The 57,251-nt window shown below is 45.6% G+C and carries 65 protein-coding genes and 1 other annotated feature (2 of these 66 cut by a window edge); of the genes, 6 read left to right on the top strand and 59 right to left on the bottom strand.

Annotated elements, in window-relative coordinates:
• The 21 genes from L1F29_RS09905 to L1F29_RS34635 form a co-directional block, all read right to left on the bottom strand.
• Positions 1-323 carry the start of a hypothetical protein gene (locus L1F29_RS09905; RefSeq protein ID WP_258388157.1) on the bottom strand. 868 nt of this gene lie to the left of the window's left edge, so only the first 323 of its 1,191 coding nucleotides appear in the window; the start codon lies at positions 321-323; its stop codon lies beyond the left edge, outside the window.
• Between the two features lie 14 nt (positions 324-337).
• The gene (locus tag L1F29_RS09900; protein ID WP_258388156.1) at positions 338-895 is read right to left on the bottom strand and encodes a putative phage tail protein; all 558 of its coding nucleotides are present in this window, start codon (positions 893-895) and stop codon (positions 338-340) included.
• Complete coding sequence (locus tag L1F29_RS09895; protein ID WP_258388155.1) at positions 892-1,935, bottom strand: baseplate J/gp47 family protein; 1,044 nt, start codon at positions 1,933-1,935, stop codon at positions 892-894. The genes L1F29_RS09900 and L1F29_RS09895 overlap by 4 nt, the downstream gene beginning before the upstream one ends.
• Positions 1,928-2,350 carry a DUF2634 domain-containing protein gene (locus tag L1F29_RS09890; protein WP_258388154.1) on the bottom strand — a complete coding sequence of 141 codons (423 nt, stop codon included), beginning with the start codon at positions 2,348-2,350 and terminating at the stop codon, positions 1,928-1,930. Before L1F29_RS09890 ends, L1F29_RS09895 begins: the two co-directional genes overlap by 8 nt.
• Positions 2,350-2,658 (bottom strand): DUF2577 family protein, encoded by a 309-nt coding sequence (locus L1F29_RS09885; protein WP_258388153.1) that lies wholly within the window; start codon positions 2,656-2,658, stop codon positions 2,350-2,352. Before L1F29_RS09885 ends, L1F29_RS09890 begins: the two co-directional genes overlap by 1 nt.
• Positions 2,658-3,629: an XkdQ/YqbQ family protein gene (locus L1F29_RS09880; protein ID WP_258388152.1), complete on the bottom strand. Its 972-nt coding sequence runs from the start codon at positions 3,627-3,629 to the stop codon at positions 2,658-2,660. The genes L1F29_RS09885 and L1F29_RS09880 overlap by 1 nt, the downstream gene beginning before the upstream one ends.
• Positions 3,626-4,264, bottom strand: coding sequence for a LysM peptidoglycan-binding domain-containing protein (locus L1F29_RS09875; RefSeq protein WP_258388151.1), 639 nt, complete (start codon positions 4,262-4,264; stop codon positions 3,626-3,628). Before L1F29_RS09875 ends, L1F29_RS09880 begins: the two co-directional genes overlap by 4 nt.
• Positions 4,265-4,283: 19 nt before the next feature.
• Positions 4,284-6,062: a hypothetical protein gene (locus tag L1F29_RS09870; RefSeq protein WP_258388150.1), complete on the bottom strand. Its 1,779-nt coding sequence runs from the start codon at positions 6,060-6,062 to the stop codon at positions 4,284-4,286.
• Positions 6,063-6,260: 198 nt separating this feature from the next.
• A complete protein-coding gene (locus L1F29_RS09865) occupies positions 6,261-6,659 on the bottom strand; it encodes a phage tail assembly chaperone (RefSeq protein WP_258388149.1) in 399 nt (132 codons plus the stop codon).
• 48 nt (positions 6,660-6,707) lie between these two features.
• Entirely contained in the window at positions 6,708-7,136 is a 429-nt protein-coding gene (locus tag L1F29_RS09860) for a phage tail tube protein (RefSeq protein ID WP_258388148.1), read from the bottom strand.
• Between the two features lie 19 nt (positions 7,137-7,155).
• Positions 7,156-8,220 carry a phage tail sheath C-terminal domain-containing protein gene (locus tag L1F29_RS09855; protein ID WP_258388147.1) on the bottom strand — a complete coding sequence of 355 codons (1,065 nt, stop codon included), beginning with the start codon at positions 8,218-8,220 and terminating at the stop codon, positions 7,156-7,158.
• A gap of 12 nt (positions 8,221-8,232) precedes the next feature.
• Positions 8,233-8,679 carry a phage tail terminator family protein gene (locus tag L1F29_RS09850; RefSeq protein WP_258388146.1) on the bottom strand — a complete coding sequence of 149 codons (447 nt, stop codon included), beginning with the start codon at positions 8,677-8,679 and terminating at the stop codon, positions 8,233-8,235.
• Positions 8,666-9,145 carry a hypothetical protein gene (locus L1F29_RS09845; RefSeq protein ID WP_258388145.1) on the bottom strand — a complete coding sequence of 160 codons (480 nt, stop codon included), beginning with the start codon at positions 9,143-9,145 and terminating at the stop codon, positions 8,666-8,668. The genes L1F29_RS09850 and L1F29_RS09845 overlap by 14 nt, the downstream gene beginning before the upstream one ends.
• Positions 9,135-9,461 (bottom strand): DUF3599 family protein, encoded by a 327-nt coding sequence (locus L1F29_RS34365; RefSeq protein ID WP_373876490.1) that lies wholly within the window; start codon positions 9,459-9,461, stop codon positions 9,135-9,137. Before L1F29_RS34365 ends, L1F29_RS09845 begins: the two co-directional genes overlap by 11 nt.
• The gene (locus L1F29_RS09840) at positions 9,461-10,018 is read right to left on the bottom strand and encodes a head-tail connector protein (protein ID WP_258388144.1); all 558 of its coding nucleotides are present in this window, start codon (positions 10,016-10,018) and stop codon (positions 9,461-9,463) included. Before L1F29_RS09840 ends, L1F29_RS34365 begins: the two co-directional genes overlap by 1 nt.
• 14 nt (positions 10,019-10,032) lie before the next feature.
• Positions 10,033-11,181, bottom strand: coding sequence for a phage major capsid protein (locus L1F29_RS09835; protein ID WP_258388143.1), 1,149 nt, complete (start codon positions 11,179-11,181; stop codon positions 10,033-10,035).
• Between the two features lie 49 nt (positions 11,182-11,230).
• Positions 11,231-11,920 (bottom strand): head maturation protease, ClpP-related, encoded by a 690-nt coding sequence (locus L1F29_RS09830; protein ID WP_258388142.1) that lies wholly within the window; start codon positions 11,918-11,920, stop codon positions 11,231-11,233.
• 5 nt (positions 11,921-11,925) lie between these two features.
• Positions 11,926-13,146 carry a phage portal protein gene (locus L1F29_RS09825; protein ID WP_258388141.1) on the bottom strand — a complete coding sequence of 407 codons (1,221 nt, stop codon included), beginning with the start codon at positions 13,144-13,146 and terminating at the stop codon, positions 11,926-11,928.
• 185 nt (positions 13,147-13,331) lie between these two features.
• Positions 13,332-14,990, bottom strand: coding sequence for a terminase large subunit (locus L1F29_RS09820; protein WP_258388140.1), 1,659 nt, complete (start codon positions 14,988-14,990; stop codon positions 13,332-13,334).
• An 11-nt stretch (positions 14,991-15,001) separates the two neighbouring features.
• Positions 15,002-15,382, bottom strand: a complete 381-nt coding sequence (locus tag L1F29_RS09815) for a phage terminase small subunit P27 family (RefSeq protein WP_258388139.1) — start codon at positions 15,380-15,382, stop codon at positions 15,002-15,004.
• Between the two features lie 152 nt (positions 15,383-15,534).
• Positions 15,535-15,939: a hypothetical protein gene (locus L1F29_RS34635; RefSeq protein ID WP_507765384.1), complete on the bottom strand. Its 405-nt coding sequence runs from the start codon at positions 15,937-15,939 to the stop codon at positions 15,535-15,537.
• A 343-nt stretch (positions 15,940-16,282) separates the two neighbouring features.
• Between L1F29_RS34635 and L1F29_RS09810 the strand changes: the two genes are divergently transcribed.
• Positions 16,283-16,651: a GIY-YIG nuclease family protein gene (locus tag L1F29_RS09810; RefSeq protein ID WP_258388138.1), complete on the top strand. Its 369-nt coding sequence runs from the start codon at positions 16,283-16,285 to the stop codon at positions 16,649-16,651.
• Between the two features lie 128 nt (positions 16,652-16,779).
• Here the strand turns inward: L1F29_RS09810 and L1F29_RS09805 are convergent, their stop codons facing one another.
• From L1F29_RS09805 to L1F29_RS09790, 4 genes are all read right to left on the bottom strand, one after another.
• Entirely contained in the window at positions 16,780-17,055 is a 276-nt protein-coding gene (locus tag L1F29_RS09805; RefSeq protein WP_258388137.1) for a LexA family protein, read from the bottom strand.
• A 269-nt stretch (positions 17,056-17,324) separates the two neighbouring features.
• The gene (locus L1F29_RS09800) at positions 17,325-18,290 is read right to left on the bottom strand and encodes a hypothetical protein (protein WP_258388136.1); all 966 of its coding nucleotides are present in this window, start codon (positions 18,288-18,290) and stop codon (positions 17,325-17,327) included.
• A 109-nt stretch (positions 18,291-18,399) separates the two neighbouring features.
• Positions 18,400-19,452, bottom strand: coding sequence for a BRO-N domain-containing protein (locus tag L1F29_RS09795; protein WP_258388135.1), 1,053 nt, complete (start codon positions 19,450-19,452; stop codon positions 18,400-18,402).
• A gap of 763 nt (positions 19,453-20,215) precedes the next feature.
• Positions 20,216-22,759 (bottom strand): hypothetical protein, encoded by a 2,544-nt coding sequence (locus tag L1F29_RS09790; protein WP_258388134.1) that lies wholly within the window; start codon positions 22,757-22,759, stop codon positions 20,216-20,218.
• Positions 22,760-22,818: 59 nt separating this feature from the next.
• On the opposite strand from L1F29_RS09790, the gene L1F29_RS34360 reads away from it, so the two are divergent.
• Positions 22,819-23,010: a type II toxin-antitoxin system MqsA family antitoxin gene (locus L1F29_RS34360; RefSeq protein WP_373876489.1), complete on the top strand. Its 192-nt coding sequence runs from the start codon at positions 22,819-22,821 to the stop codon at positions 23,008-23,010.
• A gap of 47 nt (positions 23,011-23,057) precedes the next feature.
• On the opposite strand, the gene L1F29_RS09785 is transcribed toward L1F29_RS34360, so the two are convergent.
• The 3 genes from L1F29_RS09785 to L1F29_RS09775 all read right to left on the bottom strand — a co-directional run bounded on the left by L1F29_RS09785 (position 23,058) and on the right by L1F29_RS09775 (position 25,651).
• Entirely contained in the window at positions 23,058-23,960 is a 903-nt protein-coding gene (locus L1F29_RS09785) for a hypothetical protein (RefSeq protein ID WP_258388133.1), read from the bottom strand.
• A 1,016-nt stretch (positions 23,961-24,976) separates the two neighbouring features.
• The gene (locus tag L1F29_RS09780; protein ID WP_258388132.1) at positions 24,977-25,180 is read right to left on the bottom strand and encodes a hypothetical protein; all 204 of its coding nucleotides are present in this window, start codon (positions 25,178-25,180) and stop codon (positions 24,977-24,979) included.
• A gap of 63 nt (positions 25,181-25,243) precedes the next feature.
• A complete protein-coding gene (locus tag L1F29_RS09775) occupies positions 25,244-25,651 on the bottom strand; it encodes a hypothetical protein (RefSeq protein ID WP_258388131.1) in 408 nt (135 codons plus the stop codon).
• Positions 25,652-25,788: 137 nt separating this feature from the next.
• On the opposite strand from L1F29_RS09775, the gene L1F29_RS09770 reads away from it, so the two are divergent.
• Positions 25,789-25,947, top strand: coding sequence for a ribbon-helix-helix domain-containing protein (locus L1F29_RS09770; RefSeq protein WP_258388130.1), 159 nt, complete (start codon positions 25,789-25,791; stop codon positions 25,945-25,947).
• A 72-nt stretch (positions 25,948-26,019) separates the two neighbouring features.
• Here the strand turns inward: L1F29_RS09770 and L1F29_RS09765 are convergent, their stop codons facing one another.
• From L1F29_RS09765 to L1F29_RS09720, 10 genes are all read right to left on the bottom strand, one after another.
• Complete coding sequence (locus tag L1F29_RS09765; RefSeq protein WP_258388129.1) at positions 26,020-26,175, bottom strand: hypothetical protein; 156 nt, start codon at positions 26,173-26,175, stop codon at positions 26,020-26,022.
• Positions 26,176-26,412: 237 nt separating this feature from the next.
• Complete coding sequence (locus L1F29_RS09760; protein WP_258388128.1) at positions 26,413-26,673, bottom strand: hypothetical protein; 261 nt, start codon at positions 26,671-26,673, stop codon at positions 26,413-26,415.
• Positions 26,674-26,717: 44 nt separating this feature from the next.
• The gene (locus L1F29_RS09755) at positions 26,718-26,921 is read right to left on the bottom strand and encodes a hypothetical protein (RefSeq protein ID WP_258388127.1); all 204 of its coding nucleotides are present in this window, start codon (positions 26,919-26,921) and stop codon (positions 26,718-26,720) included.
• 13 nt (positions 26,922-26,934) lie between these two features.
• Positions 26,935-27,204 carry a hypothetical protein gene (locus L1F29_RS09750; RefSeq protein ID WP_258388126.1) on the bottom strand — a complete coding sequence of 90 codons (270 nt, stop codon included), beginning with the start codon at positions 27,202-27,204 and terminating at the stop codon, positions 26,935-26,937.
• A 33-nt stretch (positions 27,205-27,237) separates the two neighbouring features.
• Positions 27,238-27,600 (bottom strand): DUF2513 domain-containing protein, encoded by a 363-nt coding sequence (locus L1F29_RS09745; RefSeq protein WP_258388125.1) that lies wholly within the window; start codon positions 27,598-27,600, stop codon positions 27,238-27,240.
• A gap of 32 nt (positions 27,601-27,632) precedes the next feature.
• Positions 27,633-28,193, bottom strand: coding sequence for a hypothetical protein (locus tag L1F29_RS09740; RefSeq protein ID WP_258388124.1), 561 nt, complete (start codon positions 28,191-28,193; stop codon positions 27,633-27,635).
• A gap of 60 nt (positions 28,194-28,253) precedes the next feature.
• On the bottom strand, positions 28,254-28,553 hold the full coding sequence (locus L1F29_RS09735) for a hypothetical protein (RefSeq protein ID WP_258388123.1): 300 nt from the start codon (positions 28,551-28,553) through the stop codon (positions 28,254-28,256).
• A gap of 48 nt (positions 28,554-28,601) precedes the next feature.
• Positions 28,602-29,429, bottom strand: a complete 828-nt coding sequence (locus L1F29_RS09730) for a hypothetical protein (protein WP_258388122.1) — start codon at positions 29,427-29,429, stop codon at positions 28,602-28,604.
• Between the two features lie 503 nt (positions 29,430-29,932).
• Positions 29,933-30,856 carry a tyrosine-type recombinase/integrase gene (locus L1F29_RS09725; RefSeq protein ID WP_258388121.1) on the bottom strand — a complete coding sequence of 308 codons (924 nt, stop codon included), beginning with the start codon at positions 30,854-30,856 and terminating at the stop codon, positions 29,933-29,935.
• Between the two features lie 145 nt (positions 30,857-31,001).
• Positions 31,002-31,463: an N-acetyltransferase gene (locus tag L1F29_RS09720; RefSeq protein ID WP_258388120.1), complete on the bottom strand. Its 462-nt coding sequence runs from the start codon at positions 31,461-31,463 to the stop codon at positions 31,002-31,004.
• A gap of 163 nt (positions 31,464-31,626) precedes the next feature.
• Here L1F29_RS09720 and L1F29_RS09715 point away from each other — a divergent pair, with 163 nt between their 5' ends.
• On the top strand, positions 31,627-32,199 hold the full coding sequence (locus L1F29_RS09715) for a DUF1572 family protein (RefSeq protein WP_373876488.1): 573 nt from the start codon (positions 31,627-31,629) through the stop codon (positions 32,197-32,199).
• A gap of 95 nt (positions 32,200-32,294) precedes the next feature.
• Here L1F29_RS09715 and hemW read toward each other — a convergent pair whose 3' ends face one another.
• The 5 genes from hemW to gpr form a co-directional block, all read right to left on the bottom strand.
• A complete protein-coding gene (gene hemW, locus L1F29_RS09710) occupies positions 32,295-33,467 on the bottom strand; it encodes a radical SAM family heme chaperone HemW (RefSeq protein ID WP_258388119.1) in 1,173 nt (390 codons plus the stop codon).
• Positions 33,468-33,742: 275 nt separating this feature from the next.
• Positions 33,743-35,560 carry a translation elongation factor 4 gene (gene lepA / locus L1F29_RS09705; protein ID WP_258388118.1) on the bottom strand — a complete coding sequence of 606 codons (1,818 nt, stop codon included), beginning with the start codon at positions 35,558-35,560 and terminating at the stop codon, positions 33,743-33,745.
• A gap of 67 nt (positions 35,561-35,627) precedes the next feature.
• Positions 35,628-36,107, bottom strand: a complete 480-nt coding sequence (locus L1F29_RS09700; protein ID WP_258388117.1) for a hypothetical protein — start codon at positions 36,105-36,107, stop codon at positions 35,628-35,630.
• Positions 36,108-36,148: 41 nt separating this feature from the next.
• Positions 36,149-37,432 carry a stage II sporulation protein P gene (gene spoIIP, locus L1F29_RS09695; RefSeq protein ID WP_258388116.1) on the bottom strand — a complete coding sequence of 428 codons (1,284 nt, stop codon included), beginning with the start codon at positions 37,430-37,432 and terminating at the stop codon, positions 36,149-36,151.
• A 168-nt stretch (positions 37,433-37,600) separates the two neighbouring features.
• Positions 37,601-38,614 carry a GPR endopeptidase gene (gpr, locus tag L1F29_RS09690; protein ID WP_258388115.1) on the bottom strand — a complete coding sequence of 338 codons (1,014 nt, stop codon included), beginning with the start codon at positions 38,612-38,614 and terminating at the stop codon, positions 37,601-37,603.
• A gap of 187 nt (positions 38,615-38,801) precedes the next feature.
• Here gpr and rpsT point away from each other — a divergent pair, with 187 nt between their 5' ends.
• Positions 38,802-39,074, top strand: coding sequence for a 30S ribosomal protein S20 (gene rpsT, locus L1F29_RS09685; RefSeq protein WP_258388114.1), 273 nt, complete (start codon positions 38,802-38,804; stop codon positions 39,072-39,074).
• A 100-nt stretch (positions 39,075-39,174) separates the two neighbouring features.
• Here rpsT and holA read toward each other — a convergent pair whose 3' ends face one another.
• The 7 genes from holA to L1F29_RS09650 all read right to left on the bottom strand — a co-directional run bounded on the left by holA (position 39,175) and on the right by L1F29_RS09650 (position 47,938).
• Positions 39,175-40,206: a DNA polymerase III subunit delta gene (gene holA, locus L1F29_RS09680; protein WP_258388113.1), complete on the bottom strand. Its 1,032-nt coding sequence runs from the start codon at positions 40,204-40,206 to the stop codon at positions 39,175-39,177.
• Positions 40,207-40,478: 272 nt separating this feature from the next.
• Positions 40,479-41,597: an anti-sigma factor gene (locus L1F29_RS09675; RefSeq protein ID WP_258388112.1), complete on the bottom strand. Its 1,119-nt coding sequence runs from the start codon at positions 41,595-41,597 to the stop codon at positions 40,479-40,481.
• Positions 41,594-42,142: an RNA polymerase sigma factor gene (locus tag L1F29_RS09670; protein ID WP_258388111.1), complete on the bottom strand. Its 549-nt coding sequence runs from the start codon at positions 42,140-42,142 to the stop codon at positions 41,594-41,596. The genes L1F29_RS09675 and L1F29_RS09670 overlap by 4 nt, the downstream gene beginning before the upstream one ends.
• Positions 42,143-42,490: 348 nt before the next feature.
• Positions 42,491-45,181: a ComEC/Rec2 family competence protein gene (locus L1F29_RS09665; protein ID WP_258388110.1), complete on the bottom strand. Its 2,691-nt coding sequence runs from the start codon at positions 45,179-45,181 to the stop codon at positions 42,491-42,493.
• A gap of 305 nt (positions 45,182-45,486) precedes the next feature.
• Positions 45,487-46,017 (bottom strand): deoxycytidylate deaminase, encoded by a 531-nt coding sequence (locus L1F29_RS09660; protein WP_258388109.1) that lies wholly within the window; start codon positions 46,015-46,017, stop codon positions 45,487-45,489.
• Between the two features lie 30 nt (positions 46,018-46,047).
• Entirely contained in the window at positions 46,048-47,340 is a 1,293-nt protein-coding gene (locus L1F29_RS09655) for a homocysteine synthase (RefSeq protein WP_258388108.1), read from the bottom strand.
• A 70-nt stretch (positions 47,341-47,410) separates the two neighbouring features.
• A complete protein-coding gene (locus tag L1F29_RS09650; RefSeq protein WP_258388107.1) occupies positions 47,411-47,938 on the bottom strand; it encodes a ComEA family DNA-binding protein in 528 nt (175 codons plus the stop codon).
• Positions 47,939-48,334: 396 nt separating this feature from the next.
• Between L1F29_RS09650 and comER the strand changes: the two genes are divergently transcribed.
• Complete coding sequence (gene comER / locus L1F29_RS09645) at positions 48,335-49,174, top strand: late competence protein ComER (RefSeq protein WP_258388106.1); 840 nt, start codon at positions 48,335-48,337, stop codon at positions 49,172-49,174.
• 43 nt (positions 49,175-49,217) lie between these two features.
• On the opposite strand, the gene leuS is transcribed toward comER, so the two are convergent.
• The 9 genes from leuS to yqeH form a co-directional block, all read right to left on the bottom strand.
• Entirely contained in the window at positions 49,218-51,659 is a 2,442-nt protein-coding gene (gene leuS / locus L1F29_RS09640) for a leucine--tRNA ligase (protein ID WP_258388105.1), read from the bottom strand.
• A gap of 122 nt (positions 51,660-51,781) precedes the next feature.
• Positions 51,782-52,026, bottom strand: a binding site (T-box leader).
• A gap of 55 nt (positions 52,027-52,081) precedes the next feature.
• Positions 52,082-52,858: a class I SAM-dependent DNA methyltransferase gene (locus L1F29_RS09635; protein WP_258388104.1), complete on the bottom strand. Its 777-nt coding sequence runs from the start codon at positions 52,856-52,858 to the stop codon at positions 52,082-52,084.
• Positions 52,859-52,876: 18 nt separating this feature from the next.
• Entirely contained in the window at positions 52,877-53,794 is a 918-nt protein-coding gene (locus tag L1F29_RS09630) for a CvfB family protein (RefSeq protein WP_258388103.1), read from the bottom strand.
• Positions 53,791-54,138, bottom strand: coding sequence for a ribosome silencing factor (gene rsfS / locus L1F29_RS09625; RefSeq protein ID WP_258388102.1), 348 nt, complete (start codon positions 54,136-54,138; stop codon positions 53,791-53,793). Before rsfS ends, L1F29_RS09630 begins: the two co-directional genes overlap by 4 nt.
• Positions 54,135-54,710, bottom strand: coding sequence for a bis(5'-nucleosyl)-tetraphosphatase (symmetrical) YqeK (gene yqeK / locus L1F29_RS09620; protein ID WP_258388101.1), 576 nt, complete (start codon positions 54,708-54,710; stop codon positions 54,135-54,137). Before yqeK ends, rsfS begins: the two co-directional genes overlap by 4 nt.
• A complete protein-coding gene (gene nadD / locus L1F29_RS09615) occupies positions 54,700-55,290 on the bottom strand; it encodes a nicotinate-nucleotide adenylyltransferase (protein WP_258388100.1) in 591 nt (196 codons plus the stop codon). The genes yqeK and nadD overlap by 11 nt, the downstream gene beginning before the upstream one ends.
• A 303-nt stretch (positions 55,291-55,593) precedes the next feature.
• Positions 55,594-55,884 (bottom strand): ribosome assembly RNA-binding protein YhbY, encoded by a 291-nt coding sequence (yhbY, locus tag L1F29_RS09610; RefSeq protein WP_258388099.1) that lies wholly within the window; start codon positions 55,882-55,884, stop codon positions 55,594-55,596.
• A 71-nt stretch (positions 55,885-55,955) separates the two neighbouring features.
• Positions 55,956-56,849 carry a shikimate dehydrogenase gene (locus L1F29_RS09605; protein WP_258388098.1) on the bottom strand — a complete coding sequence of 298 codons (894 nt, stop codon included), beginning with the start codon at positions 56,847-56,849 and terminating at the stop codon, positions 55,956-55,958.
• Between the two features lie 33 nt (positions 56,850-56,882).
• Positions 56,883-57,251 carry the 3' end of a ribosome biogenesis GTPase YqeH gene (gene yqeH, locus L1F29_RS09600; protein ID WP_258388097.1) on the bottom strand. Its footprint extends 774 nt past the window's final position, so 369 of the gene's 1,143 nt are visible here — the last part of the coding sequence; its start codon lies off the right edge, out of view; the stop codon is at positions 56,883-56,885.

Raw genomic sequence — 57,251 nt, 5'->3', positions numbered from 1 at the left:
CCACCTGTTCCGATATGTCCCGTTAGGACAGTCTGAACCGCATCTACAGTATCTTTTCTAGCAATATCATCAGCGGCTGAAGGTGATGCTACCTTTGCTCGACCGTTAGTGTCTCGTTGAATAATTCTGTTCGCTGTTGCAGCAGAAGTTGAACCATGAACACTATTTGTTGCCGTTGCATGTGTATCAACTTTAGACTGCGCTCCGTTGATTGTTTCTGCATTTTGCTCCAATATATCAAGGTTTTCGTTATACGCTGTCCTATTAAAGTTTTCATTTCCTTTGGGCTTCTTAAGCCCCATTCTAGTTGTTACATCTGGCATTAAGTTACCTCTCCTTATGGTTTATATGTCTCTAATTCATCCCATGTTAGTCCTAATGCGTCCCACTCATCCCATGTCTTGTTCATAGCATTTATTTCATCCCAAGTTATGTAGGTGAACTCATAATTAATTGCCAAATGAGCAGGGATTATATCTCGGATTGCATTTTGGATGTCGGTTATGTTTGGGGGTATGCCGCGCGTACTCACAAAAGCAATGGTCACTGTGTAGTTTGCAGAATCCTCTAATACATCAACTTCACCGTTTGAATACGATTCAGCTACTGATTTAATCAATACCTTCGTGACAGTCCCTATACCTCTAATTTTAGAAATGATAACCGACTTTCGTTGTTCGATTGGTTTTAACTCATCGATTTGGATACCAAGAAACTTTTCCCACTTCGCTAGTCCATATGTAGCTGTATCAACGAACATTTGATCAAGAACACCATCTATACTAGTCTCAAGTTGTTGTAATACAACTGCTCCAGCGGCTAGGTTATTACCCGTTACTCTCGATTCACCATATAATGGAATCACATAACTTTTAACAATATTACCCATCATCATGACACTGTAACGCTCCCTTGTACAGCAACAGCATCATTTGCGATTGCAATATTACCAGTACCACCATTTACCATTAGACTTTGATAATCTTGGATATTTTGAGTGTTGATAATAATATTGGCTATTTTTGTATATCGCACAATTGGATCAGCAAATGCTAGTGTCCTTAGATAATCGGTTACACCTTGTTCGATTACAGTCTTTGCTTCTGCGAGTGTTCCACCTGATAAGGTCAAATCAACACTAATATTGATCGGTGTTTCAGTCGCTGCTACAACAGTAACCGTTGCACCAATTGGACGTTCTGATTCAATATGATTGGCTACTTCCGTAACTTTATCGATTATCGGTGCTCTTTTATTTGCATCAAGGAGAATCACTTTAACTGTTCCTGACCCATACCAAATAGGTATAACCTTTGCCTCACTAATCCCTGGAATTTCGAGAGCGAGATTTCTGTAAAAATTTGCATTTCCACTTGTCGCAGGCTTCTTTACTCTGTCTGACAATCTAATCCTTAATTCATCATCTGATTCAATATCAGAACCACCTGATGTTGCATTGTCATTGGACACGCTTGACAATCCAATAATTGACACGGGGATTTCAGTGATTGTTCCACTAGCTACATTGGAAGCAGAACCAGCATTCACAGCTTCAATCTGAATCGTTGCTGTTCCACCAGTGATAGTTCCAGATGCAGTTGTAATAAAGTACGTCTCATCTAAAGTGGCAAACTCTGTTCCTTGTGGAATGATCGTGCCATTTGTTCCCGTTGCCTTTATTTGTCCAGTTGCCTTGACCGCTACCTTTCTTGTCAATCCAAACTCATTGGCTCGTTTATCAAGGTATTCACCTGTTGCAGTATCAGCAAATCCAAGTGTTAATACCCGATCTAATTGTGTATAGGCAATGGCAAGTTGAGTAGCAAAAGCAGCGAGTGTATCATATGTAAAAGTACCTTCAATCTTTGATATTCCACTTTGGATTTCATCAAGCATATTATTCAATAATTCTTCAAATGTATTGTCTTCAAACATCTTCATTCACCTCCAATTCGCCGTAAACTGTAGAAACTCGAACATCGAACATGTACGAATCATTGTTAATTTGCACATTCAACACATTGACAGTAGCTATGTATGGATTAATCATAAGAGCTTCCGAACACAACCGTTCAATTTCATTTTTAGATGTCTGTCTGCTGTATCCTTGACCAATTATGCTTTCAATTTCTGAGCCATAGTTCCAAGAATATCCTGCATGTGCATATCGTTTTGTTTTAAGTGCCTTATATATCCATACTTTTAATGCTTCGTTTCCTTCAACAATAACTGTCTTACCGTCTTTAAGAATCATTTCATCGGTGTTATAGTCCCATGCGTATTCTTTGAAGAGTGGCAACTCCTCCTGTTGTGCTATGTTTGTTGCTTCAATGAACGGAAATATTGCCATTAGCTTGTTGTCACCACCCTTGCAATTACAATATATATCCCATTGCTGTTTATGACCGCTAATTGATCTCCAACATTAACGGTATCCTCAAATTTCAATGTGTATGGAGTTGCGCCACTTGAAACTTGTCGTTGATAATCCTTCAATAAGTAATCAGCCACAAGTAAAAACTCTCCTGATAAAACCAGATTATTAACCTTAATTTTCAATGGCTGAGATGATATCACTTCTGCTAACACAATTGATTCGGTAGCAGATCTGTTTGCCTGATCCCGAATGAATTGAATGAGCCATGATGTATCTGACATTATCCGCCAGCCTCCTCTAATGTATTTTCAAATGCTAATTCAAGTGAAATGGAATGAAAACCATCTTGGAAAGTATGAGTATCTGCATCAATAAAAAAAACACCCACTAATCCTGTGTGAGTGTCCTTGATAAGGACTGCATTTCCTGCAATAACATCATAAGTGTTCTTGCCACCAATCATATTGATTGTAGCTTTCTGGCGTTCACCTGTAAGCATATTCTTAGCAACTGTATTGGCGTTTTGATCCTTTTCCTTCCGATAAATCTTCTGTGTCATCCCGAACAATCGAATATTCTCGCTGTCTTTTACTTCACCAATACGATTTCCCTTATCATCGACGATAATCACAGATGTAACCGCATCTTCAATGTCCTGCTGATACACAGACTCAGATATATGTTCAACAGATGTATTCAGGCGCTTGGCCACTGTTGAACCCTTCTCAATCATATTGAGTTTGCCTTTAGACATACGAATCATGTATATCTTCTTCGTAGTATTCTTCAGGCGCTTGAATGTATCCAATATTGCATCATATGCTGAACCACTATGAGCAAAGGTATGTTTCGTTGACGTGTTAGGGCTTGTTCCAAATGAAACTCCCAATTCAGTACATATGCTTTTAACAATGTCTTCTGCCTTCATTTTGCTGAATGTCTTGGCTATCTCGGATTTGGTTAGATAAATTGTGCCATCTGATGATGCGAGTTTAAACGACTTTCCTTGGTCACTCTTTTCAATGGAGCGTATGTAACCTTGATATAACTCATTTTTGTTATCGTCTGACAGTCTGAGCATTTCACCGTTTCTAAAAGCGACCTTAGGAAAGTACGGATCATGAGGGGATTGAACAACGGTTATTTCCAGCTTTCTAGACACTTCTCTGATTGAACCAGCCCATTTATAATCTTGAACAATCTTCGTAATGTCGGTTTCCTTGTGATTGCGGTCAATGTGCGTGATGATCATAGTTTAATCACCTGTCCAACTTTCAACTTTCGTTCATCGACAATGTTATTTCTCTGCTTTAATTCCTTCCATTTGTTGCCGTCACCATAGAACTTCTTTGCTATTACATAAAGAGTATCACCACTGACAATCGTATATGTTTTAGGAATTGTCCTTTCAGACGGTCTACTTTCACCAACATATTTACCAATCGGATTATCCTTCTCGTTGACTACTTCAAGATTGAAGAACCGATATTCCTTTAATTCCATGTCAAAATAGACATCTTCAGGCCCCTTCTTCTGGCTCACTGTGAACGACTCAATAACCATAGGTTGATTGATATTCAATGTTCCACCGCTGATAATCAATCGAATCGGACGGCCTGATTCTCTCCATTTGCTTATCATATTCAGGCATCTTGCAGGAGTAGGATATCCTCTGTAATGTGCAATTGGATCATTTGGATTTGCAGGGAAATACGATGAGATTGACAGTGTATCAAGTTTACGTTTACCAATTTGATTAATTTCACCTGAATCATTGATATTGACTGTTTGGGTATTAATCCCTGTGACTTTGCTGTATTCGGATGGAGGGACAGGCAATCTTAATTTTTCTGCTCCATTATTAAAAGTTAACCAAAATTCAATCATGTATCATTGTCCCTCCTTCCTACGGCATATTAATTACTACTTTTTCAAATTCAGTTCTGAGTAGAGATACAAATCTCTTCATTTCATTTTCATTGGAACCTATCGAACCATTGATATTAAACGTGAAGTTCATTGATCCACTATTAGATTGACCGTTTCTGTATTGTTCCGCTTCTCGTCCAGTTAGTACAGTTTCACCTCTGTGTAGCAATGCAGGATAATTATCAGAAGGAACTTTACGCATACCAACAGCTTTTTTGTTCCCGCCAAATGTAAACCAACTTTGTACCTTCTCAATTGCTCCTTTTGACCAAGATGGTGCTGAATCTGACACTGCATTGCTCAAAGTATGACTTAGGATTAGTGCTGGAGCAGCTTTATCTGCCACAGCTCCTGCGGTAGCTACACCTGTTGCAACAGCGGCTTTAGCTTGTAATGGCCCCGGTATCAGAGCACCTGCTGTTAAACCACTCAAAATTGGATGATCCTTTACAGCACTACCTAGTCCTGATTTCAATGCATCGCCAATGCTTTTCCCCAACTTCTCAACTAAAGGCTTAATTTCAGGCTCAATCTTTGTCCAAATTCCAGTTATCCATGGTTTGAAACTGTCGTTATACCAAGCATCAAGAACAGGAGTTACTTGATCGAGTATCATTCCAAATTTGGTTCCCCAATCAGCATTTTGAAAGGCTGGATTATTGATGAATTTATCTTCAATCCACACTTTTACATTTGTTCCAAGTTGAATAGCTTTTTCAGCAGCCCAACCAAGTCCATCTCCCCATGCCTTGAATATTGCAGCGCCTCGTTCACTTTGCATAAATCCATTCATGTTGACAAGTAAAGGCTTTAAAACCTCTAATGCTTGTGTACCGGCTTTAGCTAGACCTGTGCTTAAATTAGATTTAAAGTTATCCCATTGAGAAGTAGCAGCCTTGTTAACCTTGTTGAGATACCCTTGTGTATAGCCCAATTTGTTTAGAATCTTGTCAAACTCTTTAATCTTGGCATTAAAACTCGTTGCTGTTTTTAGGTTGGCCAACATTTGCTTTGGAATATTGAACCTCTCAGCCAGTGAGACTGTATCACCAGATAAACCTTCTCGAATTGAGAATGCTGCCCCACCCATTCCTTCCATTGGATTGGATGCCGCTAATCGCTCTTGAATGGAAGCTAATTGATTAATTTGCTTCAAATCCTTGGTCAATGGAAGGAAAGCCTTAGCACCCTCAAGGAAGTCCGATTCACTGAATGTAGATATAGCTCCACGCTTATTCATATCATCGAATAACTGTTTAGCTCTCTTCTTATCACCAACAAGTGCTTCTAGTTGTATCTGCTGTAACTCTCGTGTCGCCGCACCCTTAATGCTCACAGCGCCTAATCCAGCAGCTACTGCTCCACCAGCACCTGTAATAGCCAATAATATCTTTGCAATTGGAGCTAGAACTCTACTTGCCATATCTACAGCAGTAATTCCAATTCGAAATGGTGTACGAGTTAATTTGCCTAGTACACTTGTAACAGGTGATATGGCTTCCATAAATCGCTCATGTCTGGCTTGAATATTTACTGTAAAAGAACGAACACTGTCCATCTTCTTTTTTACCTTGTCGATAGCTGCCCATGCTTTAGATGTTTGCACTTTTATTTCATATCGTTTAGCGGCGGCAGCGTCCATAGCCTTTTTCGTCTTATTTACATCTTTTCTGAATTCCGAAGTTAAGCGCTGTGCTTTCTTCAGTGGTGCAGAGTAATTATCCTTCAGGGATATCAGGTTTGTTAATTTTGCCATCTATTCACCTCCATTACACTTGAATTGTTGGCATTACATTTCCCTTTTCAAGAAGCTTGTTTCTCTCATCCATTTCCTTTTCATAGAATGCACGAATGACTATACGCTCCCCTTCATCCATGTTATGGATCGTTGAAGGGGACTTGCCATGCTTCGTCCAATAGTAATAGAGCATTTCCGTATAACCACACGTGTCTATTAGTTTTTTACTTCGGCTACCATGTCCTTACCATAGCCTGACATCTCTGCAATCTTCTCTGCCAATTCACTGATCTCACCGGGAACAAGAAACTGTGCATCTTCAAGGAGGGATTTCGGTGTACCAACATTAAAGTGCTGTTGAAGTTCTTTATCCTTCAATGATGGGTCAACAAGGCCAGCAATCACACTATGGATCTCAAATAAAGACTTGTCGCCGTCCTCATCTTTATTACACAGTTCACGAACTTTCGTATACTCCGCAGATGTTAATGCCCGAATCGTAAAATACACAGGCTCTCCAAGTTGCTCCGTAAGACGTTTGATCTCAACTTTTTTAGTTGGCAGCTCTAACTTACTACGATCTTTAGATAGCAGCAGATTTAATGCATTGCTCATAATATAAATAGCCCTACCGATAACAGTAGGGCATCCTCCTTCGTGATATTAGATTAGGTCGTTAGGTGTCCACTTTGTAAATTTAAATGGGGCTTCGATTGTACCCTTTTCCTTTAAAGTCCAGTTTGCAAGACTGAGATTGTTAAACGTAGCATCAAGAATGGTGATAACTTCTTTACCATCGGCAGCAGGATCGTCAAGCTTACTTACCACTACGAACTCTGGATTAACTCCTTGTTGGATGGAAGCAGATAGTTTCTTAATCAATCGCGAGTTTACGTGATGTAGTTGCATATTGCCGGTACAATTGTATCCCATGAATTTATATCCATCCGCTAACTCACCAGCAACTGGCACTTGTTCTTCGACAAACTCAATCAACGCTTCGAAGGAAAGAACCTCTCCTACCTGTTCATTGTCGAGCCACAATTCACCGTGAGTTCCACTTATAATCTTACTAGCTTTTATTCTTGCCATCTATATTAGTCTCCTTTCTTTACGTATAGATATTGATTGTAAAATTCTCCATGCCGTCGAGTGCACGAATGTTAGCTTGTAGGAACACTTTATCTCTTGTATTTGCTTCTCGAATTTGACCTTCAGTCCATCCACTGGTATTTGTACCGATAGAGTTAAGGTAATTTCGCTGAGCATCGACATCAATATCAATACTGTTTTTTCCAGTGTCCAGTATCTCCTGATTCTCAAGTTCATTGAAGTAACTTCGAATACTTGCAACAAGACTCAACTTGTTCGCATAGCTATTTTGTACACGGCCAATGTAGAAATTCTCAATTGTGGTACGAATATCGTCATAAATCTTATTGTAGATTCGAACCAGTTTGATCTTCTTCCAGTCCTCTCCACGATCACCCGTTACAGTGATGTATGATGTAACACCAGAAGCGATTTTCACCTTTTCGCCGTCATGCCAGAGGATTAGTTTACCCTCATCAATTGCTGTATCGGCATCCGCTTTCTTAATCCGTGGAATATCCGTAACATCAGAGAGTACCTGATAGGTTGGCGCGACTGTTAATGGAAGTCCTGCTAGCAAACCTGCGATTCGAGCAGAGTATTGTGTCACTGTATAAGCTGTTTCACCAACTTTAATGTCATCTGTGTCGAAATTCACGATTGCAGGATGATCACCTTCATGCGAGGGAAGAACCGCAAGGAATTTCTTGCCCTTATTATCGAATTGATCCTTAACCCATGTTCCAACTGTCGCAATATCTGCCTCTACAATACCTGGAATCGCAAATACATTGAATCGGATGGACTCCGCATAATCGAGAGCTGCTGTATAATATACTGCACTCTCCGCAATGACAACTAGGCCAACCTCTTTAGGTGTGCCTTGGAATGCTAGCTTGATTAGATCTTTATTGCTGGTAGATAGTGTAGTGGGAATCTCAGTAATGCCAAATAGACGGTGCTCCACTACACCAGTTGTAACACTCGCATCCTTGAGGGCAAGAACAACTTTGCCAACTTGACCTTGTTGTATTCCTTGTGATGCCAATGTTTTAAATACTATACTGATACTAGGTAGTGCCATTGTTTCAACTCCTTAAATTGAAAGTTTAGTTTGAATCTCTTGCATGTTGTCATAAGTTTCTTTCGTGTTCTTGTCATACTCATAGGAGAGCGTTATTTGCATAGCAACTTCATCATCTTTCCTATCCCCTTCGATGCTGACAATCTCAAATAAATCGTCGGTATCAGATACAGGTAAATAGTGCAATGATGAAAAATACTCCATAAGCGCATCTTCTTTTTCAAGCTGTTCAAAAACATCGACTTCACCTGAGGGCAATTCACTGGCAAAATAAACGATTTGCCAATTTACTTGTTCTCGGTATGTATACTTGGTCAAGTCCTCTTTTGTATGAAATACTTTATTAAGAGAGAAGGAAGGCCGTTCAAAATCTGATGGTGTATTGTTAACGTAAATAGTCAAGTTGGGAATTATGTCATTGAGTGCATTGCTAATCGCATCTGAGCTACTTTTCAACATCAAATCCAGCCTCCTTCCCAATCTTCTTGATAAAATCTTCAACCATCTTTGGAATTACTTCCTTTGTTCGGTTCAGTGCCTTCTCGTTATAATGAATACCGGGAACATATCCAACTGTTTTCTTCCTCTTGGTTGCTCTGCCTGTCTTAGATATGCCACGTTTAATCTTCACAAGCTTGTGTCCGTCATTCAGCATATTGGCGTAGAATACCTTCGTACCAACTTCAATGGTGTCTCCATCAACGAATAAAGCCCATTCTTTCTTGCCATCATGAGGTTTGCGCTCATAACTATCAATTAATTGTCCAGAATCCTCATGTCCTTCACTCTTTAACACTTGAGCAGCGTCAGTTAGGTGTTGTTTGCCAACCTCATACTGTAGATCCTTATACAACTTACCGCTTTTACGGATAGCTTTCTTTAATTGCTTCTCAAACTCGTCTAATCCATCAACTTTAAAGCTCATCGTCCCACACCGCCGGTACTTGATAATGATGGTTATCAGGCTTATAAGGTCTGGCTAGCCTAAACTTACCTACTCCAATTACTTCTGCCATGTCTCCGCCCTTTACATCGGCGTTTGACAACAGATATAGCGTATAATTCTCATTAGATTCTGCTGCTGGTTGTTGTTGAGTGAAGGAATTCGATGCTTTAGCCAAGCGACATGGATATATATTTACGGGGTTCCATTTCTCGCCTTTTGGTCTGTTATATTGATCCTTTATAACCTCTAGGCGCTTGATTACACATCTCTGGTTGAACAAGTCGTAATCATACATCATCGCCACCACACTTTATAAGGTTGAATTAGACTAACAACGGTTGATGGCAATTGATTGTCAGAAACATCGGCATATTTGTATGTAATGTCTGCGATTCGTTTCTCTTTTAAGCCAATTTGTCCTTTGAAGATCATCTGAGCCAAGAAAATACAAGCTAATTCAAGCGGTTTAGGTAATGTTTGAGGTTGTTCTGTCGTTGCCTCATCTGGCAATACATAACCCGCTTCATAGGTGACAGTGTAATTGTAATCTCTTATGTTCCAACCGTTTTGGCGGTATAGGATGCCATCTGGTAACAAAATATAATCAGTTATCTCATCCCCATTAACTGAAACAACTGAATTCACTCTTACAACGGGAAAGTTTTTAATTGATAGGTAATTGCCTGCCGCGCTTAAGATATCTGTATACGACTGTTTGTTAAATGTCCGGTTGCAATAATTCTCAATCGCTTGTGAAGAAGCAAGAAGAGCCAAGACGAGATTATCATCTTGGCTGAAGTCATCTTGCGGAAGGTTCATGAATTGCTTTGCTGTTCCAAGTGATGCTAGCATATGTATCACTCCTATTAGGAGATGGTGATTTCTCCAGCAATATAAATTTTGTCAGATGCATCAACCTTAGCAACATCTACATATTCGATTACCCGTGCTACGGTCATGTTCGATGCGAAGGCGGCGTGTTCAGAAGTAGCGAATGCATAGGCACCATTATCAACGAAAGAAACTGCTTCGGCCAAGTTACCATAGAAAATAGGTGCTTTCTTGGTAGTAGTGCCTGTTGTGGGAAGCAAAGCGTTTGAGAATACATGTACAGGATAACCCATAAACATCTTACGGTTAGGAGATGTAACGTCTGGTTGCAAAAGCGGACGACCGTCTGCAACAATGGAGTCGAGTTTGTCATAGCCATCCTGATTGGTAACAATGACGCAACCATATTTAACACCTTCATCCAAGTCCACGTTAATCGACTTCTTAAGAACAGTCCAATCAGCCAAAGCTTTAACGGTTTTACCAGCTTGAAGTGCAGCAATAGCCATTTTGTTCTCAGTAATAACGGCTTTCTTTGCAAATACTTTAACAATGTAAGCAATCAAGTTATTGTCTGTCATTTGGAGCAGAGTGTTTGAAAGTTTAATAATCGCTCCTTTTTGCTTGAGTGCATATGCAACATTTTTAAACTTAATATCAGTTGGTTCAGTTCCATCTGTGCCATCCGTAAAGTCAACAAGCTCAGATAGAGTTTCGAAGTCTTCAACTGGGAAAGAACCAGTGAGTGCAGTCGTTGGAATATAACCCAATACATCACGAAATGATTTATATTGTCTGATTTTTTCAACGATCAAAGTTCGAATATCTTTAGGTAGAAGGAAGCCTTCACCATTTGCACCATCACCTGTTGAAGGGACAAGAAGGGCATTTTCCGCTTCAGTCAGGCTTTTACCCATACCAGCCTTAATCATTGCGCGAAGTGCATTTGCAGTTTGTTTCGTGTTATTCTCCACTTGTTTATTCTCCTTTTGATTATTCATTTTATTTTGTACTTGCTCAAGTGCTTCAGCGTCCAATTGCTCTTGGATGAGAATAGACTCTTTTAGATTCTTGATCTCTTCCATTTTCGTTTTAGCATCAGAAACCTTGTTCTCGTTCAGAAGTACCTGTGCTTCAGCTTTAAACTCTTCTAGTTGTTGTTTCAATTCGTCAATACGTTTCATATCAATTAACCTCCAGTTATATTTAGGCATTAAAAAAGAGCCGCTACATTTATAGCAACTCTAATTGCATTTTCATTAATTCAATTTGTTCTTCATCTTGTCGTTTACTCACATGGGACTGATTAAGTAGTTCCTGCGGTACATTTGTATAGGCTTTTACTCGATCCGTAATGCTTGCTGCAATATTGTTTGCTCCAACGACTTCAACTCTAAAATAATTCGCTACTTCATTACCATTGATCCAGGTCTCTGCATTGACCATTCCGCGAATTGTTTCAATGTCAACACCATCAACCAGATTCTCTTGATACACATTAAGGATTCCCTGTTCAATACGGTCTAGATCGTCTGCCATTTTACGATAATCATTCGCATTTCCAGCCATCCAATTCCACGGTTTATGTATCATCATGAACGAATTCGAAGGGATAATTATCTTGTTTGCTGCAAACGGGATGACTGAACTAATACTTGCCGCTAAGCCATCGATATATGCAATCTTATATCCTGGATGCCGCTTCAATATGTTATAAATCGCTAGTCCAGCGAAGACACTTCCACCGCCACTATTTATATAGATATCAAGTGGTTTATTCTCGCCAATCTCAGATAATAGAGTTAAAACATCCTCTGGAGCGGTATCTGTATCAGTCCATTTATCCCATTCCGAACCAACGATGTCACCGTATATGTAAAGTTCAGCTTTATCTACCGCATTCTTTACGTTTAACCATTTCATTAGTATTACTCACCTCCCTCCACATACTGTTGTCCAACCATTGAGAGAGGTATGTAATTTCCATTGACAATCAACTTGTTCCCATCTTCCTCTTCAGGCCAATCTTCTTTTTGACGCGCCTCATTTGGCTTCATAAAACCATTGTTAATTGCAACAGCATAACCGTCCATACGAGTTTTGAAGTCAGCACGCAGAATTGCGTCTACATTCCACTTCCAAAAGTGTCCTCGCTCTCGTTCCTTCTCACCTAGCAGCTTAAAATTAACTTCCTGTTCATACTGTGTAAGATTACTAAGCAGAGTATCGATATAGAAAGATAATCCTTCAAATTCAATGTTCGAGTGTGTAGAACGTTCCATGTTATTAATTTGATTGGGCTTAATCCCCATCGACGCGGCAATCTGTAAAGATGTGAATTTCGACAACTCAAGAAATTGGCTTGATACCATATCTGTATTGATTGTGCTGAATGAAAAACCAAGTGGAACGGGAAGTATTCTACCTGCCGCTTGAATACCATTTGACATTGACTCAAATTTCTGCTGCATGACTTTACGTTTACTGTCCTCAATTTCGCCTGTATACTGGAGCAAACCTTTGGCGAATAAGCCATTTTTGAAGTAATTGTTCACAAATTTCTGACCTGCTTGAGCATTCTCAACACTAATTTTCAAACAATCTTGAACAGATAATCCTGTAATCCCATCCAGACTCATACTAGTTTTAAAATGTAGGATTTGTTGATGGTGTATCTTATGTTCTTTGTTTTGTTGGTCGGTAAATATGTACCATAACGCATTTTCGTTGCTGATTAGTCCAATATTGTCCAGCCAAATCTTGACTCGATCACTAGGTAAAATGTGGAGCCATTTAACTTTGCCTCGATTCATCTCAATATAGGCATATGCATTCCCAAAGTGATTGCGATTCAGTTCAATAGAAGACCAAAAGTTAAAACTGGATAGGAATGGAGAAGGTCTAGTCTTCATTTTTTGATATAGATAATGATCTGTCGCTTTAACAATCCCTTTACCCGCTTCTTCACGATAGAGTTTCAAGGGCAATTTGGCGATTGATTCTGAGAGCAGGCGGAGGCAGGTAAAATATGTAATTTCCGATAGTTTATCTTTATCAACACTACCTACATTGATCCCAAGAAGCCGCATGAATTCTTCATTACTATAGCCATTTATATCTCGTTGCTCTCTTCGTCCGAATATACTCAACTATGTTCACCTCCCTCTGTAAGCAAAGAATACGCCCAAACCAAATAAGACAATCCCTGTTGCATAGATCCCTGCGATTCCATTAAGCAGGAATGTAGCAAATACAATTAGTGAAAGTCCCGATAAAATAAAAATATCCTCCAAGTGTTCCTTGAGGATTTGCTTAAACCTATTCAACTTGTTATTCACCACCCCATCGATTCTAAGGATTCATCTGTTATATATTGATTCAAATCAATTTTTACCTCATTGGTATTTGCTACCGCGCGGCTTAATCCCATCAGCATTGCAATAATTCCGTCGATTTTATATTTACTTTTTCGCTTGTCGTATTTCATACCGTTTACATCGGTTGCTATGACATTTCCAGCCATCCAAGTCAAGACAGGATTATTAGCAATGATCAAACGTTTTTCCATGAGAAGATTTTCGAAATCATTAATAGCTGGAGCCATCGTCTTACCACCTTGCCCCATTGTTACTACAGTAAATTCCTTTTCTAACGCAGAGATAATACCGATTGCTCCCCATCGATCAAATCCAATCTCCTCGATGTTACATAATCCGTTCAACTCTTTGATGTAGCTATGTAATTGCTCAAAATTGATAAAGCTTCCATCCAACGCTTTTATATGCTTATTATCAACGTGTATATCATATCTAATGTTGTCTCGTTCAGTTCTTTCTATTAGGGTGTCCTTTGGCGTGAACAGATGTGGGTAAATGATGTATATATCAATTTCTTGATCATAGAAAACCTGAACAAGGGCAGTAATATCGTTTACCGCGCTCATGTCCAATCCACACCAAGAGGGAAGATGATACAATTCTTCTAGTTTCACATTTGCTAGGCGATCACGCCATAAATTCATATTTATCGCTGTCTCACCATCTAGTGATACGTGTTGATTCAGGTATAGCCGTCTGAATGCAGCCTCCCTTGTCTTCAACTGCTTGGCCTTTCGTGCTAAATCAGCTAGATCAGCATACTTGCGAAATGTTCCAAGCGCTGGATTGGCTTTAAACCACTGCTTTTCATCATCAAGCTTGCAATTCTTATCAGCTTCAAAAATGGCATAAAAAAAAGACTCATTTTGAGTCCTACCGGCTTCAATTTCCTTTGCGTAATTATACAATTCCATTTCGAGATTATTAGGATCGTTACCAGATGAGGCCGTGGTTAGCGTAATAAGCAATGGCTCATCCCATATCCCCATACCCGTACGCAGCTTATCATAGAGATTACCGTTCTTTGACTCGTGAATTTCATCAAGTATACAATAAATACCAGCGTAGGAATCGGCGTTCGACGCATCGGAACTGATAACCTGCAACTTACTGTTCATATTCTTCTTTTCAATAATCTTTCGACTGTCTTTGATATGTACATACTTTTTCAGCGTCTTATTGTGATCAATCATATACTTGATTGTGTCAAATAATTCTGATGCCTGTTTAGTCGTATTGGCCGTGACAAGGATTGCTGAGCCAAATTCATTCTTACAATAGTATAAGTAAGTGATGATGCAGCTTATGATGAATCCTTTCCCGTTCTTTCTACTGATGTTGATATGAGCCTCGGTAAACCTTCTCAGGTTGTCTTCTCTCTTCTTCACACAAATAATCGATGTGCAGATATCGAATTGAAACTTGAGTAAGTTTATTTTTTGTCCCTTTTTGCCCTTATCTAACTCTAATTTGCTGACAAATGCATGGAATTTACGGGCTTCAGTGTCATCATAGTAATACTTTTCATCATCATACTTAGCCTTTAACAGACCTATCCATAGCTCAATATCGCCACTTGTTTGAAATGCTATATGTTTCTTTGCATAATCATTCATTCAATAACCACCTATTTTTGAATCATTTCCTCCATTTCCGTGTCCGAATCTTCATCTTCTTTAAGGATCAACTCTTTTAGTTTTGAACGTTCCCTTGGAGTCAGGGCGAACTCTTTTATAAATGAAAGCATATTTTTCATCGCGTTATTAGCTATTGATATCTCTGGTATTTGTTGCCTATAACCTGTCTCTGTAGTAAAGCATAAGTCACCATTCTTCTTGATTGCTTTTTCAGCTTCAATCCAGTGCTGATAACTTGCACACAGAGCGGCTAATGCAATCTCATCACCTGATTTCCATTTGTTATCATCAATTAACATTTTTGATATCTCATCAAATCTCTTCTTAGCTTCTGCCTTCAGAAATGAAGGTGCCTTAGTTTGTATATCCATAATCCCCCTCCCCTCTTTATTGTTGGAACATAAACCACCCATCTTGAAAAATCCATGCTGAGGTGCAAACGACACTTAACCGGCGACCATAGGGAAAATACCTTAAAAAATCACATACCCCCTACCATAATGCTTTAATCAACTAAAGTGTTTCATTTCATCTCCTGTTCCCATCGTTCCTTCAACTCTCTAAGCATATCCTGTGTTTTGACCTTATTATTCCGACACATGTTATGTATTAGATTATGAGCGGCAGCCGATAGTGGTATTAAATTGCTCTCAGCGCATCTCAGATCCCATCTATCCTTGATCTCCTCGATATGATGAATTAAATCACAACTGACCAGCGCTCCATTGATATAATAACTATTTAAACACAGTCCACCATACTTTGCTTTCACTCGATCTCTGACTGCTATCCATTCATTCGATGAGTAGAACGCTTGCTCTCGCTTGTCATTACGGAGCCGCTTATATTCCTTGTGTCTATCCTTTTGTCTCTGATCTTGCTCAGCCTGATGTTTGGAACAGTATGTTTCACCGTAATCAACCAGCACATTACATCTGGCACATAACTTCTTGATTGCCACAGTCTAATACCCATCTCCCTACGTAACATATTCCACATGACACATTCTATATGTAGTATTAAATTAAAATTTTTAAAGTTGACACACACAATATATTGATATATATTGGTAACTATAACCAGATGTCGCGAATGAATTGAGGTGATATACCATGGCTAAAAGCAGTACACGTAAAGTAACTTCTGATTCAATGGCTACTAAAGCATCTAAGGCACTAAGCAGCTCAAGGACAAGCCCTCTTACTAAATCTCTTGCTGGATCTGCACTTGCCCAATCAAGAGCTAATAAGAAAAAATAAGGAGATGATTACATGAACAATCCTAACTATCGAGATTTGTTAAATGAATTGTATAAACACAGAGCTACAGAAGTTAACTGGTCTGACATGTATCTTAATACAGCACTATCGAGTGCAGCTATTCCTGAATTACCCGGCGTATATATGTATTTAAGTCCTATCCGACTTAATGGAAAGTATGATGTCATCTATGCAGGACAAGCTAATAACTTGAAAAGGAGATTCAGAGAACATCTGCGCGACATTGATCGTAGGATTGTGCTTGCAAGGCACTTTATCTATTCATACGAACCGAAACAAACTCAACGGGATTATACTGAATCAGCCTTAATCAAGTACTACCAACCTATATCTAATGACAAATTAAAGAGAACAATATGAGTATTAGCTTTCAGAACGCGGCTCAATAACATTCATTCCACTGGTTACGCTGACGGCCAGTGGTATCCTTGTGTCCTCAGATAACAAAAAGGCCACCATATCAGGTGGACTCAATGAGACTATGTATGCTACCCATAGATATAATCTTCTCTTATCCGCTTAACTCTAGCCGCGTGTTCACCCTTCACAAAATCAGGCTTATTTACTTGTAGCGTCCGAACCTCGCCAGCTAACCAAGAAATGATCCCAACCTCACTCAAACGACTTAAATGAGGATATACTGAACTTCGCTGCATACCAACAGCCTTCGCAACTTCAACTACCGAGGGTGAATGCTTCCTTTTCTCGATGAACCTCAGTATTTCATACGCAACCTCAATTGTTTTATCAGATAGCTCTACCATTCCTAACCACCTCTACACAAGAACATTTGTTCCTATTATAGATGATTGATACTTGATGTTCAAGCGTTATAATAATACCATAATCGCATTAATCGTCCAGCCAATCGCATGTCCTATTCCCATAATCGACCATCCTATACCAACCATAAATGCTATCCCACACATTCTATTTGCGACACGATTACTCTCTAATCTCTCTAGAATCTTGATCATTCATTTTCACCTCATCTTACTTTACATAACAAAAAAGCCACCGCAATGGGTGACATTTAGTCCTTCACTTGAGTCCAACTAAGTCGTAACACAACATTTCTAACAGCAGTCAGACCAACACCAAACTTTTCAGACAGTTCCCTAATCGTCTGGCCTGCTTCATACAAACTACGAATTTCTTTGACGCTTTCTTCATTCAACTTAGAAGTTGAAATAGATGTTCCTCTAGGTCTGGTCGTCGCCATTTTTCTTTCAATGGCTGTTCGAAGCTTGTCCGGGTCTATATTGTAAATATGAGTCCATGTCTTTCCGTTAAGTATGTTACATACTGTGTTATCCTTTATACTATATTTTTTACCGATCTCTTTCATAGTAAGATCCGTTTCTAAATACAGTCTGTAAATTTCTAGTACACATTGCTCATTTAGCTTTTTACTTTTTTTCTCGCCTCTTACAATCACTTTTTTCTTTTGTTTTATTACCTTTGGGTCATAAGCCAATTCGCTGGTAACTTCACCCCATGTTGCTTTGTTTATTACACTTGAAACAGTAGCATACGATATATTAAACTTTTCAGCAATTTCGTAACGATTCATATCAGTTTCAGCATACAGTCGTCGAATTTCAATCACAGTGTCTTCGGATATTTTAGCATCCCTATGTTTCGAACCTTTCTTATACAAACCAGCCTTATCTAGAAGCCCCGTCTCGTAAGCATGTTTCATGTTTCCGAATGCATCAGTGACTTCTAGATTAGAAGGATGACTATTTTGTTTATTACCATCTAAGTGATTTATCTGTCTGTTTAATATGTCCATACCAGAAGCCACAGCTATAACTTCATGCAAGCTATATCCATAGCTTTTATTCTGTTCTGAAAACCATAATATTGGGTAACCCTTCTTATTCAATCTGGTTTGTTTTACCTTACCAGATGACAAATTAATGATTTCAAGAGTGTCTAGATTAATTTTGAAATTTGCCAAAACTCTTCGAAGACGCTGGAGACGATCATTATTCACACTATCTTCCCCCAAAAAGTTATAATAAAAATTATAACATGACATTCGAAGTATTTATACGTTTAAGCTACTCATCTTCGATTTCGAGAGTTTCTACCAAATTGCACACTTATACATTCCTCAGCATAAAGTAAATCTTGCCATCCTTATGACTATTAACAGTCCCCATTCGAATTGCTCTGAAATCAACGTCCTCAATCTTAGAATCATCATATCCGTAATGTTTAAAGATTAGATCGATTGTCGCTTTAATTAGATTTTGAACGTCTACACCCTTCTTATGTACGAACGCTAAATACATCTTGATTGGCTTGTTCCAGTCAATACCTGGGTCATACGGCAAATCTTCATATGGAAAGTTTTCAATCCATTTCTTGAATGCTTTGGTTTTCACCCATTTGCCAATCCGTTCGTTATATTCATAAATATAATTAGAAGTAAACGGCGCATAATCAATAAGATAATAGTCCTCCAGATCAGGAGGTGTAAGCTCATTTATCTTCTTGCTCAACACTCGCTTCTCCGCACCGTTCTTCCAATTCTTTACCTTATCGAGTTCTTTAGCTACCTGCCGCAACAACTCTTCAACCTTATGTATGAATGCTACGTCTTTTCCATATGTATCTTGCTTATCTAGCAGGACACGTTCAATATGTTTATATGCTGTAACCTTCTCATCTGCTGTCCAGCGCTTTATGTACTCCTTGATATCCTCATACACGTTGAAGATACTATCCTTACCATCGATTGTTGCATCCATGATTGCTGTACGTCTCTTTTGTGGTGTGGCAAATCGAACGGCTGCATCAATTTCTCCATCTGTAGCCGACGGGTCTATGTATACTTTGTTTTTCCGGATCTGTGGCAATACATCGAATGCAATAAATTTTTGGAATGCAACTGCAATATCATTCTCAGCCTTCATGCACAGAAGATAAACGTATGATTCAGGAATATATTCACCTTTGCCCACTTGTGGGTAAGAGAAATCTGCCAAATGTTTGTTGACTCGATCCCATCTAATATACTGCTTTCCATTGACTTCTCGCGACCATCCTAGTCCAATAGCAACTGATTCTGCATCTAGCTCAACATTAACTCCATTTTCTCTTGCCGCAACCTCGAACAACTCATTCTTAAACACTTGAACACTCTTATTCATCTTCCTTAATCACCATATCCTTATCCTATTATTAGGCAAACAAAAAGAGAGCAGCATAAACTACTCTCTCTGTTTGCGGAGCATCATCTCGACGCGCCAAATGGATAGGATGATAAGGCTATCACAGCCATTCTCACAGTATGAGAATATTGTTATTCAATTATTAGTCGCTTGCCACATCACAAGCTGATTGGCTACTCTCACTCACCAATAAAATTCGCTGTCAGGCAATATAAAAAGCCCATAGACAATAGTCCATGAGCCTTGTTCCGATAATATTCCGCCGCGGCTAGTGACAGGAGTAGAACTTGTGATACAATACAAATGTAAGTTTAATTCCCAATATCTTACACGTAGGATGATCGTAATGAAGAACATCAGGATCTTCTCACTCATACTGTTTGTACTTGGTACTATTATGTACTTCTGGAATGCTTCAACCGATTCGGCTGCGCATTTGGAGTATCTAAGCTTAGCTGTAGCTACGGTATCTTTCTTCATTTATCTAATGTATCGCAATAAGAAAACACAAAATGAATCTGAATAGTATCAAAATATTTAATCATAAACGATAATCCATGTTTTGTCAAACCAAAAAAGTAAGAAAAGAAAGTTGCCACTACTAAGCATATAGCTGTTCGTGGGACAACAATGGTTAACCTTCGCACTCAACTTCCTCTTCCATATGGGAATCTTTAAGCCTATCAAATAAACACCTAAAAATCAACATTTTTTCTATATTTTCCACAGAAAGTGTGGAGTTTTATTTCCTGTATGCATTTATAAACTTTTCTGTTTGTGTTTTATAAAGAACACTCATCATTTTTCTGGCAATTTTATTGCTTTTTTGCTTTACAATTTTAAGTAATATCGAATACATAGTTTCAGGATTTACTTTAAGTTTACTGATATACCAAGAGTAATAGTTTATAATATTATCTACGACATCATTCTTCTCATCTTCCGCAAGGTTTTCACCATTGATCTCGTTAATTTTATTCACCATATTATCAACATAATTGGTAATCTTCTCTTGTTGTTTTCGGTCAGCTTTTTTTATATCTTTTTTGATTAACAAATCGAGTAATGGTAAGTTCTTACGTTCTTCTGCACGAGTTAGTCTTGTCATGTCTTGATATAAGAAGTCCATAGGACATTGATAGTTAGCAGTTTTAATACTTTTGCTTTTACTGACAAACTTCCAGAACAATGGCTTTTCTTTCAGCAGTCCTTTAGTCGCTTTAATATGTTTCATTTCTGATTCAATCTCGATATCGTACATTTTCTTTGCCATATCTATGCATATTCCTGATAATACTGTTAATACATCGATCTTTTTCATCAATCCTTCTACTTCTGACTCACATTCTCCTTTATTAAGTATATCCCAGTAAGCACTCATTAATAATTGCCCTTGATTAACGACTTGACCAATGTCTTTTTGGCTTGTTGCTAGCTGGTTGTCTATAGCAGCCATGTCGAACTTGGTTACTTGATACTTTCGTTTACTACTTGTTACTTGGTTAACGCATACTTTATACTTACTGAAACAGTTTCTTGCTAATTGCAACATATGAACATCATCTAACAGCAATAACATGTCACTGTCATAATCAGCTCCACTAAGTATATCAAGCACAGGAAAACCAACGGCGTTAATACATACTATGTTATTGGTTAGGTTGAAGTATTTCCTTATATCCGCATTGTCGGTATTTTTCACAATTAACACGTTACTTGGTGAAGTGTGCGGGTTTCTAAAGCCGGTCAGTTCCTTATCGAATTCAAACATCGTCGTATAGATTTCATTACCATGTAGAGCTGGTTGGATACTTCTTCTTATTGCGTGTGCCAAAAACTCCATTGGATTACCGAGCATAGTACAGTAATCGCCTGATAGCCTTATTTTCCCTTTGGAAACATGTCTGGTATGGTTATGTATTTCCCTTGTCCTAAAATCTCTAAATATCTCAGTTCGAACGATTTCTTTGTTATGTCTATATAAAGCAGCAAACATGTCATTGCTATTGATACTGTTACTCGACTTACTTATGTGCTGAATAAAGAAATCGTCATTGTTCTTCAGTTTATCAATATACTGCTTCTCGAATATTGTTAGTTTTTCCATTTGATCAATGTTTGCTACTGGTAACGAATTGATCATCTGGTAACTTGTCTGCTGTACCACATTGCCGTTATCGTCTGTCCCATGTTTCGATTTTTTCTCACTCTTACACACGCCGAACAAGCAATTATCATTATGTACGATTTGCTTCCAGTAATCCCACATGTCGCTTTCTGAACCCACCACATGACTAAACTTAAGGGCCTTAATGCTGCTCGGTGTTGTAATCAGATGTATTTCTTTAGCCAATATCGGTTTACCAAACATATCCTCTATTGTCCACTCGTCGTAAGATACACTAGCAGGGCAATGATCCATTAGATAATTCTGTATATTGGTATTGAAGGCAGCTGACTTGAACATGTGATTGCGAAGTAATAACATCGCTTTACCCTCAGGAAAATAACTAGCATCGAGTAATGATTCCCCATCGAACAGGTTATTGCTGACCTCGACCTCTTCCTCGTAACTATCCAGGTATCCATTATCGCCCTTACGAACAACGGTACAGCCCCATTTAAACTTACTATACACATCATCAACGATAAGGATATTATCTGGATTAATATGTATTAGACACTCTAAGGACGAACCAACCAATGACTCATAAGCCAATAATGAAGGGTAGTCAATTTCGATATGATCAAGCGGCAGATTCATCCGACTCCAATTTATCATTTCGTTATATAGTGACTCACGTATAAAGAGACATTGACCTACACGACTCTTTGCAGAAGAACGTTTATATACAACATATCGAGTACCTTTATAAGTAAACCCTTCAACATATAACAATTTTCTTAGATCATTGTTGCTGATCTCCTGCCACCTCTCGTCACCAATCTTACTATTAAGTAGTAAATTGTAATCTTTTAGTTTATTTATGTACTGTGTCTTATCTCTAGATGTATCAGCAATTTTTTTATTATTCACAGTTAACAAATCCTCGGCAGAGCGCACCTTTTGTCTAAACTTAACATTTATGACATCATCGGATAACAATTTATCACTAGTCTTGACCTTACTGGTTTTCAATCCTGTTTGTATTAGTTTATTCAGTTCTAAGGATGATGGGATCATGCCAATATAATCAAATTTGATATCCTTGTCTCGATACACATATGAGTAGATATCACTTGCTTCAATAGACGGAATATAAACTGAATCAAGCAAATTTGTCATGTAATTCCTCCAATATATAAATTATTTGCTATAATAAAAATCAAGGGAGTGTGTAAACAATGAGAACATGTGTCCAATGTGGTTCAACAAACCTAATTTCAATCATCGATACAATTGAAACAACTATTAATGGTAAAACCTTAGTCATTCCAAACATACCGGCAACAAAATGTAATGATTGCGATGAGATTTATTACGATCATGAAGCTTCACGCTACATTGATAAGCAAATAGCCATATTTAAAGCCTAATTAAGCTTAGCTAAACAATTCTGACAAAGTAAATTCACTCTTATCATTTATACATTCAAGCATGGATCGCTGTTATCGTCCCAATCCCATACATTAGGTAGTTCCTTATCATCAACTTCAGATGAATCTTCCTTTCCGTCCCAGAGGTCATCCAATACAAAATCATCTTCATTTGAAACATCAACTATACGATTCTTCGCATTTTTCTTATCCCACTTGGCAATATTCTTATCAATAGCTGCTTTGATCCAATCAGTATTAAATGCTTTCATGTGGTTAATGTTGTGACAAATTCTATGTTCATAGCGATAATTTACTTTCTTCTTTCCTTCAATAACAATATGTCCATTTTTACGCAAGTCTGAATACATCAAATAATTTCTATTGAGTTGATGTATCATCTTATTTACTTTGTCGTTTGATAAACCAAGAATCTCTGCCATACTATTAATGGTCATCCATGCTTTTCCTTCAGTATTATGTGACAATTTTTGAACCAAGCAGCAGAGTCCTATTTCTCTTCCATCAAATCCAAGACTTAAATAATGCTGCATTAACCTCATATCAACTGAAATATATAAATCATCATCGCTTAAAGGTTTATCTACCATTTTCCCATTTTTCTCTATTCGCTCAGTTTGAGGAATATCTAATGCAGAAACAATCATAAAGTCATTCTCATTGTGACGATCCCACCTCGTAACTGAACAAGAAATAACTTTGTATTTAATCAATCTCTTGAACAAATTCAAAGTTTCAATTTTGGTAAATCCGGTACCTTTCCTCAGTTGTTTTAATGAAGTAGCAAATGTGTATTGCTCCTGATTAGCAATATGATATCTATATAGATTAAGATAAAGTAGTAATCCATCATGTTCGATATTAGAGAATAATCCTTCTTTCTCGAACCAATTTGATTTGACTTTAATATGATTAGTCGCAAAATTCATTGAATACTCTCCTTTGAATATAAAAAATCAAAAATACATATTGGAATATAACTATTCATCTACTGTTGATGATGCTCTTGTCTTTTATCTTTTACCTGAGCGAAGCGACAATCTATTCCAATAATCGGCTCAAGCAGATTATGAATTTATTATTATATTTATTCTAGTTATTATATATATTAATAATAGATCCGTTTTCGGGTACTTTTGGCAGACTATATCCGAAAAGTAGTTACTCCTTTTTGCACTTTTGGAAAGCCATGTATCAAAAAAACCTTATAAATATTATGTTTTCCCCTATCCGTTTTTCGATCATTTTGTCACAAAATTATAAGAAATAGCTCATCCCTTTTGGACATTTTGTCAACGTTTTTCATTATATGTGTACCCTTTTGACCCTTTTTTTCGAAGACACCCAAAAAACTCATTGTTTATATAGGTTTTTCACATGTCATTTTGTCAAACTATTTCAAGATGACTGTTTATGTGATTGCCGTGTTGTCATATAGTCTGATATTGCTGCTTTAAGTCCGTCAGATTGACTGAATTGCCATGTTGATGGGTTTGCTGTTTATATTATTGTCAGTTGTGTAGGATTGGTTCTCAGAATTGATGTTAGCAAAACCGTCTGCTAATGTGCTTACTTATCATCTGCATCTTTTTCATTAATCTGTTCCTTTTGCTCAAGTCTCTCTCTTTCAAATGACAGATCATCTAATTGTTCATCCTGATCATTTTCATTTCTTACTCTAGCATTTTCCTTTCGTTTGTTATTAACGATTGCACGTGCTTGTGGACTTAGATTCCCAGTGTCATCTCCGACTCAGCTTCAATTCCTCCTCATTTATTTTGCGTATATCTACATATAGGCAAATCTATGCTTGCATAACACTCAATCATCGGCTATACTGTTGTTAGTTGATGATGAAGAATATGTAGAGTGCACCAGTTTGCCAACTGATACACTCCTAAATTTACCATATCTATTGGCTACTAGTCAATAGATTATTTGGCGTTTACACGGATATGTATGTCGTGTTCTCCTTTTCGCTCCGATAGTATTCCAGCTGAGCCATCATCACTTCCTCGCTTGGGTAGAACTTGCCGTAAGTGGATTGCTCCTTGCTGTTTATCAATATCTCCCATACCGGCGCTCGATCCCCATAGTAAACAGAGCAATTGCCTTTCTTATAAATCATTCCGATTGCATAACTATTCATACACTCATCTCCTTATGGATGTATATTTATTCAAGCATATTAGACTTCTGCCAAATCCGAAAACTACATATCACTTTGCCATATAGGTTCATTATTAATCGCCTCATAACATTGTTCAAAGCAATATCTTCCGTATCGCTCCAGATCATCTGTTACATTATCGCGGTTTCCAGAGAAGTAGTTGGAACAGAAGTCCTCTACTGCTTCCTGCGAGTGTATGAAGTAATCAGCAAGTCTGTATGCTTCCGAATCTTTTCCGTACCAAACTTTAATCCATGTTTTAAAATCATCTATGGATCGGTCAATATTAATGTCGAGTTGATGAATCTCTTCCTCTGTCATATTATCTAGGCTCGGCTCATACTTTGCGATAATGGCTTCGCATTCTTGACACAGACGATTAATCTTTCGTGCAATAGCTGCAACTTGCTCAAAATCCTGTTCGTTCATCTTCATAATACTCATACTCATGTTAACATCTCCTCTTGTTGGTTATATAACTTATATATCTAATATACATTCTTAGTTCTCATCTGTCAACGGGTCTTGGACAGGTCTTGAATAAAAAAGTTATATAAGTTATTATTGTTATATTGGAGGTGTTAATCGTGGCTGTAGACAAAGATAAAAACACTCAGATACTTGTGACATTCCCGAACGAATTGGTTGAGCAAATAGAAACATATTGGCACGAAAATAAACTAAAGAATCGTTCTGAAGCTATTCGAGAGTTGGTAATCGCTGGACTTAAGTCATCTATTCAATAGCAAAACAAAAAGAACCGATTCCCAGTTGATTGGGTCGGTTCTCTACTTTCTTAATCCTTAGCGTGCCTAGCCTTACTCATTAGGGTAAAGGCTATTAATTTCGATTAATATTTTTTTTGACTCCGCTCCGTATCCGTGAACTCTAACTGCTTCTTTGTAATCCTCCCATAAATCTTTAATAATTTGATACGTTTCGCTTTCCTCATCTATCAACACATAATCCTTCATCTCTTTGTTTTCCCCATCCTCACCATTAATAAAGTAAATATATACAATAATAATTAACTTTATTGTATAATGTTACCTTCTTATTTAAAGGATAAAGCAATTAGTCGTGACAGAATAGCTGTAAATTATGGTAAAGGTTTAGCCGCTCTGCATCATTGGCGCTAATAGAGATATAAAAAAGAGCCTATCCTATGCAGCAGGACTGGCTCTAACATGTGTCATTCGTACACATATTTATCAATAAACATGACTAGGAAATTCATTTAATACTATGTAATTGTTACATTTTTGACAATCAATCCGCATTTCCTTGACTTCCGCTGTAACTTCTTCAACCGCATCTACTGAATAATCATAATCTAAATCGATTTCTTCAATTCTAAAATCACCTTCAATCTTAGAAATGTTTGCATGTTGCCCTTTAGTTAAAGGTATTAAATCAACAAAATGACCGCAACTTTCACAAGCAATAGTTACTCTTATACCCTTTTCTGTCACCTCTCTCACCTCCTCCCAATTACTACTCACCAACCTTCTATCACCTATTCTTCAGAATAGCTGACAATCTTAATTTCATTTTGCGGAACTCTTTCTAATTGGGACAGAGCCTCTTTAATAACCTTCCTAAATTCGACATCATTATTCTTGTCAGCATCTGTATCAACCATCCCGTATTTATTTTCCATATCCAGTCTACCTGTTCCAGCTGCTTTATTAACCATATACTTAACTCTATAGAATGCCATTGTACTCCCCCATCTAACCAGATTTATAACACAGTCCACACTTAGACCATTTGTCATCGCATAAACTGATTACTTTTGCTTCTAATTCAGCATAGTTGTCAGAGCAGTATTTATCTAATGTTGTTCTTGAATCTACGTTATCTTTCCTAAATAACTGTCCACATCTTGCGTGATGTAACTTATTGTTTGCCGCGGTACCAAAGTAATTGAATACAAATCCAGTTGAATTCTCTTGAAGCCATGCCTCATATTCTGCTTCTTTGTTTTTGAAGTGTTCAACCATAATAAAAGCCTCCTCAACAACGCACGTATAAGCTCAGGTAAATAAACTTTTTGCACCTTCTAAAAGAACATCCTTTATGACTTGGATAGGTAAATTGAACAACTCTACCCCTTGTTTTTTAGCTATTTCTTTTGCTCTACTTACAACGACTTCATTCCTTGCAGCATCTAAGAAATCATGCCCGTCCCATGTCAAACTAAGCGGCAGGTATTCTTCTCCGTCAGAGCTGGAAGCATCTATCGCTTTAATAAATCCTGCTTGTCTCATTAATCCGAGATTGTATTGTACTAGCGCATCATCAACATCATCTATATGAAGTTCTAATCCAGATTCATCTGTCGTTCTATCTTCGATTATCTTAGCAAGTCGAATGATTAACTCCATATCTCTTTTCATCTAATAACCTCCTCATCAGGATTTATTGATCCTTAATTGATAAATGTCAAGATATAGCTATTTATAGCTTTCGAATTCTCTTTTATGAGTACACCAGAGGTTATTGTAGTACCAGCCCACCATAACAAATTAAACACTTTGGTAACAATTGATTTACTTTCAACTCCCAAATACAAGAGTATGCTTCTTGGGAGAAATACAATCAAACCTAACCAATAGATAGGATTGAAACTTTCAAAACATCTAAAACGATAAATTCCAATACACGACTTCAAAGTTTGAATTGTAATATGAGCAACACTTTCTAAGCGATTAGGAAATGCTGCAAACGGGTCAGCCTTAAAATTCGCAATTTGTCCGTATCCCATAGCTTGCGAAACTGGTACTCTGATATCACCTTTACCCGCTTTATTTACTAATGTTGTCACCATGTGTTGATGTTCCATTAAATCGATTCTTGCTTCGCCTGAATTTAACCAATTCATATACTCGCGAAGGTACATTTTCGTTTTATTTAATCTAAATAGATTTAAAATAAGTCTTGAAATAACTACAATTACAAAAATAAAGACACTTACAAGAAGCATTGACATGAGGTATTCTCCTTGAGTATTAAATTGTCTGTACCATGGAAGGAACTTCTTTAATTTGAACTACTTGCCAACATATCTTCTAATAGAATTTCTGTGAGAAAATTCATCATAAATATGACCTTGTTCTGGAGATATTCCTATTAACTCTGGTCTCTCATTGTAGATATCATTTAAAGTTCTTTCAGTCAAACTACCTCTAGCAGTCATCATTCCCTCAACGACAATAGGAAAATCAGTAAAAAGATTTTTCACAAGCTCTTTGGCATGGTCTTCGTTTTTAGCGAATACTATTCCTTCGAATTTATGAGCCGATTTCTTGCTATTAGATTTTTTATACCAAAAGTGAATAGTATAAATCATACGTTCTATCACCACCGATTTAGTTTACCGTTGAAAGAGTATTAAATATTATTTTCTAATATCAAATGCATTCTTGAGGAGCGAATGTGTTTTCTCCATACTCATATTCGAGCTTCGTTCACCTGAAATAACCTCTCCCATCAACCTGTTTAATTCCCTTTCTATAGCACCCAAAACTATTTGCAAAATACTTGGGTTGTTCTCATTCTCCATAAACATTTGGTAGTCAGGAAATTTATCATCTAAACAAATCTCAATATGGCTTCTTAATAGTTCATCCTTATTCCAAAAGTAAATTGTGTTATCGTCAAACTCTGTTTGAAACTTCACTGCTATTCTCATTACCACACAATAAGCTGATCTCATTTTGTAGTACAATTCATCACCAAGAAATGGTCGAATTTTCTCTATTTCTATCAGTTCAGCAAAAGAGTCGTAATTTCTAGGAACTGTTATCTTTTCTAGCGACTTTAGATTCAATTTTTCTTTTCTATTTTTATATGCATCAAGATATTCACTTGGTAAGAATACGCCGTAGAAACTAACTATTGGACTGACTGCGGCACGAACATCAATATATAATTCCCACATTCTCTCTAAATGTTCTACTCTTTTTTGTTGTGAAATCTGAGATACAGATTGAAAGTGCTCAAGATTTTTCTTCTTCATTTCATTCATTTGCAAAACATTTGATTTCAAAAGTTCGATATTTCTCTGATGTTCTGCATTTAAGTTGGTTTTGGTTATTTCTAACTGGTGTTTCTGCTTTTCCAACTTTCTGTCAAAATTACTCTTTAGCCAGATTCCTATAGTTGAAGTAAAAAACGCACTTATTAATACACTAGAAGAAAGCATTTTCCAGTCAAATTCTATCATCCAGCCCAACACCCTTTTAAATTTTCTGTTTTTATCGTGTTAAATCATCATATACCTACCATATCTCGACAATTATTAATCATGATGAATTGGTTAAATGTTTGAGGCGTTTATGAACCTACTTAATAACCCCATCTACGAGAATCCCTGTACTATATTTCCAATTCATGTGTGCAATTCGAATATGTATTGTCTAGGTATATATTACCATGTACAACAGTGCAGAGGAAGTAGAATAAAGCCGCGGATAAAATGAACCATCTAAGTTGATGATTTGCTTTATATGAGGCTTTATATACAAAAGAAAAACCCTCATATATTAAGGGTTTGATGAGATACAGCATTATGACACTCTTGTTATTGCTTGCACAGCACATATGGCGTAATAAGCTCATATTGCCCTCTACAATGGATCAGATATAGTACCAACATCATTGTGTGATAAGTCCTGTACGCCTTAAATGGCTTCCTACGCGTCTTAGGAGGTCTGTTAGGAGTCATCACTAAAGTTGTATGTCATTCAACGGGTTATATAAATCATTTTGCGACTTAAGAGCCGTACCCCAAATGCTCAAATATTTTTGAGTCATAGCAAGATTACTATGTCGTAACATTTTTTGAAGTGAAAATATATCCATTCCAGCCATTAGGCAACGATGTGCAAATGTATGTCTAAATGTATGTGCTGATAGTCTAACATCGCTAAAATTCATTGCAACCTTCAGCCTTTGGAACATTGATTTTACACCTTCAACTGTCATCTGCTTATTAGTAGTCTCACTTGGGAAGACATATTCGCTGAGCTTCCCGAAGTATTGTTCAGAGAACGCCTTATACTCTGCTAACTCCTTGGCAAGTTTGTTTGTAATGGGGATAGAGGATTGCTCCCGTTTCTTTCCCCACACAGTCACCACTTGAGTTTTAAAGTTAATATCATTCCACTTTAAATTAACCAATTCCCCTAAGCGAATACCTGTCCCAAGTAAAAAGATAACAATGCTGTAGTCCCGGTAGTATCTAAATGTACGTCCTCGATTTCTGACACGTCGAAAATAATTGAGCATCTGATTGATTTGATAATCGGTGAACGCCTCAATCTTAATGTCTTCTCGTACATAGGACAGTTTGCGGATCGGACTCTTCTTCGCATCAATAATCTCTTCATTTTCTAGATAATTGAAGAAGATCTTAATTCGTCGGAACTTGCCATTACGTGTGGTTGCGTTATTACCTCTTTCTTTCTGGCAATGAAGTAAGTACGATTTAATCAGCGTTGAACTAACATCATCTACATCAACAACTTCCTGCGCTGCACAAAATGCCTGAAACTCATTAAGTGTCGTAGCATAGGTCTCAATAGTTTGATCACTAAGATTGTTATACTCCTTCTCCGCCAAATAATCCTTTATAGCAAATTTTAATAACAAAAAGACCACTCCTCATTTAAGGATTGTGCCCTAATGATATAGTGATCAAGTCTGCAGATAGCAGTTTTAGTGTAACGACTATACTGTTTTAACGAAAAACCCAGTATCTATGCGGGTTTCAAAAACCAACTCGACGATTGTCAAGTCAGTTCAGCATTTTGAGCACCGCTATTTCGTCGCAGCATTCCTGCTTCGGACAGTTGACGCAGTCGGTCCAGACCTTCTCGGGGAAAATCTCCTTGTCCACGACCGCGAAGCCGTTCTTCTTGAAAAATGTAACCTCGTACGTTAACGCCATCACCTTCAGAATTTGCTGCTCTTTGGCCATTTCTATTAGAAAGTCGACGAGCTTGCTGCCGATCCCAAGCCCCTTATAGCCGTCGGAAATGCCGAGCGAACGGATTTCGACGAGATCCGTTCCCAGCTTGCATAGCGATCCGCAGCCTACGACCTCATTATTTACTTCCGCAACAACGAACGTATCGATTTGGCGTTCCAGAGCGTGACGCGAGCGCGGCAGCATAATTCCTTTCTCTGCATAACCTTGTATTAGTGTATATAATATTTCGACGTCTTCCAGCGTCGCACTTCTGCATACCGCCTGCATCTTACCCTCGCCTCCACCTAGATGTAACCAACCATTATTATTGTATAAATATACATCAGGACGCATGAGTACACAAGTGGTTTTTATCACGGCGATAGAAACATTTGACTTTCCCGCCAGGTGACAGTCGCGGTATGATTTACATATAAAGGAGCGTGATACTATGACGAGTACATATGAAGCTGGAATGGAACAAAATCTTGCCGAGCACGTCCTCACGTTATCGCTGCAAGACTTCCGCGGCCAGAAGAAGCTCGGCGACAAGGCGCTTAAGCAGCTGCCTGAGGAAGGCTATTATTACGTACCGGAGCCGGAGTCGAACAGCATCGCCATTATCGTGAACCATCTATATGGCAACATGCTGTCGCGATGGACCGACTTTCTGACGAGCGACGGCGAGAAGCCCACCCGGAACCGGGATGGGGAATTCAGCCATGACAACGCCACCAGCAAAGAGCTGCTCCGGCGTTGGGAAGAGGGCTGGGGCGCCTTGTTCACCGCGCTGGAAGGGCTGACGCCTGTCGACCTGCTGCGCACGGTTTCGATTCGCGGAGAAGCCCATACCGTGATTCAAGCGATTCATAGGCAAATTTCCCATTATGGCTATCATGTCGGTCAGCTGGTCTATGTCGCCAAGGCATTCCGGTCTGCTGAATGGCAGACGCTCAGTATCCCTAAAGGCGGATCGGCTTCCTTCAATAACAAGATGCTCGATAAACATGAACCGAATCAATAATACACGTGCCATGCGGTTTCAAACGCATATACCAAAACAAGCGACCGAAGCCGGCCGCTTGTTTGCATTCATGGACATCTATTAAATCATCGTGATTAATCGGCAGCTATACTAATAAATGCGCCGAAAACCTCGTTGCCGAGCGGGATCCCTTTGTCCGATAATTTATAGCCGCCATCAATCCCGTCGCCTCCGGTGCGTTCGAGCAGCCCTTCATCGAGAAGCTTACGCAGCTGCTCTCCGAACCGGTCCTCCATGAGTCGGCCGCCGAACTGGGCTGCGTAGTCCTTATTGGTGACGCCGCGGAGCAGTCGAAGGCCTACCATCATGAAATCCTCCATCGCCTCTTCTTCCGTTACGGTCGAGGTTTCCAAACGCGGAAGGCCGGCAAGCGCTGCTTCCATATATGGCTTAATTCCTTTGACGTTAATATGCCGCTGATCCTTCGCATAGCCATGCGCTCCAGCTCCAACCCCATAATAGGACTCATTCCGCCAGTAAGTTGTATTATGGCGGCTCTCGAAGCCCGGCTTGGCGAAGTTGCTTATTTCATAATGGACATAACCGGCCGCTTTCAGCCGGTCAATGAGCAGCATGTACATGGCAAGCTCGTCATCCTCCGGCGGAAGCGTAAGCTCGTTGCGTTCATACAGAACGTGGAACAGCGTATTCTCCTCCACCTTCAATCCATAAAGGGAATAATGCGGAAGGTCCAGCGCCAGGGCGCGGCTCACGCTGTCGGACAGCGTCTCGACGGACTGTCCCGGCAAACCGAACATTAAATCGATCGATAAATTATCGAACCCGACATGACGCGCATTCTCGATGCTGCGGTACACGTCATCCACGTTATGGATCCGGCCGATTCGCTCCAGCAAGGCATTATCGAAGGACTGTACGCCGAAGCTGATCCGGTTTACGCCCCCCGCCCGCATGGCCGCAAGCTTATCTACGTCGGTTGTCCCCGGATTCGCTTCCATCGAAAACTCCGCTTCAGGCGCAATGGGGAAATGCCGTTTGACCGATTGCAGAAAACGTTCCATCTGCGGCGGAGTCAGCACCGTCGGCGTACCTCCGCCGACAAATACGGTGCGAATTTCATCCGCCGGCATGGCAGCGGCGGTCATCGCCATCTCCCGCTCCAAGGCGTCCAAATATTCATCGACCGGCTGGCCTTTCAGCACATAGGAGTTGAAGTCGCAATAGTGACATTTGTTGGTGCAGAATGGAATGTGTATATATAACGCACGGGGCGCATGATGCAGCATAACAACTTACCTCTTTTCACAAGATGAAACGGCGGACGCCCTTCGCGGCGAAATGAGTTTCTTCTCTTCTTGAAATATAAGCAAAGCTTCACGTAACTTAACCATTATTGAAGAAGTAACGCCTCCCGCCATACTTGGCGCCGCAGCCGTTTCTTCCCTAAGTCCTTATCGAAATAAGCATGCCTCTAAAATGTTTATTTTCGATAAGGTTGAGAAAAGGGTCACGTGACGTGACCCTTTTCGCCTTCGTATCCGGCATGGAGCGGATAGTAACATTAATCCTCGTCGATTTTCAGCACCGCCATGAATGCTTCCTGCGGCACCTCGACGTTACCGACCTGCTTCATCCGCTTCTTGCCTTCCTTCTGCTTCTCAAGCAGCTTCCGCTTCCGGGAGATATCGCCGCCGTAGCATTTGGCCAATACGTTCTTGCGCATCGCCTTGACCGTCTCGCGGGCGATAATCTTCGTGCCGATCGAGGCCTGAACAGGCACCTCGAACATCTGCCGCGGAATCAATTCCTTCAGCTTCTCGCAGATGATCCGTCCGCGTTGATACGCACGGTCGCGATGGACGATGACGGACAGCGCATCGACCTGCTCGTTGTTGAGCATAACGTCCAGCTTCACCAGCTTCGACTGGCGGTAGCCCGTCAATTCATAGTCGAAGGAGGCATAGCCCTTCGTGCTCGACTTCAGCTGATCGAAGAAGTCATAGACGATCTCGGATAACGGAACCTCGTACGTAATCGTAACGCGGTTCGTGTCCAAATATTCCATGTTGACGAACTCGCCGCGTTTGCCCTGGCAGAGCTCCATAATGGCGCCGACATAATCATTCGGCACGATAATGGACGCTTTAACATAGGGCTCTTCGACGAATTCGATTTTGCCGACCTCCGGGTAGTTGGAAGGGTTATCGATCTCGATCATATCCCCGTTCGTAAGCGTCACGCGGTAAATAACGCTCGGCGCGGTCGTAATAAGCGGAATGTTGAATTCCCGTTCGATCCGCTCTTGTATAATTTCCATATGCAGCAGGCCGAGAAAACCGCAGCGGAAGCCGAAGCCAAGCGCCGTCGATGTCTCCGGCTCATAACTCAGCGATGCGTCGTTAAGCTCCAGCTTCTCCAACGCTTCGCGCAAATCGTTATAATCCTGCGTCTCGATCGGATACAGCCCGCAGAATACCATCGGATTGCTCTTCCGGTAGCCGGGGAGCGGCTCGAGGGCCGGTTTCTTCGCATACGTTACCGTATCCCCGACTCGCGTATCCTTCACGTTCTTAATGCCGGCCACGATGAACCCGACATCTCCGACGGAGAGCTCGTCAATGATGGCCATCCGCGGCAGGAACGCCCCGACCTCGATGACCTCCGCCTCGGCAGCGGTTGCCATGAAGCGAATCTTATCGCCGGCTTTAATGCTGCCGTCCACAACGCGCACATAGACGATGACGCCTTTGTATGCATCGTAATGCGAGTCGAAGATCAGCGCCTTCAGCGGTTGATCCGGATCGCCGGTCGGCGAAGGCATCTTCGTGACGACCTGCTCCAATATTTCCTTGATGCCGATGCCCGCCTTGGCCGAAGCCAAGACGGCATCGCTTGCATCCAATCCGATAACGTCTTCGATCTCCTGCTTGACCCGTTCAGGCTCCGCGCTGGGCAGATCGATCTTGTTAACGACAGGTACGATCTCCAGATTGTTGTCCAGCGCCAGATAGACGTTCGCCAGCGTCTGCGCTTCGATGCCCTGGGCAGCATCCACGACCAGCAGCGCTCCCTCGCATGCCGCAAGGCTGCGCGACACCTCGTACGTAAAGTCGACGTGTCCGGGCGTGTCAATCAAATTCAAAATATACTCTACGCCGTCGTCCGCTTTATAGGCGAGCCGGACGGCCTGCAGCTTAATCGTGATGCCGCGTTCGCGTTCCAAATCCATTTTGTCGAGTACCTGCGCCTGCATCTCCCTCGAGGAAAGAGCGCCGGTGTACTCCAAGATCCGGTCCGCTAAAGTCGATTTGCCATGATCGATATGGGCAATAATTGAAAAATTTCGGATTTTCTTTTGTCGGTCACGTACGTCCGCCATGCTTAACCCCCACATAGTGCTCAATTGCCAGTCATTCCACTTATTATATCAGTTTGGGGGTTGACCATCAATCCGTAACCGATTCGAAGAAGGAAACAACGAAACGGATGCCTTGGCTCGACAGCGATTGAAGGACGCCTGCCGTCCCATCCGCCAGCTTGTTCACGGTCGAATCCTCCCTCATATCCGGTATGCCGGGCAGCCTGTCGTTATCCAGCTCCTTATCGTAGGCTTCCTCATCGGCGCCATGCCGGTCCCGCAGCTTGGCCGCTTCCTCGACGCTGCGTGCGGATCGGTTCGTCTTCAGATCCCGCTCCTCCGGAAGGAGATCGCCATTATAATACTCATCGTCGTACAAGCCCGATTCGACACGGCTCCGGCCCTGTCCGGCATCGTCATATGTGAGACGGCCGACCGTCGATTCAGTCCCTTTATCCATCGGTCCGTATATCCGTTCCACTCCGTTCGACGCGAGATCGATGCCGAACATAACCACAAGCACGACCATTCCTCCGACAAATGCCCATTTCATAGATTGACGGCGCATACGTTTGCTCCTCCTTCCGGGATAACCCGTTTCTTCGATTATTAACTCGCCACCGGCTCGCTAACCTTCTCCGCGTCCCAATATAGATCGGCAATCACTTTGGCCAGCGCATCGATCGTCCGGTACGATTCCTCCAGCGTATTATCCACACCGCCGATTTCGATCAGGATGCTGTCCGGCGCAAGCGATTGGTTGTATTCCCCGTTGCCGCTGGCGGTCGTCTTGCCTAGAATCCCTTTCGACAGACCCGGATACTTCTTCTCCAGCGCGTCGTGAATGCTGCTTGCAAACTTCTCGTTTTTCCGCCAATTCGGATTCGCTTGGCCTACTACAAAGTAGACACGGGCATACGACTTGCCCTCGATCGTGATGGTCGTATTCTTCTTTCGAAGCGAATCGCGGTGCAGATCGAAGAAAAACTTCAGCCGATCGTTCGAAGCCATCGCTTCCTTGACCGTATTTTTCGAATATTTATAGGATAGCGCCCAATTGTATTTTTTTATCGCGGTCGGATAATCGGTCGAAGAGGTCGTCGCTCCGACTCCCTCCTCCTCCAGCTTCAGCTTCAGCCGTTTGCCGAGCAGGGTGATGTTCTTCGTCGAAGAGGTAGGATCCTTCGCGCTGCTCTTCAGTTCAGGAAACCACGATTCCCGGTTATGAGAGTGATAGATAAAAACCACTTTATCCTTGCCCGTCGTCGGCTTTGCGGCTGTATCCGGCTTTGCCGGGTTATCGGCAGGCGGAGTAGAAGGCGGCGAGGCAGGCGGTGCCGCCGAACCTTCGTCATCCGTGCTTCGATCTTCTCCTGCGCCGGGATCCGGCCGCCCCGACCCGTCCGAACTTGGACCGGACTGGTCTTCATTCTGGGTGGCCGCACCTATTGGGCCATGATCCCCGGGCTCGACAAACTCCTCCGCCACGGAGCCTGGACGCAGAAGCACCGTATCTTCCGTTTTCAAACCGGGATATTCCCCCGCAAGCAAGCTCTTCGGATCATCCGGATTGATATCGGTCAGCAGACGAACGAGGAATGCGCCCACTTGCTTGCCGGAAATCGATGTCTCCCGCTCGCTGCTGCCGCTGCCTGGCATCTCCATTGCAAGCATATCCGAGAACAGCCCGCCCGAAACGTTGGCCGCGAACCCTTTCATCGAAGAAACGGGCGAGGAAGCAGCTTTCTGCTGCACAATCGCACCAACGCCTATGACGATAACCATAATCATGGATCCTAGCGACAACAACGCGAACATACGGCCCGTTACTAGCAGCTTGCGCAGATTCCGGCTCCCTTTAGCCAAGTTCCATGTCACGACAACCTGTTTCATACCTTTCGTTCCCCCTAACCATAAGCGTTCGCCAATACTTAGCTACTACTAACCTATGGGACAGAACGAATTCATAGAACAACATATTTGATAGAAAACTAGATTCTGCTCCGGAAGCACACAAAAAAGCTGCACCCCGGGTGCAGCAGTCCATGCATGGCATCGATCTTAATGTGTATACGCAGACACATTCGAAGTATCGACCGCATCGTGCAAGCCTGCGTTCAAGCCGCTCGCAATAATGTTGGCGATGTCCTCGATAAACTGGTCGATTTCCTTCGGAGTGACCAGAAGATCGTAACCGAGCGGCCCCAAAGCTTCGCGAACAAGCTGCAGACGATCCTTGTCTTCCATCTTGTTGATCAGCCCGAAGATCTGATCCGTATTGCCATTCTGCGCTTGAACGTGGCTTCGCATCAGCTCGATCGTATTGTTGACGATGGTAGAAGCATACACGACTGTCGGAACGCCGATCGCGATGACGGGGATGCCCATGATCTCCTTCGTGAGCCCTCGGCGTTTGTTGCCGATCCCCGAACCGGGATGTATGCCGGTATCCGCAATTTGAATCGTCGTGTTCACCCGTTCGAGCGCCTTGGAGGCAAGGGCGTCGATGGCGATGATGACTTCCGGCTTTGCCCGGTCCACGATTCCCTGTACAATTTCACTGGACTCGATCCCGGTGATGCCCAGAACGCCGGGAGCGACGGCACTAACGCTGCGATAGCCCGGCGACACCTGATCCGGCATCAGCTCGAAGAAATGCCGAGTCACCATTACGTTCTCCACAACCAGCGGACCGAGCGCATCGGGCGTAACGTTCCAGTTGCCGAGTCCGACGATGAGGACATTCGCCTTCTTGCCGACTCCGATACGGTCCAAGAAGGACTCGAACTCCTGTGCCAGCTTGGTCGCGACACGGTCCTGCAGCCCCGTGTCCAGCTTTCGCAGATCCGGCACCTCGAAGGTCACGTAATGGCCGGGCATCTTGCCTAGCGCCCGCGCGCCTTCCTCATTCTGAACCTGAAGGCGAGTAATCTTAATGCCTTCTTCGTCCGATACCTCCGAGAGGACGCCAGGAATCGGTCCATTACCCCCGGATTCCGCCAGCTCCTTCGCTTCCAGCGCCAAATCGATTCCTGCCGAAAACTGCTGCAAATCAAGTTCATCACGTTCATTCATTCGCAAGGGCGCTCCTTCCATATCGTTTGGCGTTAGTTTGCGGAAGCATCCGTTGATTTATGCGGAGATCCTTTTCCTGCGCGCAGTGGAGTGACGATGAGCTATTGCAATTTGGGCATTCACGTGATAAAATATTTCAAGTTGTGTTGTTACAATGGGGTTTTTCCTTTTACGGGAGGTGAATGCAATGCCAAACATTAAATCCGCTGTGAAACGCGTTAAAACGATTGAAAAGCGTCGCGCTCTGAACGCTTCGCAAAAATCCGCGCTCCGTTCGGCCGTTAAAGCTGCTGACCAAGCTGTGGTTGCAACTGATGTTGATGCTGCTAAAGCAGCTCTGATCGTAGCAACGAAGAAGCTGGACAAAGCGGTTACGAAAGGCCTTATTCATAAGAATGCGGCTGCTCGCAAAAAGTCTCGTCTAGCGAAAAAGCTGAATGCTCTTTCGGCTCAAGCCTAATGACATAAAAGTCCTGTTCACCGCCAAGCGGATGACAGGACTTTTTTTGATGCCTTTTGACTGCTGTGTCTGTGTCAATTTTAATGCTCTCCAGTATCGATTACGAAGCGGCCAGAGACAGAAGGAATAGCTCCAGCCCGAGCGTCTTATCAATTTGACCGGTTTTCATCCGGTAATCGAGTTCGGCAACCCGGTCCAGATGCCCCCCTAGTGCCGCGACGGTAAATTTGCGCGCCTTCTCGGCCGCCAGTTTGACTGCGTAAGGATGCAGGCCGATCTGTCCAGCCATCTGCTGCGGCGAATACCGGTGCTGCTCCAGCTCCTTCACCTGCAGCATAATGCGCAGCTGACGGGCGATCAACGCCGTAATCTTGATCGGCTCCTCACGGCGCAGCAGCAGCTCGTTGTACAGCTTCAGTGCCCGCTCCACCTGCAGCGAGGCCATTGCGTCGATGAGCGCGAAGACGTCTTCTTCGACCGTTGTCGCAATCAGCTTGTCGACGGTCAGCTCGCCGATCGTCCCGCCCTGCCCGGCGTGCAGGCAGAGCTTATCGACCTCTAGCGCAAGCTGCTGCATGCTTGTGCCCGTTCTTGTCAGCAGCATCTCGGCTGCTTCCCGCCTAAGCGTCCGACCCTGCTCCTCAGCCCTCTTGATCGTCCACAGCAGCAGCTCGTTCTCCGTCAGCTCCTGAAAGGCGAGCAGCGCATGGCGCTCCTTAAGCAGCTTGACCGCCTTGCGGCGTTCGTCCAGCTTCTCCGCGTAAACGAGAAAAACGATAACGCTGCTCTCGCACGGCTCTTGCAGATAGGCTAGCAGCTGGTCGGTCTGATGGTCGATCTTGCCGCCTTCTTTGCCCCCTAAAGCCGCCGCCAGCACCGACTGGTCGCGAATGATGACCAGCTTCGAGGAAGCGAAGAACGGCAGCGTTTCCGCTTCGGCTATGGCTTCTCCGATCGGGGACTCGGCCATGTCAAACTTGACGACGCCGAGCTCCTGCTCCTCCGCCGGCAGCAGCTTGTCCGTCAATTCGGCGACAAATTGCTTCATCCGGTACCGATCTTTCCCATATAGCACGTAGACAGGCCGAAATTGCCCTGCTTTCCATTCCTTCATCGCGTCTTTGATTTCCATCCGCAGCTCTCCTAAATCCATGTTTCATCTATCATACCATGCGCAGCGCCACTTACACACGCATTCAAGCAGCGGAGCCTTGAAACGCAACAAAGGGATGAAGCCATTGCGCTTCATCCCTCTGTCCCTAAACATCTATATAAACATCCGCAAGCAGACAGTCCATGGTACTATCTGCGGATGATCATACGACGTAAAGGCATCGCCCTTTGACGCTTTCCGATACATCACTATACGCAATTATCCCCTTATGTGTGACTGAAGATAAATAATTAAGGGTTGATAACGTGCGAAGTGCCCGCCTCAGGATCAACCACAAACTTCTGCACGCTGCCGTCTTTAGACTGCGCTTCATAGGTCAGCGTCTTGCTGTCGGCTGCCCATTCGATCGCTCCGAGCTCGCCGGAATCGGACTCGCTTCGGAACAGAAGCCCATTATCCGCGGCCTGATACACGCTCAGCACATTCTGGGAAATGACAGCCTTATAGTTCCCGTTCGGGGACAAATTCTCCTCTACCGGTCTCTTGGTGCCCAAAATCCCTTTATGGTTGGCGTCTTCCGCTTCATCAATCTGATTGATATCCGCTATACCTTTGTCATCCGGAGATCCCGCGGAGGAATCCTCTCCATTCTGATTCGTGATCTCATGACTATAGTTCGGCGAGTTCCCTTTGCCCTTGCCCTCGTTGGGCTCGGATTCCTTCTTCGCGTCCTGATTCTCCGGCACGTAATACGTACCCGACTTGATCTTGTCGCTGCCGTCTCGCTCGCTGCTGCTGTCTGGATCGGCTAGACTTCTAGACCGGGACTGCTGCGCTCCGTCCGACTCTTCCGCGCCAAGTTCCTCTGAGGACATCGTTTCGACCTCGTTGTTTCCCTTCTGCTCACTGCCATTGTTCGATGACTGCTTCTGCATGGCCGGTTCCCCGCCGGCATCCGTTGCCGCTATTTCTGCACTGTCCGCCGCACTGTTCAAGCTGTTGGCCGTTTTCTCCGCACCGTCCGGCTGGTAGGTTACTAGAAACAGGCCTACGACGACACCGGCTGCGATAACGCCGCCGAATGCGCGTAGCGAGAACCGATCCTTCCAGCGCTTGACGGGTACGATCGGCTTCGCTTGCTGACGCGCCTTCTCACCGGCGGCAGCAGCATGGGCGGCTTCGACAGCAGGCAGCTCCGGCAGACGAGGCAGGATCGCGTCGACAATGCTGTATGGCGGCGTAACCTTCGGCAAATTCTCCAATCCGGCGGAAAGCAGCTGCAGACGCTCGAACATCGCCGCGCACTGCTGGCAATGCCTCGTATGACTTATCAAGGCTTCGCTTTCCCGCTCGTCGAGATCGCCGTCCAGCTGTCTTTGCATATATTCCATCCCCTCTTGACAATTCATCCTCGGACACCACCTTTCTGATAGTCATGTAGGTACGTTTGAAGCTGCTGCCGCGCCCGGAATAAATAAGACTTTACGGTGTTGAGCGGCAAATCAAGAGAATCCGCAATCTCGTTATACGAGAAATCTTGCAAATACCGCAATACAACGACAGCGCGATGATGTTCAGGTAACTTATCGATTGCCTTCCGGATATCTTGAACGGCATATGCGGAAAGCACTTCCTCCTCGACGGTATGGGAGTCCCTGAACACCATTTCATGCTCATCAATGGAAACCGTCGGCTTGTTGCGCCGGAATTTATCGATACAGATGTTCGTTACGATTCGTTGAACCCATGTTTTAAACTGCGCCTTCTCTTCGTAGGATCCGATTTTGGTATAAATGCGGATTAGCGCCTCCTGCGCGGCATCCAATGCATCTTGTTCGTTATTAAGTATATAGTAGGCTGTCCGGTAAACATGATTTTCAATCTCACGCAATAGAGAAATCAGAGCGTCGCCGTCGCCCGCTTGTGCGGCTTTGATTAGGCCGGGCTCCACCACGGAGGATCCCCCTCTCTTGCAACCTTTCAGACGGAAAGGATGGCAATAATGTTGCACACATAGGTAAAAAGTCTTTAAAATATTTTTAGGTTTGTAATCTTGGAATAGAAAGTCCCAAAATAAAGCATATCAGAAAATGTTAAAACCGTATAGCCTCAGACTACATGCGGGACCAGCCCAATAACCAGTGGTAAATATAGACATAGAGGCGCCTCCGCCAATGGATTCAGCCATTCACCGGAAACGCCTCTCGGATTGAAATAATTACCCTATCGCCTACTATGTTTATCGTCGCAGCAGGGCTGAAAAACATCTGCCTCGCTGCTAGCAGACAGTTCACTTTCTATATCATGACTCGCGATGGTCTGACAGCATCGTACGCGTGAACAGCTCGCTCTTCTTTGTAACCCGTATTTGCACTTCGCCGTCCCTGTCCGTCCGGAGGATATGCGTTCCTGCGTTCTGAAGCCGCTTCACGACGTCCGGATTCGGATGTCCGTACCAATTGGTCCGGCCGACCGAGATAACAGCGGTCTTCGGCTGCCAATAAGCGAGCCACTCTGCCGTCGTCGACGTCTTGCTTCCGTGATGGGATACCTTCATGATATCGACACGCATCTGCTGCTGCCGCTGTTTGAATATCCGTTCCGCCCGCGTCAGAAGCGCCCGCTCTTCTTTGGCGTCGGCGTCGCCGGCGAACAGAAACGTCCGCTCGTAGAGGTGAAGAAGGAAGGCGACACTATGCCCATTCTGGTCTTCAACCTCCGGCACGGCCATGGCGGCTTCCTTCGTCGCCTCCGCATCCATGAAGAGCTTCTCGTCCGCGCCGCCGATAACCGTCATTCGCGCGCTCCTCCCGAGCTCCCAGCTCTGCCCTTCAACCGCACGGAAGAGCGGAATGCCCCGGTCGACGGCGGCTTGCAGCAGCATGCGCGCATCCTCCGAATCTTTGTAGGTCCCGTTCCATAAGATTCGTTTCACCGGGATGCTCGACACGATGGCATGAAGCCCTCTTATATGATCGCTATCGAGATGGGACATCACGAGCAGATCGATCGCCTGCACCCCGCGCTGCTGCAGGAGCGGAACGACTGTTTTGCGCCCTACCTCGAATGGATCGCGGCGGTTCTTCCATTCCTCACCCGGCTTGCGGAAGCTTACGATGCCGCCGCCGTCGATGAGGATATGCTTGCCTTCGGCTGATCGCACCAGAATGGAATCGCCCTGCCCGACATCGAGAAAATGAACGACCGCATCGTCCCGGTGCCAATTCGGATAATAGGCCCACAGGAGAGGCAGCAGCAATGCCGCAATGCCGGCTGCAGAAGCGCAGCGGCGGCGAAGCCTGCCCGACCTTGTCTCCCGCTTCGGTTCTACCGGTCGCCCCCCTTCGACCGCACCCCATCTATTCACATCAGCAGCCGCTTCCGTAAGCGGCATGGTGTCTGCGATCATGCTGTCTATCGCGCCTTCTTCCTGCTGCAGCGAATCCATATATCTCCTGTTGAGGAGGAGGACCACAAGCCCTAAGGCGCCGTAGACGGCAGCAACCCACCAAAGCGGCGGCTTTGCCCAAATATAGCGGAACCGTTCGACCTCGCTGAGCTGCAGTACGAATCCGAAGGTAAGGTCATTGGCGATCTCCGCTCCCTTTGCCAGCAGGGCGGCTGCCGGATGCCATATCCCAGCCAGAAGCAGCGACGCTCCGCCAAGCGGCATGACGATGAAGCTTATGAACGGTACGAGCGCAAAGTTGGCCGGGAGAGACAACAGATGAAATTGGTTGAAATAATAGACGGTCAGCGGAAAGGAAACCGCCTGGGCTACGATCGTTACGGCAGCCAGATCGTACAGCGCTTTCCATCGCTTCGAGTCCGGCATTCTCCTTCGGACCGGCGGAACTCCGACGATGAGCCCGGCGGTCACGATGAACGACAGCTGGAAGCCGACATCCTCCAATAAATAAGGATCATAGAGAAGCATCAGGAGCGCGGCCGCCGAGAGCAGGTGCAGCCCGTCCTTCAGCTTGTCCAGCCGGGCCGCCGTCAAGCCCAGCATCGCCATGATCCCTGCACGGATGACGGACGGCGAACCGCCTGCAAGCAGAACATAGAACGGCACAGCCGCGATCATCACGAGCAGCATCCGTTCGCGCGTCATGCGCAGCAGCTTGAGCAGGCCTCCGAGCACGTAGAGAAAGACGGCGACGTGGAGGCCGGAGATGGCCAGGATGTGCGTCAGTCCAAGCTGGGAAAACTGACGGAAGCGGTCGGGATCGAGATCCTCGCGTATGCCGAGGACGAGGCCCTTCATGTACCCGGCCTGCTCCCCCGGGTACAGATCGTCCATCCGCGAGCCGAGGGCATTGCGCATTGCGTCGATGCGACCCAGCAGCGACGCCTTGCTTAAGGACGGGCCCGCGGCGGTTTGCACGGAGGCGAGCCCCTTCGCCTTGAGCAGCCAGTGAATGCGCTGGCCGCTCAAGTAGCGGCGGTAATCGAAGCCGCCGAAGTTGGTCGCTGCAGCCGGCAGCTCCAGCCCGCCGGCCACGCGAACCCGTTCGCCGCGCTGCCAGCGGGCGGCGACGGCCTGGTCCGGCTGCTCCTCCAGCCGGACCTGCACGAGCAGGCGCTCGCCGCCAAGCTCCCGCGGCGCCTGCTCGCCCTCGACGCGGACGGTATGCGCGCTCACGCGGAACTGTACGCGGTCGCCGTCGATCTCGACCGCGGATATAATCGTTCCATCGGCTTCCACGGCAGGGGAAGCCGATGGAACGCCCGCCGCTGCGGCGGCGAACAGGTCTTGGAGCGCCGTGACATTGCGGGCATCCGCCCACATGCGCTCCCCTGCAGCGGCGCCGAACGCGGCCAGGCATGCCGCGGCGAGCAGCCACGACTCGCGCCGCCGCAGGGTCATTGCGAGCAGCGCGGCGGCAAGCGCGCCGCCTGCCAGCACGACCCCGCGGCCCGTCAGACCCGCCGCCGCGGCACTGCCGATCACCCAGCAAATCGTGAATAGAACGATCGGTCTTCGCGTCATCTCAAGTTCACCTCCCTGCTCTGCTGTTATTCACATGCTCCACTGCGGTCTATTTTCGAAAATGCTCCATCACATATAATCATCGGTGTATACCCTTCTCCCCTTCCCGCTCACGCCGTACAAGCAGAAACGGCAGACGCCTTCTTGGCGGTCTTCTTAAGTTTCTCACTCATTAATAGAAGCAAAGTATCGCGGAAACCTATACGTCCGATTCGTGTTAAAAACAAAAAGAACCCCCGGCTGCACCGCGATCGGCGCGTCCGGAGGTTCTTCCTCCACTCGATATCCTTTTGCTTGCTACCGCACTACGAAATGACACTCATGCCCGAATGGGCGGGAGGCTCGTATTCGGCTAAATTCCGAAAGACGATCCCCTTCTGTGTCATCAGCGTTACCACTTTCTCGCTGTCCTTCGGGTAGTTGCGATGGTAGACGATCTCTTTGACACCACTGTTGGCCAACATATTGGCACAGGTCCAGCAAGGTTGATCCGTCACGTAGACCGTCGACCCTTCCCGGTCGATCCGGTCGGTAAACATTAGCAGGTTCTGCTCCGCATGGATCGTACGGATACAGCGCTGCTTCTTGACCATGCGCTCCTCCGAATCGACCATCGTCAGCTCAACCTCTTCGACAATCATGCAGCCGGCTTCCGAACAATCGTCCACCCCCATCGGGGCGCCGTTATAGGCGGTGCCCAGCAGCTTCTTCCCTTGGACCAAGACAGCGCCAACATGTCTGCGCGGACAACGTGAACGTGTCGAGACCATATAAGCGATATCCATGAAGTAGGTGTCCCAATCTTTGCGCACGCTGTCTTGCGGTGACGTTTCCATCGCCTCATACTTCCCTTCGTTCTTCTAAAATTATGATTGGCTGGCTTCGAGCGCCTGGCGCAGGTCCGCCAGAATGTCGTCGATGCCTTCCGTGCCGACCGACAGCCGGATCATGCCCGGGCTTACGCCGGCTGCGATCTGGCCTTCTTCGGTCAACTGCTGATGAGTCGTGCTGGCCGGATGAATGATAAGCGACTTGGAGTCCCCGACATTAGCCAGATGCGAGAACAGCTTAACCGCATTGATCACCTTCTTGCCGGCTTCGCGTCCGCCCTTAATGCCGAAGGTCAGAATCGCGCCTTGGCCTTTAGGCAAATACTTCTGGGCAAGATCATAAGACGGATGGCTCGGCAGCCCCGGATAGTTTACCCATTCAACCGCATCGTTTGCCTCCAGGAATTGCGCTACTGCAAGCGCATTGGAGCAGTGGCGCTCCATACGGAGATGAAGCGTCTCCAGCCCTTGAAGCAGGAGGAAGGAATTGAACGGAGACAGCGCCGCGCCCATGTCGCGGAGCAGCTGCACGCGCATTTTGATAATGTAGGCCACAGGTCCTACTGCGTCCGTGTAGACAACACCGTGGTAGCTCGGATCCGGCTCGGTAAGGCCCGGGAATCTGCCGCTTGCCTTCCAGTCGAATTTGCCGCCATCGACGACAACGCCGCCGATCGACGTCCCGTGGCCGCCGATAAACTTGGTTGCCGAGTGAACGACGATATCCGCGCCGTGTTCAATCGGACGGCACAGGAACGGGCTCGGGAACGTATTGTCCACAATGAGCGGCACGCCATGCTTATGGGCAACCGCCGCTACGCCCTCAATGTCGATCAGATCGCCTTTCGGGTTGCCGATCGTTTCTGCGAATACCGCTTTCGTCTTATCGGTAATCGCCGCTTCGAAATTGCTCGGATCGGAAGGATCGACGAACTTCACGTTAATGCCAAGCTTCGGAAGCGTGATTGCGAACAAATTGTACGTTCCGCCATACAGGCTCGTCGAGGATACGATTTCGTCGCCCGCACCGGCAATATTCAAGATCGAGTATGTGATGGCCGCTTGTCCGGATGCAACTGCTAGCGCTGCCGGCGCTCCCTCCAGGGCGGCAATGCGCTTCTCGAACACATCGCTCGTCGGATTCATGATACGCGTATAAATATTGCCGAATTCTTTCAATGCAAACAGATCCGCTGCGTGGTCCGTATCGCGGAAGCCGTATGAAGAAGTCTGATAAATCGGCACTGCACGGGACAGTGTCGTAGGATCGATTTCCTGGCCTCCATGAACGGCCAGCGTTTCTAAAGATAATTTCGGTTGATCTGACATTTGAACTATTCCTCCTCGACTTAAATGGGCGACAGGCCCATTTTTGCCTGTCCCACTTATTCTCGCATAATCAAGACCCGGCGACAATGAGCGGATTCATTTTTTCGAGCATTTTCGTTCCGATTCCCTTCACGCGCAGCAAATCCTTCGTCGTCTTGAAAGGTCCGTTCTTCTCGCGGTCGGCGATAATCGCCTTTGCTTTGGCAGCGCCGATTCCCGGCAGCGCATCCAGCTGGTCGGCGGTTGCGCGGTTTATGTCGATTTTTCCCGAGTTGTCCGCCTCCTCATTACCGGTCTGCTTCGCGCCCTCTTGGTTCCCCGCCGGCGCGTCCGGAGCAGCAGCGCCCGGCTTCACCTGGACTGCTTGCGGTTCTTTGTCCGTCACAGCCTTCTCTCCGTTAACGGCTCTGCCCTGTGTCTCCACGGATTTCTCCTTCGAAGGATCGGTATCGTTCGTCTTCTCTTCCTCCATCTCCCCCGATTTCAAGACCGCCTCAACCTGATCGTTCATGGCGATCCAGCCCGGCGGCTCCTCCGCGGACGATTGACTCAAAGCAAAGCCGAGCATAACCGCACCAGCCGCGATCAACGCTCCCATAAGCCAGGTCCCCCGGGAGATCTTACGTACGAATCCTGCTTGCATGCTGCTCCTCACGCTCCATTCATGAATACTGAAATTTCTGCAATTGAATAACGAACTGCCGCATCCGAACTTTTTCCTCAAAAAAGGTGATGTTAGCCGAGCTAATGCGCATATCGTAGTAAGAGCAGCATAATGAGCGATCAGGTCCGGTGTATGTCTTTGCAGCCGCGCTTGTCCGGGCAGTCCACTGCCTGGCTGAAGACCGCACCCCTGGCCCGAAAGAATGACACCCGCAGCTTCTCATGGAGCATGCAGCTTTCCTGCGTATTGCTGCCGGTCCATGCGGAATCTTATGCGACGCTACGGCAGCTCTGCTATTCCAAATGGAGAGCGCCCTGGGAGGGACTAACGATGAATGTCGGTTTTATCGGAATCGGAAGTATGGGCAGTCTGCTGATCGACGCGTTTATCGGTTCGGGCGCGCTCGATCCGATGCAAATTACGGCAAGCAACCGAACGTTTGCCAAGGCGGAAAGCATGGCGCACCGATATCCCGGACTCCGTGCCGTTCACGCGAACAAGGAAGCGGCTGCCGGGAGCGATATTGTTTTTCTGTGCATCAAACCGCATGAATATAGGACCGTCATTCATGACCTTCAAACCGTCCTGCAGCCACATCAAATCATTGTCTCCATTACCAGTCCCGTCATGATTGCGCAGCTTGAGGATTGGCTTCCCTGCAAGATCGCCAAAGTGATACCCAGCATTACGAACTACGTCTGCTGCGGCGCGACCTTATGCATGTTCGGCGAGCGGATGGAGAAAGCCGACAGGGAGCGGTTGAACAGTCTCCTTGCCTACATCAGCGAGCCTCTTCATATCAATGAGCGGCATACCCGGATCGTCTCCGACCTCTCTTCCTGCGGCCCCGCTTTCCTTGCGCTGGTCCTGCAAAAGTTTGTCGATGCCGCCGTCGAGGAGACCGGCATCGCCCGGGAAGAAGCGCTGGCCATCGCCAGCACCATGCTGACGGGCACCGGCCATCTGCTGACCGAGGGCGGCATGACTCCTGAGCAGCTGCAAGCCCGCGTCTCCGTTCCGGGAGGAATAACGGCTCAAGCCTTGACGCTGTTAAACAGTGAGATTGACGGCGTATTTAACGCGGTCATCCGCACGACGCACGCCAAATACCGGGAAGATTTGGCCAAGGTTAACGTCTCGTTATACGGCGAAGAGGTGAACGGCTCTTAACGCATGCTTTGCGTTAAGAAGCCATCCACCTCTTCGTTCCGTATTAATTTGCTACGATATTGACAAGCTTGCCTTTCACGGCAATCACTTTACGTATCGTCTTTCCTTCAATCGCCTCAGCCACTTTCTCCGACTGCTTCGCGATCTGTTCCATATCCGCCTCGTTCGTATCTGCAGCGATCGAAATACGATCCATAATTTTGCCATTCACTTGAACGACGATTTCGACTTCCTGATCGATTGTCCAAGCCTCGTTGTAAGAAGGCCATTCCACGTACGTAACCGACCCGGCGTGACCCAGTTTCGACCACAATTCCTCCGCAATATGCGGCGCGAGCGGCGACAGCAGCTGCACGAAGTTTTCCATCGCTTGGCGCGGCAGCGTCTCCGCCTTGTAAGCGTCGTTGACGAAAATCATCAATTGGCTGATCGCCGTATTGAAGCGCAGGTTCTCATAATCGTCTTCAACCTTCTTGATCGTACGGTGCCAGATCCGCTTGAACGCTTCGGACGCTTCTCCATCCGTAATCTTGGCGCTTAGCTCGCCGTTATCGCCAATGTACAGACGCCATACGCGGCTCAGGAAGCGATGCATCCCCTCCACGCCGTTCGTATTCCACGGCTTCGTCGCTTCGAGCGGGCCCATGAACATCTCATACATCCGCAGCGTGTCCGCACCGAACTCATTGACGATATCATCCGGATTGATGACATTGCCGCGCGACTTGGACATTTTTTCATTGTTCGTGCCCAGAATCATGCCTTGGTTGACGAGCTTGTGGAACGGCTCTTTCGTCGCTACGACGCCAAGATCGTAGAGCACTTTATGCCAGAACCTTGCATAGAGCAGGTGAAGCACGGCGTGCTCCGCTCCTCCGATGTACAGATCGACCGGCAGCCATTCCTTCTGCTTCTCCGGCGAGCAGATCTCATTCTCGTTATGCGGATCGATAAAACGCAGGTAATACCAGCAGCTGCCCGCCCATTGCGGCATTGTGTTCGTTTCGCGGCGCGCCTTCATGCCGGTCTCGGGATCGATCGTCTCTACCCACTCGGTCACATTCGCAAGCGGCGATTCTCCGGTGCCCGAAGGTTTGATTTGATCCACATCCGGCAGCAGCAGAGGAAGCTGATCCACAGGAACCGGCTTCATCGTCCCGTCCTCCAGGTGAAGAATCGGAATCGGCTCGCCCCAATAGCGCTGGCGGCTGAACAGCCAATCGCGCAGACGGTACGTCACTTTGCCGTGCCCTTTGCCGGATGCCTCGAGCTTCTCAATCATTACGGCAATCGCCTGCTCATTATTCAAGCCGTTCAAGACGTCGGAATTGACATGCGGGCCGTCTCCTGCGAAAGCCTCCACGGAAATATCGCCGCCCTCTACCACTTCGACGATCGGCAGGTCGAACTGCTTCGCAAACTCCCAGTCACGCTGGTCATGCCCCGGAACCGCCATAATGGCGCCGGTTCCGTAACCGGCCAATACATAATCGGCGATCCAAATCGGCACCTTGGCGCCGTTAACCGGATTAACTGCATAAGCACCGGTAAATACGCCGGACTTGTCTTTCGCCAAATCGGTACGCTCAAGATCGCTCTTGCGCGCAGCCGCTTCCTGATAAGCCTGAACCTCCGCCTGCTGGCCGCTTGTCGTAATCCGGCCTACAAGCTCATGCTCCGGAGCAAGTACACAGTAGGTCGCTCCGAACAGCGTATCCGGACGTGTCGTGAAGACAACCAGTGCATCTTCATAACCGTCAATCGCGAATGTGACTTCGGCCCCCGTCGATTTGCCGATCCAGTTGCGCTGCATATCTTTAATGCTCTCGGACCAGTCCAGCTCCTCCAAGTCGTCCAGCAGTCGATCGGCATACTCGGTAATCTTCAATATCCATTGCCGCATCGGCTTACGGATGACCGGATGGTTGCCGCGCTCGCTCAGTCCGTTGATGACCTCTTCGTTGGCCAAAACCGTTCCGAGTGCCGGACACCAGTTCACCGGTACTTCAGCTACGTAAGCAAGCCCTTTATTGTACAGCTGGATGAAGATCCACTGCGTCCATTTGTAATAGTCGGGATCCGTCGTGCTGAATTCGCGGTCCCAGTCATACGAGAAGCCGAGCGATTTGATTTGGCGACGGAAGTTATCGATGTTCTTGAACGTAATGTCACGCGGGTGCTCGCCCGTATCGAGCGCATGCTGCTCCGCAGGAAGCCCGAATGCGTCCCAGCCCATCGGATGCAGCACGTTATATCCGCGCATCCTTTTGTAGCGGGATACGATATCCGTCGCGGTGTAGCCCTCCGGATGGCCGACATGCAAGCCCGCGCCGGACGGATACGGAAACATATCCAGTGCGTAGAATTTCGATTTATCCGCGTCTTCCGTCGTTTTGAACGTCTTATTATCATCCCAGTACTTCTGCCATTTCGGCTCGATTGCTTGCGGGTTGTATCCCTGCGGCTCTTGGCGATCTTGTGCCATGTGAGTTGCCTCCTAAAAGTTTTGTGAAGCTTAACTAGTTGTTTCTACTTCGCAGCAAAACTCGCTTCGTAAGCATACGCTTTGTTTTGTGCATAAAAAAACCTCCCATCCCCAGCGACAACGCTAGGGACGAGAGGTATTAATTCCCGTGGTACCACCCTAGTTAGCGGAGAACATGCTTTGTATCCGCTCACTCGACACCCTTAACGCGGGCGATACGGCATGCTTCCGGACCGGCAGATCAAGCCGGAACGATTGGGCATGCGGCTCCAAGGCGAGTTCGTCTACGTGTCATTCCGGCTCGCACCTACCGCCGAATCTCTGAATCTGACCACGTGAAACTACTGCTCCTTATCGACGCCTGATAAAAATGATTAGTTCGATTATAATGAAGCCGCATCCTGCTGTCAAGGGAAGAACGGTTATTTTACCGCTACGAAAAATATCCGTTCCGATTGAGGTCCGGGCGCTTCCAGCTTGAAGTCCGCAAACTGCTCAACTTTCGAGAACCCCGCTTTGGCAAGCGCTACGCCAATCCAAGCCGGGTCGTAGGCACGCTGCACGTGAACCTCCTCGAACCGGCGGAAGCTGGCGTCGCGCTGCTCCCCTTCGCGGGCGAATATCGTCAGATGATGCTCGATTTCCAGCCGTTCCGCATCATAGTCGCTCGTCCAGATGTAGGCGATATCGCGTTCATCCAGCACGAACGGCTGCTCCTCCGCGTATCGCACCAGCTGCCTCGGGGCATGTACGTCGAACAGGAAGAGGCCGCCAGGCTTCAAGCCGTTCCAGGTTGCGCGAAATGCGGCCTCAACATCTTCCCCCTCAGTCAAATAGTTGATGCAATCGCAGAAGGATATCACGGAATCAACCTGCTCCGGCAGCTCCCAATCGCGCATATCCTGTTGAAGCCAGCGAATCGACCCTCCATCCGGCCGGAGGCTGCGCCCTGCCCCTTCGTCCCACTTGCTGCGTCCGATCGTCAGCATATCGGCCGATAAATCGATGGCGAACACCTGGAACCCGGACAGTGCCAGCGGAATCGATATGCTGCCCGTACCGCAGCCCAAATCGGCGACGGTTCTGGGCATATCGTTCGACCGCTCCCAGCACGACCGCGCAAAGCGGAGCCAATCCGGATAGGGCATGTCTTCCATCAACCGGTCGTATACGGTGGCAAATTGCCGGTAAGCCCGCATTCTGATCCCTCCAGACGTCTATTCCTTATTCGGAGCTTCGCTATCGCCAGCTGCGCTTCCTTCAACAAGGCGTGTCCAGCTTCCTTGCTGCGTTACGAGACCGTCGCGCATAAGTTTCCCGATCGCACGCTTAAAGGCAGACTTGCTAATTCCGAATTTCTGCTTAATAATCTCCGCTTGCGTTTCATCCGAATAGGGCATAGCACCCCCTGGACGTTCCCGCAGAAAGGCGAGAATGCGATCTGCATCCTCGACGCGGCCGACTTCTTTGATAGGCGACATGGACAGGTTGACGCGGCCATCTTCACGAATGAACGTCACTCTGGCACGTACGCGCTCACCCAGACGAAGAGGCTGCAATCGCTCATCGGCCGGTATAAATCCAAATACGCCAAACCCGACAACGCCGCCGTCAACGAGGACGAACGACCCGATCTTCAGCGTCTTCGTCACCCAGCCTTCCACCCAGGTGTTCTTCCATGATTGAGGCGCAGGGAATACAAGCTTCATGAAGTCTTCTTCCGCTGCCGTCTTGGCGACGAGCCGGCCGATTTTATCATGCTCAAGCCGGACAAATACTTCATCGCCGCGGCGCGGACGCAGCGTCTTAAGCTCAGGCTGCTCCGACATCGGCAGCAGCAGCTGGCGTCCAAGTCCCATTTCGAGAAAAACGCCGATCCGGGGGTGAATATCCGCTACAGCCAGTCTAGCCACTTCGCCCAGCTGAATCAGCGGACGCTTCATCGTGGCGGCGATCCGGTCTTCCGAATCGTAGAACAGGAAGGCTTCGACCTCGGCGCCCGGCTTCGGCCGGCTGCCGATGATTTCCGTATAGTGCATCAGCACCTCTTCATTGCCGTCCGTCAGAAAATACCCATAGGGTGACACCTCGCGCGCCACCCTCAGTTTCATAATCGTTCCCGCGACTAAACTCATGCAAATTCCACGACTTTCGCGTCGGACCACAGCCGCTCGATGTTGTAATACTCGCGCTCGTCGCGATGGAATACATGCACGATGACATCTCCGATATCGATAAGCACCCATCTGCCGGAGTCCATGCCTTCAATCCCGCGCACCCGGGCGCCCTTTAATTCCGCCTGTTTACGAATTTCCGTCGTAATCGACTGTACCTGGGTATCCGAATTACCGTGGCAAATAACAAAGTAATCGGCTATCAGCGATATTCCCTTCAAGTCGAGTGCAACGATTTGGTGTGCTTTCTTGTCATCAGCCGCTGCAACAACAAGCTGCACGAGTTCATCCGATTGTATCGTCATAGCTCAGCCTCCCGTACTGTTCGTATCAAATCATTCCTCGCCGCTACCGTAAGCGGATAGATCCTTTTGCCGCGCTCCAGCAAAAAAGTAATGGTCGAGTCAAAACCGGCAATTAGCGCTTTATCTACATTATGCTCAGCTAATTCGCGAATTTTATGTACGCCGGGAAAATCGCGGCCGGGTTCCATATAATCGGCAAGACATACGATCTTGTCCATTAGCGTCATTCGTTCGCGGCCCGACGTGTGGTATCGTATAGCATCCAGTATGATGATATCGGTCACGCCGTAATCGCGTTCGGCTGCGAATGCGCCGACGGGCGCATGCCACAGCTCCTTGTCATAATCAAGCAAATCGGCAGGAAGCCCCTCCTGACGAATGATGAGCTCCATTTTGGAGGTCGGCCAATATTTCGCGACATCATGCAGTATCGCAGCCGTTTCCGCTGTCTCGGGGTCGGCTCCGAAGCGCTTCGCCAATATGACCGCCGTCTCCATAACGCCAACGGTATGTATCCACCTTCGTTCCGGCATCTCCGCGCGTACGCTTTCGATCATCTCGTTACGATTCATATAGACCGTTCCTCATTATAAAAGAATATACTTTCTCCGGTACAAGGAAGCGGATCGAGCGGCCGTCCGCCCGCCGCTTTCGGATAGCCGTGGATGAAATTTCGATAAGCGGCATTTCTGCGACCGTCAGCCGGTCGCGAATGTAAGCCGGAAGCCCTGATTGGACGATTGGCTCTCCAGGTCGTTCCACCCCGATAAAGTGGACGAGCTTTGCCAGTTCGTCGATCCGGTGCCACGCCGGCAAGTCGTTGACGCGATCGGATCCGATGATATAGGAAAAAGTCCGTCCAGGATAGAGGGACTGCAGTTCCAAGACCGTATCGATCGAGTAGCTGACCCCGCCGCGTTCGAGCTCGATATCCATCGCGCGGAAATGGGGCTGGAAATCGATAGCCCGGTAGACCATCTCAAGCCGCACTTCCCCGTCCGCTCCAGGCGCATTCTGCTTCAGCGGGGGCGCATAGGAAGGAATGAACCATATTTCGTCCAGCCCGCAAGCTTCCCGAGCCGTCTCCGCCACGATCAGATGCCCGATATGGATCGGGTCAAACGTGCCGCCCATTAATCCGACTTTTATCATGGAGTGCTCCTTTCAAACTGCAATCTTATCGTGGATTACTTCACGATATGATTGTCAGTAAGCTGCAATCGTTGACGCGGGGTACTCCAATGTCACGGTTGTCAGCGAACTGCAATCTTGGCGTGGGGTACTCCAATGTCACGGTTGTCAGCGAACTGCAATCTTGGCGTGGATTATATCACGATAAGATTGTCTGTAAACTGCAATCGTAGACGTAAGCTACTTCACGGCTCGATTGTCAGTAAACTTCAACCTTCGGCGTGATCTCACGTCCCATTTGCCAGAGAACTGCTTGTCGTATCTTTACGGCAGCTCGATCGTTTTGTTCTCTTTGGATTCCTTATACAGGACGATCGTCTTGCCGATCACCTGTACGAGCTCGGCATCCGATTCTTCCGCAATCCATTGCCCGACTTCCTTCGGGTCGTCAAGGCAGTTGTTCAGGACGGACACTTTAATCAGTTCCCGTACCTCCAGCGCTTCCGTCACATGACGGACCAAATGGTCATTCGTTCCGCCCTTGCCTACCTGGAATATAGGCTGCAGATGGTGCGCCATCGAACGCAAATATCTTTTCTGTTTACCTGTTAACATCGTCGTATATCCTTCTTTCGTAAATGAATCATACCATGGGTGAAGAGTTTCGTCGCAGAAAAGCGAAAGGATTATTGGGTGAATGCATTCAGCACGGTTTCACGCATCGCTTCCACCGGTGCCGGCACGCCAGTCCAATATTCGAAGGCATACGCGCCTTGATAAATAAACATCCCCAGTCCGCCATGAATGCGGCACCCGCGCTTCTCCGCTTCAATGAGATACCGGGTCTTCAGCGGATTATACAGAATATCGCTCGCAACCGCATCCGGCCGCAGCCAAGAAACGTCAATCGGCGTTTCGTCCACGTTCGGATACATCCCGACTGGAGTCGTGTGGATCACAATATCAGCGCTCGCGCAAGCTTCCTGCACGGCATTGCTGTCGATTGCCCGAATATCGGCAGACCCGCCGAAAGCATCGGCCAGCTCCTGGGCCCGCTCAACCCGGCGGTTCGAGATCGTGATCCCGGCCACGCCTTCGCGCAGCAATGCATAGACAATTCCTCTCGTTGCGCCGCCCGCGCCTAGGATTAGAATACGCTTGCCCGCCAGCTCCGGTTCTGCCTCTTCCTTCAGCGACCGGACATAGCCCAGTCCGTCCGTATTATAACCCGTAAGCTTGCCGTTATCATTGACAATCGTATTAACCGCCCCGATAACCTGCGCGCTCTCATCGATCGCATCAAGAAACGGCATCACTTCAAGCTTATGCGGAATCGTTACGTTCACGCCGCGGATTCCCATCGCCCTGACGCCGGCAATGAAGTCTCCCAATCGCTCGCCTTGAACGTGAAAAGCGGTGTAGATTCCGTTAATGCCGCGCTCCCGGAAAGCCCGGTTCATCATAATCGGCGACTTGGAATGACGCACAGGGTCCCCGATTACGCTGTATAGGACCGTATGGCTGTCAACTGCGTTCCCCTGTTCCAGCAGCCGCTTTGCTTCGTTACTATTAACCGTCAAATCCGTCACTCTCCCCTACGAACAAACGCTCGCTCAGATCAGCGCATCGCGCATCAATACGCGTATGCCCTTCGGCGCGTAGACGTCTACCAGTGCGCCGTTCATCCCGTTTGCATGAATCCAGCCCAGTCCGGATATGAATATATCGGTTTCCGTACCTCGCCGAATCGTCAGCCGGTGGCGCGTCCAAGCCGGAATTTCCTCGAGCTGCTCCTTATTCGGCGGGGACAGCAGCTCGCCCTTATGATCGGCATAGAGCTCATCTGCCCGCTCCAGCTTCGTCCGGTGAACGGTCAATCCGCCGGAAATATACAGCGTAAAGGACTGCCGGTCGCCTTCAACAAAATCGAACCTGGCCAGCGCGCCGACGAACAGCGTTTGCTGGGCGTTCAGCTGATACAC

Source organism: Paenibacillus spongiae (assembly GCF_024734895.1).
GTDB lineage: Bacteria > Bacillota > Bacilli > Paenibacillales > Paenibacillaceae > Paenibacillus_Z > Paenibacillus_Z spongiae.
Note: the sequence above shows the minus strand (reverse complement) of the source record. Positions and strands in the feature narration are given on the sequence as shown.

Bases quoted from the DNA above. Each gene is read 5' to 3' on its own strand.
- L1F29_RS09820 (WP_258388140.1), bottom strand. From the start codon at position 14,990: ATGAATGATTATGCAAAGAAACATATAGCATTTCAAACAAGTGGCGAT.
- yqeK (WP_258388101.1), bottom strand. From the start codon at position 54,710: ATGAATCGTAACGAGATGATCGAAAGCGTACGCGCGGAGATGCCGGAA.
- gpr (WP_258388115.1), bottom strand. From the start codon at position 38,614: ATGAATGAACGTGATGAACTTGATTTGCAGCAGTTTTCGGCAGGAATC.
- L1F29_RS09795 (WP_258388135.1), bottom strand. From the start codon at position 19,452: ATGAATAAGAGTGTTCAAGTGTTTAAGAATGAGTTGTTCGAGGTTGCG.
- L1F29_RS09715 (WP_373876488.1), top strand. From the start codon at position 31,627: ATGACGAGTACATATGAAGCTGGAATGGAACAAAATCTTGCCGAGCAC.
- L1F29_RS09890 (WP_258388154.1), bottom strand. From the start codon at position 2,350: ATGGCAATATTTCCGTTCATTGAAGCAACAAACATAGCACAACAGGAG.
- L1F29_RS09875 (WP_258388151.1), bottom strand. From the start codon at position 4,264: ATGATTGAATTTTGGTTAACTTTTAATAATGGAGCAGAAAAATTAAGA.
- L1F29_RS09900 (WP_258388156.1), bottom strand. From the start codon at position 895: ATGATGATGGGTAATATTGTTAAAAGTTATGTGATTCCATTATATGGT.
- L1F29_RS09740 (WP_258388124.1), bottom strand. From the start codon at position 28,193: ATGTCAATGCTTCTTGTAAGTGTCTTTATTTTTGTAATTGTAGTTATT.
- rsfS (WP_258388102.1), bottom strand. From the start codon at position 54,138: ATGACGATACAATCGGATGAACTCGTGCAGCTTGTTGTTGCAGCGGCT.
- L1F29_RS09860 (WP_258388148.1), bottom strand. From the start codon at position 7,136: ATGGCAAGAATAAAAGCTAGTAAGATTATAAGTGGAACTCACGGTGAA.
- L1F29_RS09830 (WP_258388142.1), bottom strand. From the start codon at position 11,920: ATGAAATGGTTAAACGTAAAGAATGCGGTAGATAAAGCTGAACTTTAC.
- nadD (WP_258388100.1), bottom strand. From the start codon at position 55,290: ATGATAAAAGTCGGATTAATGGGCGGCACGTTTGACCCGATCCATATC.
- L1F29_RS09885 (WP_258388153.1), bottom strand. From the start codon at position 2,658: ATGTCAGATACATCATGGCTCATTCAATTCATTCGGGATCAGGCAAAC.
- leuS (WP_258388105.1), bottom strand. From the start codon at position 51,659: ATGGCACAAGATCGCCAAGAGCCGCAGGGATACAACCCGCAAGCAATC.
- L1F29_RS09750 (WP_258388126.1), bottom strand. From the start codon at position 27,204: ATGGTTGAACACTTCAAAAACAAAGAAGCAGAATATGAGGCATGGCTT.
- L1F29_RS09675 (WP_258388112.1), bottom strand. From the start codon at position 41,597: ATGAATTGTCAAGAGGGGATGGAATATATGCAAAGACAGCTGGACGGC.
- L1F29_RS09805 (WP_258388137.1), bottom strand. From the start codon at position 17,055: ATGGTAGAGCTATCTGATAAAACAATTGAGGTTGCGTATGAAATACTG.
- L1F29_RS09765 (WP_258388129.1), bottom strand. From the start codon at position 26,175: ATGAAGGATTATGTGTTGATAGATGAGGAAAGCGAAACGTATCAAATT.
- L1F29_RS09880 (WP_258388152.1), bottom strand. From the start codon at position 3,629: ATGATCATCACGCACATTGACCGCAATCACAAGGAAACCGACATTACG.
- L1F29_RS09650 (WP_258388107.1), bottom strand. From the start codon at position 47,938: ATGGGAGCGTTGATCGCGGCTGGTGCGGTTATGCTCGGCTTTGCTTTG.
- L1F29_RS09785 (WP_258388133.1), bottom strand. From the start codon at position 23,960: ATGAATTTTGCGACTAATCATATTAAAGTCAAATCAAATTGGTTCGAG.
- L1F29_RS09870 (WP_258388150.1), bottom strand. From the start codon at position 6,062: ATGGCAAAATTAACAAACCTGATATCCCTGAAGGATAATTACTCTGCA.
- L1F29_RS09810 (WP_258388138.1), top strand. From the start codon at position 16,283: ATGAACAATCCTAACTATCGAGATTTGTTAAATGAATTGTATAAACAC.
- L1F29_RS09735 (WP_258388123.1), bottom strand. From the start codon at position 28,553: ATGATTTATACTATTCACTTTTGGTATAAAAAATCTAATAGCAAGAAA.
- L1F29_RS09845 (WP_258388145.1), bottom strand. From the start codon at position 9,145: ATGAGCTTTAAAGTTGATGGATTAGACGAGTTTGAGAAGCAATTAAAG.
- L1F29_RS09815 (WP_258388139.1), bottom strand. From the start codon at position 15,382: ATGGATATACAAACTAAGGCACCTTCATTTCTGAAGGCAGAAGCTAAG.
- L1F29_RS09730 (WP_258388122.1), bottom strand. From the start codon at position 29,429: ATGATAGAATTTGACTGGAAAATGCTTTCTTCTAGTGTATTAATAAGT.
- L1F29_RS09835 (WP_258388143.1), bottom strand. From the start codon at position 11,181: ATGAAACGTATTGACGAATTGAAACAACAACTAGAAGAGTTTAAAGCT.
- L1F29_RS09780 (WP_258388132.1), bottom strand. From the start codon at position 25,180: ATGAATAGTTATGCAATCGGAATGATTTATAAGAAAGGCAATTGCTCT.
- L1F29_RS34360 (WP_373876489.1), top strand. From the start codon at position 22,819: ATGAGAACATGTGTCCAATGTGGTTCAACAAACCTAATTTCAATCATC.
- L1F29_RS09855 (WP_258388147.1), bottom strand. From the start codon at position 8,220: ATGGCACTACCTAGTATCAGTATAGTATTTAAAACATTGGCATCACAA.
- L1F29_RS09895 (WP_258388155.1), bottom strand. From the start codon at position 1,935: ATGTTTGAAGACAATACATTTGAAGAATTATTGAATAATATGCTTGAT.
- L1F29_RS09755 (WP_258388127.1), bottom strand. From the start codon at position 26,921: ATGGCATTCTATAGAGTTAAGTATATGGTTAATAAAGCAGCTGGAACA.
- L1F29_RS34365 (WP_373876490.1), bottom strand. From the start codon at position 9,461: ATGTATGATTACGACTTGTTCAACCAGAGATGTGTAATCAAGCGCCTA.
- L1F29_RS09850 (WP_258388146.1), bottom strand. From the start codon at position 8,679: ATGTTGAAAAGTAGCTCAGATGCGATTAGCAATGCACTCAATGACATA.
- holA (WP_258388113.1), bottom strand. From the start codon at position 40,206: ATGGAAATCAAAGACGCGATGAAGGAATGGAAAGCAGGGCAATTTCGG.
- L1F29_RS09700 (WP_258388117.1), bottom strand. From the start codon at position 36,107: ATGCGCCGTCAATCTATGAAATGGGCATTTGTCGGAGGAATGGTCGTG.
- comER (WP_258388106.1), top strand. From the start codon at position 48,335: ATGAATGTCGGTTTTATCGGAATCGGAAGTATGGGCAGTCTGCTGATC.
- yhbY (WP_258388099.1), bottom strand. From the start codon at position 55,884: ATGTTAACAGGTAAACAGAAAAGATATTTGCGTTCGATGGCGCACCAT.
- L1F29_RS09790 (WP_258388134.1), bottom strand. From the start codon at position 22,759: ATGACAAATTTGCTTGATTCAGTTTATATTCCGTCTATTGAAGCAAGT.
- L1F29_RS09660 (WP_258388109.1), bottom strand. From the start codon at position 46,017: ATGGAAACGTCACCGCAAGACAGCGTGCGCAAAGATTGGGACACCTAC.
- hemW (WP_258388119.1), bottom strand. From the start codon at position 33,467: ATGCTGCATCATGCGCCCCGTGCGTTATATATACACATTCCATTCTGC.
- L1F29_RS09630 (WP_258388103.1), bottom strand. From the start codon at position 53,794: ATGAGTTTAGTCGCGGGAACGATTATGAAACTGAGGGTGGCGCGCGAG.
- L1F29_RS09655 (WP_258388108.1), bottom strand. From the start codon at position 47,340: ATGTCAGATCAACCGAAATTATCTTTAGAAACGCTGGCCGTTCATGGA.
- L1F29_RS09840 (WP_258388144.1), bottom strand. From the start codon at position 10,018: ATGCTAGCATCACTTGGAACAGCAAAGCAATTCATGAACCTTCCGCAA.
- L1F29_RS09635 (WP_258388104.1), bottom strand. From the start codon at position 52,858: ATGCGGGCTTACCGGCAATTTGCCACCGTATACGACCGGTTGATGGAA.
- lepA (WP_258388118.1), bottom strand. From the start codon at position 35,560: ATGGCGGACGTACGTGACCGACAAAAGAAAATCCGAAATTTTTCAATT.
- L1F29_RS09775 (WP_258388131.1), bottom strand. From the start codon at position 25,651: ATGAGTATGAGTATTATGAAGATGAACGAACAGGATTTTGAGCAAGTT.
- L1F29_RS09745 (WP_258388125.1), bottom strand. From the start codon at position 27,600: ATGAAAAGAGATATGGAGTTAATCATTCGACTTGCTAAGATAATCGAA.
- rpsT (WP_258388114.1), top strand. From the start codon at position 38,802: ATGCCAAACATTAAATCCGCTGTGAAACGCGTTAAAACGATTGAAAAG.
- L1F29_RS09865 (WP_258388149.1), bottom strand. From the start codon at position 6,659: ATGAGCAATGCATTAAATCTGCTGCTATCTAAAGATCGTAGTAAGTTA.
- spoIIP (WP_258388116.1), bottom strand. From the start codon at position 37,432: ATGAAACAGGTTGTCGTGACATGGAACTTGGCTAAAGGGAGCCGGAAT.
- L1F29_RS09720 (WP_258388120.1), bottom strand. From the start codon at position 31,463: ATGCAGGCGGTATGCAGAAGTGCGACGCTGGAAGACGTCGAAATATTA.
- L1F29_RS09665 (WP_258388110.1), bottom strand. From the start codon at position 45,181: ATGACGCGAAGACCGATCGTTCTATTCACGATTTGCTGGGTGATCGGC.